66 protein-coding genes (2 of these 66 only partly in view) are annotated in these 53,408 nt (G+C 70.8%); 9 read left to right on the top strand and 57 right to left on the bottom strand.

The window, feature by feature from the left end; genetic code table 11:
* The 3 genes in view from AB0M16_RS01960 to AB0M16_RS01950 are tightly spaced (at most 17 nt apart) and all read left to right on the top strand, a layout consistent with a single transcriptional unit that may run on beyond the window.
* A protein-coding gene (locus AB0M16_RS01960) for a sugar ABC transporter permease (protein WP_365337643.1) crosses the window boundary here: on the top strand, positions 1–363 show its end. It extends 666 nt beyond the left edge of the window; only the last 363 of its 1,029 coding nucleotides appear in the window; the start codon falls outside the window, past its left edge; its stop codon occupies positions 361–363.
* Complete coding sequence (locus AB0M16_RS01955; RefSeq protein WP_365337641.1) at positions 360–1,211, top strand: carbohydrate ABC transporter permease; 852 nt, start codon at positions 360–362, stop codon at positions 1,209–1,211. The genes AB0M16_RS01960 and AB0M16_RS01955 overlap by 4 nt, the downstream gene beginning before the upstream one ends.
* Positions 1,212–1,228: 17 nt before the next feature.
* Positions 1,229–2,248, top strand: a complete 1,020-nt coding sequence (locus tag AB0M16_RS01950) for a hydroxyacid dehydrogenase (protein WP_365337639.1) — start codon at positions 1,229–1,231, stop codon at positions 2,246–2,248.
* On the opposite strand, the gene AB0M16_RS01945 is transcribed toward AB0M16_RS01950, so the two are convergent.
* A complete protein-coding gene (locus AB0M16_RS01945; protein ID WP_365337637.1) occupies positions 2,234–5,764 on the bottom strand; it encodes a hypothetical protein in 3,531 nt (1,176 codons plus the stop codon). The two genes, AB0M16_RS01950 and AB0M16_RS01945, sit on opposite strands and share 15 nt — an antisense overlap.
* 85 nt (positions 5,765–5,849) lie before the next feature.
* Here AB0M16_RS01945 and AB0M16_RS01940 point away from each other — a divergent pair, with 85 nt between their 5' ends.
* Entirely contained in the window at positions 5,850–6,548 is a 699-nt protein-coding gene (locus AB0M16_RS01940; RefSeq protein ID WP_365337635.1) for an ester cyclase, read from the top strand.
* A gap of 128 nt (positions 6,549–6,676) precedes the next feature.
* Here the strand turns inward: AB0M16_RS01940 and groL are convergent, their stop codons facing one another.
* The 4 genes from groL to AB0M16_RS01920 all read right to left on the bottom strand — a co-directional run bounded on the left by groL (position 6,677) and on the right by AB0M16_RS01920 (position 10,137).
* The gene (gene groL, locus AB0M16_RS01935; protein ID WP_365337633.1) at positions 6,677–8,305 is read right to left on the bottom strand and encodes a chaperonin GroEL; all 1,629 of its coding nucleotides are present in this window, start codon (positions 8,303–8,305) and stop codon (positions 6,677–6,679) included.
* Between the two features lie 117 nt (positions 8,306–8,422).
* On the bottom strand, positions 8,423–8,731 hold the full coding sequence (groES, locus tag AB0M16_RS01930; RefSeq protein ID WP_057584642.1) for a co-chaperone GroES: 309 nt from the start codon (positions 8,729–8,731) through the stop codon (positions 8,423–8,425).
* Positions 8,732–8,905: 174 nt separating this feature from the next.
* Entirely contained in the window at positions 8,906–9,214 is a 309-nt protein-coding gene (locus AB0M16_RS01925) for a hypothetical protein (RefSeq protein WP_365337631.1), read from the bottom strand.
* Positions 9,211–10,137: a polysaccharide deacetylase family protein gene (locus AB0M16_RS01920; RefSeq protein ID WP_365337629.1), complete on the bottom strand. Its 927-nt coding sequence runs from the start codon at positions 10,135–10,137 to the stop codon at positions 9,211–9,213. The genes AB0M16_RS01925 and AB0M16_RS01920 overlap by 4 nt, the downstream gene beginning before the upstream one ends.
* A 121-nt stretch (positions 10,138–10,258) precedes the next feature.
* Between AB0M16_RS01920 and AB0M16_RS01915 the strand changes: the two genes are divergently transcribed.
* Entirely contained in the window at positions 10,259–11,443 is a 1,185-nt protein-coding gene (locus AB0M16_RS01915; RefSeq protein WP_365337627.1) for a class I SAM-dependent methyltransferase, read from the top strand.
* Here the strand turns inward: AB0M16_RS01915 and AB0M16_RS01910 are convergent.
* From AB0M16_RS01910 to tsaB, 8 genes are all read right to left on the bottom strand, one after another.
* Positions 11,388–12,047 carry a hypothetical protein gene (locus AB0M16_RS01910; RefSeq protein WP_365337625.1) on the bottom strand — a complete coding sequence of 220 codons (660 nt, stop codon included), beginning with the start codon at positions 12,045–12,047 and terminating at the stop codon, positions 11,388–11,390. The two genes, AB0M16_RS01915 and AB0M16_RS01910, sit on opposite strands and share 56 nt — an antisense overlap.
* A gap of 196 nt (positions 12,048–12,243) precedes the next feature.
* Entirely contained in the window at positions 12,244–13,482 is a 1,239-nt protein-coding gene (locus tag AB0M16_RS01905; protein WP_365337952.1) for an RNA polymerase sigma factor, read from the bottom strand.
* Positions 13,483–13,684: 202 nt separating this feature from the next.
* Entirely contained in the window at positions 13,685–14,050 is a 366-nt protein-coding gene (locus AB0M16_RS01900) for a YciI family protein (protein ID WP_365337623.1), read from the bottom strand.
* Between the two features lie 109 nt (positions 14,051–14,159).
* Complete coding sequence (locus tag AB0M16_RS01895) at positions 14,160–15,002, bottom strand: polysaccharide deacetylase family protein (RefSeq protein ID WP_365337621.1); 843 nt, start codon at positions 15,000–15,002, stop codon at positions 14,160–14,162.
* Positions 15,003–15,059: 57 nt separating this feature from the next.
* Positions 15,060–15,320, bottom strand: coding sequence for a hypothetical protein (locus tag AB0M16_RS01890; RefSeq protein WP_365337950.1), 261 nt, complete (start codon positions 15,318–15,320; stop codon positions 15,060–15,062).
* A 5-nt stretch (positions 15,321–15,325) separates the two neighbouring features.
* Complete coding sequence (gene tsaD / locus AB0M16_RS01885) at positions 15,326–16,432, bottom strand: tRNA (adenosine(37)-N6)-threonylcarbamoyltransferase complex transferase subunit TsaD (protein WP_365337619.1); 1,107 nt, start codon at positions 16,430–16,432, stop codon at positions 15,326–15,328.
* Positions 16,422–16,892, bottom strand: a complete 471-nt coding sequence (gene rimI, locus AB0M16_RS01880; RefSeq protein WP_365337948.1) for a ribosomal protein S18-alanine N-acetyltransferase — start codon at positions 16,890–16,892, stop codon at positions 16,422–16,424. Before rimI ends, tsaD begins: the two co-directional genes overlap by 11 nt.
* A gap of 17 nt (positions 16,893–16,909) precedes the next feature.
* Positions 16,910–17,566: a tRNA (adenosine(37)-N6)-threonylcarbamoyltransferase complex dimerization subunit type 1 TsaB gene (gene tsaB / locus AB0M16_RS01875; protein WP_365337618.1), complete on the bottom strand. Its 657-nt coding sequence runs from the start codon at positions 17,564–17,566 to the stop codon at positions 16,910–16,912.
* A gap of 109 nt (positions 17,567–17,675) precedes the next feature.
* Here tsaB and AB0M16_RS01870 point away from each other — a divergent pair, with 109 nt between their 5' ends.
* On the top strand, positions 17,676–18,242 hold the full coding sequence (locus AB0M16_RS01870) for a hypothetical protein (RefSeq protein ID WP_365337616.1): 567 nt from the start codon (positions 17,676–17,678) through the stop codon (positions 18,240–18,242).
* Between the two features lie 347 nt (positions 18,243–18,589).
* Here the strand turns inward: AB0M16_RS01870 and tsaE are convergent, their stop codons facing one another.
* From tsaE to AB0M16_RS01830, 8 genes are all read right to left on the bottom strand, one after another.
* Positions 18,590–19,099 carry a tRNA (adenosine(37)-N6)-threonylcarbamoyltransferase complex ATPase subunit type 1 TsaE gene (gene tsaE / locus AB0M16_RS01865; RefSeq protein WP_365337614.1) on the bottom strand — a complete coding sequence of 170 codons (510 nt, stop codon included), beginning with the start codon at positions 19,097–19,099 and terminating at the stop codon, positions 18,590–18,592.
* A gap of 14 nt (positions 19,100–19,113) precedes the next feature.
* Positions 19,114–20,256: an alpha/beta hydrolase gene (locus tag AB0M16_RS01860; protein WP_365337612.1), complete on the bottom strand. Its 1,143-nt coding sequence runs from the start codon at positions 20,254–20,256 to the stop codon at positions 19,114–19,116.
* A gap of 21 nt (positions 20,257–20,277) precedes the next feature.
* Complete coding sequence (alr, locus tag AB0M16_RS01855; protein ID WP_365337610.1) at positions 20,278–21,429, bottom strand: alanine racemase; 1,152 nt, start codon at positions 21,427–21,429, stop codon at positions 20,278–20,280.
* 20 nt (positions 21,430–21,449) lie between these two features.
* A complete protein-coding gene (locus AB0M16_RS01850) occupies positions 21,450–22,328 on the bottom strand; it encodes a L,D-transpeptidase family protein (RefSeq protein WP_365337608.1) in 879 nt (292 codons plus the stop codon).
* 110 nt (positions 22,329–22,438) lie between these two features.
* A complete protein-coding gene (locus AB0M16_RS01845; RefSeq protein ID WP_365337606.1) occupies positions 22,439–23,887 on the bottom strand; it encodes an NAD(P)H-hydrate dehydratase in 1,449 nt (482 codons plus the stop codon).
* Positions 23,888–23,960: 73 nt separating this feature from the next.
* Positions 23,961–24,329, bottom strand: coding sequence for a holo-ACP synthase (locus AB0M16_RS01840; RefSeq protein WP_365337604.1), 369 nt, complete (start codon positions 24,327–24,329; stop codon positions 23,961–23,963).
* Positions 24,330–24,345: 16 nt separating this feature from the next.
* Positions 24,346–26,193: a glutamine--fructose-6-phosphate transaminase (isomerizing) gene (gene glmS / locus AB0M16_RS01835; protein WP_365337602.1), complete on the bottom strand. Its 1,848-nt coding sequence runs from the start codon at positions 26,191–26,193 to the stop codon at positions 24,346–24,348.
* Between the two features lie 39 nt (positions 26,194–26,232).
* A complete protein-coding gene (locus AB0M16_RS01830; protein ID WP_365337600.1) occupies positions 26,233–26,988 on the bottom strand; it encodes a hypothetical protein in 756 nt (251 codons plus the stop codon).
* 327 nt (positions 26,989–27,315) lie between these two features.
* On the opposite strand from AB0M16_RS01830, the gene coaA reads away from it, so the two are divergent.
* A complete protein-coding gene (gene coaA / locus AB0M16_RS01825; protein WP_365337946.1) occupies positions 27,316–28,311 on the top strand; it encodes a type I pantothenate kinase in 996 nt (331 codons plus the stop codon).
* A 2-nt stretch (positions 28,312–28,313) separates the two neighbouring features.
* Complete coding sequence (locus tag AB0M16_RS01820; protein ID WP_365337598.1) at positions 28,314–29,264, top strand: DUF389 domain-containing protein; 951 nt, start codon at positions 28,314–28,316, stop codon at positions 29,262–29,264.
* Between the two features lie 139 nt (positions 29,265–29,403).
* Here AB0M16_RS01820 and glmM read toward each other — a convergent pair whose 3' ends face one another.
* The 4 genes from glmM to AB0M16_RS01800 all read right to left on the bottom strand — a co-directional run bounded on the left by glmM (position 29,404) and on the right by AB0M16_RS01800 (position 33,815).
* On the bottom strand, positions 29,404–30,762 hold the full coding sequence (gene glmM / locus AB0M16_RS01815) for a phosphoglucosamine mutase (RefSeq protein ID WP_365337596.1): 1,359 nt from the start codon (positions 30,760–30,762) through the stop codon (positions 29,404–29,406).
* A gap of 211 nt (positions 30,763–30,973) precedes the next feature.
* The gene (gene rpsI, locus AB0M16_RS01810) at positions 30,974–31,486 is read right to left on the bottom strand and encodes a 30S ribosomal protein S9 (RefSeq protein ID WP_128985116.1); all 513 of its coding nucleotides are present in this window, start codon (positions 31,484–31,486) and stop codon (positions 30,974–30,976) included.
* 44 nt (positions 31,487–31,530) lie between these two features.
* Entirely contained in the window at positions 31,531–31,974 is a 444-nt protein-coding gene (gene rplM / locus AB0M16_RS01805; protein ID WP_365337593.1) for a 50S ribosomal protein L13, read from the bottom strand.
* 218 nt (positions 31,975–32,192) lie between these two features.
* Positions 32,193–33,815, bottom strand: a complete 1,623-nt coding sequence (locus AB0M16_RS01800; RefSeq protein WP_365337591.1) for an ATP-binding cassette domain-containing protein — start codon at positions 33,813–33,815, stop codon at positions 32,193–32,195.
* 56 nt (positions 33,816–33,871) lie between these two features.
* On the opposite strand from AB0M16_RS01800, the gene AB0M16_RS01795 reads away from it, so the two are divergent.
* Positions 33,872–34,843, top strand: coding sequence for a hypothetical protein (locus AB0M16_RS01795; RefSeq protein WP_365337589.1), 972 nt, complete (start codon positions 33,872–33,874; stop codon positions 34,841–34,843).
* Here the strand turns inward: AB0M16_RS01795 and truA are convergent.
* The 32 genes from truA to AB0M16_RS01635 all read right to left on the bottom strand — a co-directional run.
* Positions 34,814–35,671 carry a tRNA pseudouridine(38-40) synthase TruA gene (gene truA / locus AB0M16_RS01790; protein WP_365337587.1) on the bottom strand — a complete coding sequence of 286 codons (858 nt, stop codon included), beginning with the start codon at positions 35,669–35,671 and terminating at the stop codon, positions 34,814–34,816. The two genes, AB0M16_RS01795 and truA, sit on opposite strands and share 30 nt — an antisense overlap.
* 78 nt (positions 35,672–35,749) lie before the next feature.
* Positions 35,750–36,220: a 50S ribosomal protein L17 gene (gene rplQ, locus AB0M16_RS01785; protein ID WP_365337585.1), complete on the bottom strand. Its 471-nt coding sequence runs from the start codon at positions 36,218–36,220 to the stop codon at positions 35,750–35,752.
* 178 nt (positions 36,221–36,398) lie between these two features.
* Entirely contained in the window at positions 36,399–37,421 is a 1,023-nt protein-coding gene (locus tag AB0M16_RS01780; RefSeq protein WP_003966937.1) for a DNA-directed RNA polymerase subunit alpha, read from the bottom strand.
* A 143-nt stretch (positions 37,422–37,564) separates the two neighbouring features.
* Positions 37,565–37,969 (bottom strand): 30S ribosomal protein S11, encoded by a 405-nt coding sequence (rpsK, locus tag AB0M16_RS01775; RefSeq protein WP_003956432.1) that lies wholly within the window; start codon positions 37,967–37,969, stop codon positions 37,565–37,567.
* 66 nt (positions 37,970–38,035) lie between these two features.
* A complete protein-coding gene (gene rpsM, locus AB0M16_RS01770) occupies positions 38,036–38,416 on the bottom strand; it encodes a 30S ribosomal protein S13 (RefSeq protein WP_015035595.1) in 381 nt (126 codons plus the stop codon).
* Positions 38,417–38,602: 186 nt separating this feature from the next.
* The gene (rpmJ, locus tag AB0M16_RS01765; protein ID WP_003956441.1) at positions 38,603–38,716 is read right to left on the bottom strand and encodes a 50S ribosomal protein L36; all 114 of its coding nucleotides are present in this window, start codon (positions 38,714–38,716) and stop codon (positions 38,603–38,605) included.
* 63 nt (positions 38,717–38,779) lie between these two features.
* Complete coding sequence (gene infA, locus AB0M16_RS01760) at positions 38,780–39,001, bottom strand: translation initiation factor IF-1 (RefSeq protein WP_003956442.1); 222 nt, start codon at positions 38,999–39,001, stop codon at positions 38,780–38,782.
* A gap of 288 nt (positions 39,002–39,289) precedes the next feature.
* The gene (map, locus tag AB0M16_RS01755) at positions 39,290–40,141 is read right to left on the bottom strand and encodes a type I methionyl aminopeptidase (protein ID WP_365337583.1); all 852 of its coding nucleotides are present in this window, start codon (positions 40,139–40,141) and stop codon (positions 39,290–39,292) included.
* Between the two features lie 96 nt (positions 40,142–40,237).
* Positions 40,238–40,885: an adenylate kinase gene (locus AB0M16_RS01750; RefSeq protein ID WP_365337581.1), complete on the bottom strand. Its 648-nt coding sequence runs from the start codon at positions 40,883–40,885 to the stop codon at positions 40,238–40,240.
* On the bottom strand, positions 40,885–42,204 hold the full coding sequence (gene secY, locus AB0M16_RS01745; protein WP_365337579.1) for a preprotein translocase subunit SecY: 1,320 nt from the start codon (positions 42,202–42,204) through the stop codon (positions 40,885–40,887). Before secY ends, AB0M16_RS01750 begins: the two co-directional genes overlap by 1 nt.
* Positions 42,205–42,417: 213 nt before the next feature.
* Positions 42,418–42,873 (bottom strand): 50S ribosomal protein L15, encoded by a 456-nt coding sequence (gene rplO / locus AB0M16_RS01740; RefSeq protein ID WP_365337577.1) that lies wholly within the window; start codon positions 42,871–42,873, stop codon positions 42,418–42,420.
* A gap of 2 nt (positions 42,874–42,875) precedes the next feature.
* Positions 42,876–43,058 (bottom strand): 50S ribosomal protein L30, encoded by a 183-nt coding sequence (gene rpmD, locus AB0M16_RS01735; protein ID WP_005313525.1) that lies wholly within the window; start codon positions 43,056–43,058, stop codon positions 42,876–42,878.
* Complete coding sequence (gene rpsE, locus AB0M16_RS01730; RefSeq protein ID WP_030201551.1) at positions 43,058–43,663, bottom strand: 30S ribosomal protein S5; 606 nt, start codon at positions 43,661–43,663, stop codon at positions 43,058–43,060. Before rpsE ends, rpmD begins: the two co-directional genes overlap by 1 nt.
* Before the next feature lie 45 nt (positions 43,664–43,708).
* Positions 43,709–44,092, bottom strand: coding sequence for a 50S ribosomal protein L18 (gene rplR, locus AB0M16_RS01725; RefSeq protein WP_030759358.1), 384 nt, complete (start codon positions 44,090–44,092; stop codon positions 43,709–43,711).
* A gap of 3 nt (positions 44,093–44,095) precedes the next feature.
* Positions 44,096–44,635: a 50S ribosomal protein L6 gene (gene rplF / locus AB0M16_RS01720; RefSeq protein ID WP_365337575.1), complete on the bottom strand. Its 540-nt coding sequence runs from the start codon at positions 44,633–44,635 to the stop codon at positions 44,096–44,098.
* Between the two features lie 20 nt (positions 44,636–44,655).
* Complete coding sequence (gene rpsH, locus AB0M16_RS01715; protein ID WP_132912404.1) at positions 44,656–45,054, bottom strand: 30S ribosomal protein S8; 399 nt, start codon at positions 45,052–45,054, stop codon at positions 44,656–44,658.
* Between the two features lie 222 nt (positions 45,055–45,276).
* Positions 45,277–45,462: a type Z 30S ribosomal protein S14 gene (locus AB0M16_RS01710; protein WP_003956452.1), complete on the bottom strand. Its 186-nt coding sequence runs from the start codon at positions 45,460–45,462 to the stop codon at positions 45,277–45,279.
* A gap of 5 nt (positions 45,463–45,467) precedes the next feature.
* Positions 45,468–46,025 (bottom strand): 50S ribosomal protein L5, encoded by a 558-nt coding sequence (rplE, locus tag AB0M16_RS01705; RefSeq protein WP_265864084.1) that lies wholly within the window; start codon positions 46,023–46,025, stop codon positions 45,468–45,470.
* The gene (rplX, locus tag AB0M16_RS01700) at positions 46,022–46,333 is read right to left on the bottom strand and encodes a 50S ribosomal protein L24 (protein ID WP_365337572.1); all 312 of its coding nucleotides are present in this window, start codon (positions 46,331–46,333) and stop codon (positions 46,022–46,024) included. The genes rplE and rplX overlap by 4 nt, the downstream gene beginning before the upstream one ends.
* Before the next feature lie 2 nt (positions 46,334–46,335).
* Positions 46,336–46,704, bottom strand: coding sequence for a 50S ribosomal protein L14 (rplN, locus tag AB0M16_RS01695; protein WP_003956455.1), 369 nt, complete (start codon positions 46,702–46,704; stop codon positions 46,336–46,338).
* A 105-nt stretch (positions 46,705–46,809) separates the two neighbouring features.
* A complete protein-coding gene (gene rpsQ, locus AB0M16_RS01690) occupies positions 46,810–47,091 on the bottom strand; it encodes a 30S ribosomal protein S17 (RefSeq protein ID WP_365337570.1) in 282 nt (93 codons plus the stop codon).
* On the bottom strand, positions 47,091–47,315 hold the full coding sequence (rpmC, locus tag AB0M16_RS01685) for a 50S ribosomal protein L29 (RefSeq protein WP_128985131.1): 225 nt from the start codon (positions 47,313–47,315) through the stop codon (positions 47,091–47,093). Before rpmC ends, rpsQ begins: the two co-directional genes overlap by 1 nt.
* A complete protein-coding gene (gene rplP, locus AB0M16_RS01680) occupies positions 47,315–47,734 on the bottom strand; it encodes a 50S ribosomal protein L16 (protein WP_030494257.1) in 420 nt (139 codons plus the stop codon). Before rplP ends, rpmC begins: the two co-directional genes overlap by 1 nt.
* Positions 47,735–47,739: 5 nt before the next feature.
* The gene (gene rpsC / locus AB0M16_RS01675) at positions 47,740–48,573 is read right to left on the bottom strand and encodes a 30S ribosomal protein S3 (RefSeq protein ID WP_365337568.1); all 834 of its coding nucleotides are present in this window, start codon (positions 48,571–48,573) and stop codon (positions 47,740–47,742) included.
* Complete coding sequence (rplV, locus tag AB0M16_RS01670) at positions 48,573–48,920, bottom strand: 50S ribosomal protein L22 (RefSeq protein WP_030359020.1); 348 nt, start codon at positions 48,918–48,920, stop codon at positions 48,573–48,575. Before rplV ends, rpsC begins: the two co-directional genes overlap by 1 nt.
* A 44-nt stretch (positions 48,921–48,964) precedes the next feature.
* Positions 48,965–49,246, bottom strand: coding sequence for a 30S ribosomal protein S19 (rpsS, locus tag AB0M16_RS01665; protein WP_023547380.1), 282 nt, complete (start codon positions 49,244–49,246; stop codon positions 48,965–48,967).
* Between the two features lie 12 nt (positions 49,247–49,258).
* Entirely contained in the window at positions 49,259–50,095 is an 837-nt protein-coding gene (rplB, locus tag AB0M16_RS01660; RefSeq protein ID WP_046908246.1) for a 50S ribosomal protein L2, read from the bottom strand.
* 39 nt (positions 50,096–50,134) lie between these two features.
* Positions 50,135–50,452: a 50S ribosomal protein L23 gene (gene rplW / locus AB0M16_RS01655; protein ID WP_282694359.1), complete on the bottom strand. Its 318-nt coding sequence runs from the start codon at positions 50,450–50,452 to the stop codon at positions 50,135–50,137.
* Entirely contained in the window at positions 50,452–51,102 is a 651-nt protein-coding gene (rplD, locus tag AB0M16_RS01650; RefSeq protein WP_365337565.1) for a 50S ribosomal protein L4, read from the bottom strand. Before rplD ends, rplW begins: the two co-directional genes overlap by 1 nt.
* A gap of 4 nt (positions 51,103–51,106) precedes the next feature.
* On the bottom strand, positions 51,107–51,751 hold the full coding sequence (gene rplC, locus AB0M16_RS01645) for a 50S ribosomal protein L3 (protein WP_189974766.1): 645 nt from the start codon (positions 51,749–51,751) through the stop codon (positions 51,107–51,109).
* 13 nt (positions 51,752–51,764) lie between these two features.
* Positions 51,765–52,073 (bottom strand): 30S ribosomal protein S10, encoded by a 309-nt coding sequence (gene rpsJ / locus AB0M16_RS01640; protein ID WP_003948644.1) that lies wholly within the window; start codon positions 52,071–52,073, stop codon positions 51,765–51,767.
* Positions 52,074–52,520: 447 nt separating this feature from the next.
* Positions 52,521–53,408 carry the 3' portion of a hypothetical protein gene (locus AB0M16_RS01635; RefSeq protein WP_365337563.1) on the bottom strand. 72 nt of this gene lie beyond the right edge of the window, so the window shows 888 of its 960 coding nt (coding positions 73–960); the start codon falls outside the window, past its right edge; it ends in the stop codon at positions 52,521–52,523.

The raw sequence follows: 53,408 nt of genomic DNA, 5'->3' as shown, positions 1-53,408 counted from the left end.
ATCGGCTCGCTCCAGCTGTTCACCGAGCCGCTCATCCTGAACAAGGGCACCGGCTCGGCCGTCACCTCGACCTGGACGCCCAACATGTACGCGTACACCGCCGCGTTCGACCGGAACGACTACGGCCTCGCCGCGGCCGCGTCCGTGCTGCTGGCCCTCACGGCCGCGCTGCTCTCCTTCGCGGTGACCAGGCTGACCGGCCGCCGGAACCGCCGGAATCCCAGGACTGTCAGGAATCCCGGGACTGCCAGGAGTCCCAGGAGCAGTGCCCGGAATCCCAGCAATGCCAGGAATCCCCGGAGTCCCCGGAGTCCCCGGAATCCCCGGAATCCCCGGAATCCCCGGAAGGAGAAGACGGCATGAGCAACCGCCCCCGGAGCGTCTGGCTGTCCAAGACCGCCGTCAACGGCGCCCTCGTCCTCGCCGTCGTCTACACGCTCTTCCCCCTCGTGTGGCTGCTGACCGCCGCCACCAAGGACGCCGGCGGACTGCTCGCCGGAGACGCCTTCTCCTTCGAGGGCTTCGACCTCGGCGGCAACCTGTCCCGCCTCGCCGCCTACAACGACGGCGTCTACTTCCACTGGTACCTGAACAGCCTGCTCTACGCGGGACTCGGCGCCCTCGCCTGCTCGCTGATCAGCGTCGCCGCCGGCTACGCCTTCGACAAGTACGACTTCCGGGGCAAGGAGAAGCTGTTCGGCGTCGTCCTGCTCGGCGTCCTCGTCCCCACCACGGCGCTCGCGCTGCCCATGTACCTGCTCGCCAGCGAGGTGGGCATCGTCAACACCTACTGGGCCGTCCTGGTCCCGGTCCTCGTCAACCCCTTCGGCGTCTACCTCGCCCGGGTCTTCAGCGCCGGCTACATCCCCGGCGAGGCCCTGGAGGCCGCCCGCATCGACGGGGCCGGCGAGCTGCGCACCTTCTGGTCCATCGGGCTCCGCATGGTCATGCCGGGCTTCGTGACCGTCTTCCTCTTCCAGTTCACGGCGATCTGGAACAACTTCTTCCTCCCCCTGGTGATGCTCTCGGACCAGAAGCTCTTCCCGCTGAGCCTCGGCCTCTACGCCTGGAACAGCAACGCCCACGCCGAACCCGACTTCTACCCCCTCGTCGTCACCGGCTCCCTGCTCGCCGTCATCCCCCTCGTCGTCGCCTTCGTCTCCCTCCAGCGCCACTGGAAGGCGGGCCTGACCGCCGGCAGCGTCAAGTGAGGAACACCGATCCCGCGATGCACCCGACCGCTGACAACCGCCCCTCCCTCCTCCTCGCGATGGGCCCGGGCGTCGCCGAACGCCTCCTCACCGAGGACCACCGCGCCCGGCTCTCCGCCCTCACCCGCACCGACCCGCACCTCGTCGCCCACGACCTGACGGCGCCCACCCCCGAGGCGGCCGCCGCCCTCGCCGAGGCCGAACTGCTCCTCACCTGCTGGGGCGCCACCCCGCTCACCGCCGAGGTCCTGGACCGTGCCCCACGTCTCAAGGCCGTCGTCCACGCGGCCGGCTCGGTCAAGCACCACATCACCGACGCCTGCTGGGCCCGCGGCATCCGCGTCACCTCGGCGGCCGCCGCGAACGCCCTGCCCGTCGCCGAGTACACGCTCGCCGCGATCCTGCTCGCCGGGAAACAGGTCCTGCGCTCGGCCCAGCAGTACGCCGAACTCCGTACCGACCACGCCTGGCTCGACTCCTCCGCCGCCTGGGGCAACTACCGCAGGACCGTCGGCATCGTCGGCGCCTCCCGCATCGGCCGCCGGGTCCTCGACCTGCTGCGCCCCTTCGACCTCCAGGTCCTCCTCCACGACCCGTACGTGCCGGCCGCCCCGCCCGGCGTCGAGCTCGTCGGCCTCGACGAACTCTGCGCCCGCAGCACGGTCGTCTCCGTCCACGCGCCGCAACTCCCCGCCACGTACCGCATGATCGGTGCCGCCCAGCTCGCCGCGATGCCCGACGGCGCGACCCTGATCAACACCGCCCGCGGCTCCCTCGTCGACGAGGACGCCCTGCTCCCCCACCTCCGCTCGGGCCGCCTCCACGCGATCCTCGACGTCACGGACCCCGAGCTCCCCCCGCCGGACTCCCCCCTCTACGACCTCCCCAACGTCCTCCTCACCCCCCACGTCGCCGGCTCCCTCGGCAACGAACTCCACCGCATGGCCGACCAGGCCCTGGAGGAGGTGGCCCGGTACGGGAGGGGGGAGCCGTTCGCGGAGGAGGTACGGGCGGCGGATCTCCTACGGTCGGCCTGACCCGCCCGGTCCAGCCCGGGTCCGCCCCTGCAGGAGGGCCCGCAGCCGCTCGCCCTCCGCCACCACCTGCTCCACCGCCCCCGGCTCCCGCGCCAGCACGGCCGGCAGGGCCTCGTACCAGGGCCCCAGGTGGAGCGCGAGGGCGGTGAGCTCGCGGGCCCTGACCGGGTCGTCGTGCTCGACGGCCAGGACGGTGTACGACGCGGCGCCCCTCGGGCCCAGGTGGTGCAGCCCGGCGAGCACGGACTCCGCGCGCTCGTGCTCACCGGCCCGGGCGAGGTCGGCGGCGAGCAGCGGCAGTGCCTTCTGGACGGCGTCGGGCTCCAGCCTCCGCGCGAGGTCGAGGGCGTGGTCGTACGCGCCGAGCAGGACCCAGGCGCGCAGCAGAAACTCGGGTTGGGAGGAGCCGTAGTAGCCGAGCCAGGACCGGGTGGCCCGGTGCAGCAGGGCCGTCGCCTCCTCGCGGCGCCCGAGGGCGAGTTGGGCCTGGACGAGACGGGGCAGCATGATCCCGGTGGTCGCCGCCAGGGGCCAGGACAGCCCCACGGCCTGGTCCAACCACTGCTCCGCCTCCTCGCGGCGGCCCTGAAGATCCAGGGCACGGGCCAGAGCGGTGGAGACCTCGATCACCTCCAGCCCGGCGGACAGCCTCGGCACGAGGCCGGCGGCCCTGTCCGGGTCGCCGGCCTCGGCGTACGCCACGGCCACGACCGCGCCGATCCTGTACTTGCCGATTCGGGTCAGCGCTTCCGCACGCGCGGAGCCCCCGCACGCGACCCAGGCGGCGGCGACCTCCAGGAGCACGTCGGCGAGCGGGTCGGCGACCTGGGCGAGTTCCTCGGCTTCCTCGACCCGCCCGACGGCCAGCAGCGCCGACACCACGCCACGCGCGTCGCCGTCCTCCACGTCCAAGGCGCCGAGCAGAACCGATGCGGCCTCCTCACGTCCCACCCCGGCAAGGGCACGAGCGGTCCGCGCCAACCGTTCCACGAGCTGGTACCGGGGCGGCCTGCGGCTGCCCGCCTCGGCCGACACCAACAGCTCCCTCGCCTCAGCGGCGCACCCCCCGTCGTGCAGGGCCTCGGCCGCCGGTCCGATCAGCGCGGAGGCGAGCCTGAGCTCGTGTTCGGGTCCGCACATGCGCGCGACCACGCCACGAGCCTCCTCGACCCGGCCCCGCGCGGCCAGCTGCCGGACGTACTCGCCGATCGCGCGGAAGCCACGGGCGCTCTGGGTCAGCCGGTCGAGCAAGGGAGCGACCGTGTCCGGCTCCCCCCGTCGGAGGCGGGTCTCCGCGATGACCTCCCAGAGGTCCTCGAGGAACTCGCCCTCCTCCAGTTCCTGGCCCATCTCCTCGGCCTCGACGTCCCGCCCTCGAGCGGCCGTGGCACGGGCGAGGAGCACCAGGGTGCCCTCCACCCACTCACGCCCCAGCCGGTGGACCGCATCCCAGGCCAGGTCCCACTCGCCGATCCTGGCCAGGGCGACGGCGTAGGTCTCCTCGTCGTTCGGGCCGAACCGCTGGTCCCGGGGCCTGCGCGCCAGGGTGAACTCCCCTGCCTCCACCAGCGCCTCGATCAGCTCGCGGCGGGTCCCCTCCCCGTCCTCGTCCGGCTCCACGGAGTCCCACTCGCGCAGCCCCTCGGCCAGGAGCGCGTCGCCCGTCCCCTCCCGGCCGGCCTCCCGGAACGTGGTCGCGCTCCGGATCAGGACCAGGGCCCGGACCACGCGATGCGGATCCGGCTCCCGCGCCGCCCGCTCGGCGTCCTCATAGTGACCCGCCACGACCAGGGACCGGACCGTCTCCGAGCGTGCGCCGGCCCGCAGCCTGATGTGCGGCTCGGCGCGCGCGAGCAGGAGCCCGCGTTCGAACTCCCCTGCCGCGCAGTAAGCCCGCGTCAGGGCGTACAACGGCCGCTCGCGTTCCAGGTCGTGGCCGACCCGACGGATCTGCCGCTCCGCCCGGTCGCGGAGACCGAGCTCGATCAGCAGCATGGCGGCCTCCACCGCCGCTCTGTCCCGCCCGTCGGTCTCCCGCACTCGCAGCGCCAGCGCGTCCGCCTCCCCGGCGAGCCGCAGCGCCCCCTCCCGGTCCCCGCGCCGCAGCAAGGTCGCCCCCACCGCGCACAGCCCCGCGACCGCCCGCTCGTTCCCCGCGGCGCGCGCCAGTGCCACCGCCCGGTCGACCTCCCCGATGGCGGCCCACCCCGCCGCGATCTCGGGCCGCACGAGCCCGCCGCTCAGCTCCAGGCAGTCCCGCCGGACCGCGAGCCGCAGCATCAGCGGAATCAGTCCGGGCCGGTCACCGCGCGCGAGGAGGGCCTCCGACGCCACCCGCACCTCCGCGAGGGCCGCCCCGTCGCCGCCCGTCACCGCGAGCAGCCGGTCGTGCCGTACCGCGTCCAGCGCGCAGCCCACCAGCCGCTCCACCTCTCCCGCCGCCCGCAGCGCCACCGCGTACCCGCGCAGCAGGTACTCCGGGGTCCCCTCCGGCCAGCCGCGCTCCCGCCACTGCTCCGCCCAGGTGTGCAACCGGCCCCGGAAGCGGTCCAGTTCCCGCGTGCCGAGCATCTCCCGGGCCTGGGCGGCGAGTTCTTCGTGGGCGAGGAGGTAGGCGGGGCCTGCCGGGGCGAAGGTGCGGCCGGGGCCGGTGCGCAGCACGTCCTTCACCCGGTAGGGCACCTCTTCGGTCAGCTCCGCGAGGTCGTCCGCCGTCAGACCGCCGCCCGCGGCCGTGAGCAGGCCCAGCAGGTCGTAGGGAAGGCCGCCCGCCGTGAGGAGGTGCTTCAGCTCCCGTTCCGCCTCCACCCGGACCGCGCGGGCGGACGGGGACGGGGCGAGGAGACGGACGGCCGCGGGGTCGCGCAGCGGGTGGGTCTCGGGGACGTCGGCCGGGAGCGGCGGGTTGAGGCGGCCGGAGACGATGACCGGCAGGTCGTACGGGAGCAGGGCCGCGATCGAGTGGGCGTCCGGTCCGGTGGTCACGCCCCGGTCCTCGTCCAGCCCGTCGACGAGGAGGACGAGCCGTTCGCCGCGCCCGGCGCAGGCGCGGGCGGCCGCCCCGTACAGGCGCAGCAGGTGTGCCTGCCGGGTGGCGGCGGTGAGGAGGGCGGGCAGCGGCTCGGCAGCCAGTTCGGCGAGCTGTTCCAGGACCACGTCCACGTACGCCGCCGCGTCGCTCTGGGCGGCCCAGCGGGCGGTGACGAAGAAGGGGACGATCCGCACGCCCGGCGGCGGGTCCAGCGCGAACCGGGCCATGAGCGCTGTCTTGCCGGCCCAGGCGTCCGCCCGCCACCACAGGTAACCGGGGGCGTCCGCGCGACTGAATGCGGCGAGCTCCGCCAGCTCCCGTTCCCGGTCGACCAGTTCGGCCGGGGCGAGGCGGCGCACCTGCTCCCAGTACGCGGACCGGACGGGCGCCGCCGCCCCGGCCACGATCCGGTTGCCGTCGCCGACGACCACGATCCCCGTACCGTTGTCGACCGTGACCGACCGCTCCCCCGGCTCCTCCCGCATGCCCCCATGCTGCCAGGGCACCACGGCCCCCCGGACCTAAACTGGAAGGGTTCGAGCGGGTCCGGGAGCGGCTCCGGGAGGCGCCATGACCTTCGTGCAAATCATCGACTGCAAGACGAGCGACGTCGACGGCCTGAACCGTCTCATGGACCGTTGGGTGGAACAGACCAAGGGCAAGCGCACCGCCACCCACAGCATGGTCGGCAAGGACCGCTCCGACGCCTCGCACGTCGTGGAGATCGTCGAATTCCCCTCGTACGACGTGGCCATGCGCAATTCGCAGCTCCCGGAGACCGATCGGATCTTCCGGGAGATGGTGGCGCTCTGCGACGAGATGCCCACCTTCACCGACCTCGACGTCGTGCGGGACGAGGCGCTGTACAAGACCAACGCCCGGCGGCTCCTGGAGATGCTTGCCTACGAGCAGGAGCTGGCGCTGCTCGACGAGGTGCTCGCCGAGGGGTACCACGACCACGATCCGACCAACGAGCAGGACGTCATGGGCATGGACGCCGTCCGGCGCGAGGTGGAGATGTGGCGGGGCGGCTTCGACTTCACCTTCACCGTCGACGACCAGATCGCCGAGGGCGACCGGGTCTGCACCCGCTGGACCTGGCAGGGCACCCACACCGGGGACTTCATGGGCCTCCAGCCCACGGGCATGGAGGTGTCCATGACCGGCACGGTCATCCACCGCTTCCGGGACGACGGGAAGATCATGGAAGGCTGGTGGCAGTACGACCTGCTCGGGCTGATGGGGCAGCTGGGGGCCGTGGAGGGCTGAGCCGGAACGGCCGGGAAGGACCGGGCACCGGCCGGGAACGGGCCGAGAACGGGCGAGGCCCGGTGCTCCCGCGACGGGAGCACCGGGCCTCGTGACGTCCAGGCGTCAGACCTCGTGACGTTCAGGCGTCAGTGGGAGTGGCCGTGACCGTGGCCGTGGCCGTGGTCCGCCGGCTCCTCCTCCTTCTTCTCCACCACGAGGGTCTCGGTGGTGAGGAGCAGGGAGGCGATCGAGGCGGCGTTCTCCAGGGCGGAGCGCGTCACCTTCACCGGGTCGATGACGCCGGCCTTGACGAGGTCGCCGTACTCGCCGGTCGCGGCGTTGAAGCCCTGGCCCTTGTCGAGCTCCGCCACCTTCGCGGTGATGACGTAGCCCTCGAGGCCGGCGTTCTCGGCGATCCAGCGCAGCGGCTCGACGGCGGCGCGGCGGACGACGGAGACACCCGTGGCCTCGTCGCCGGTCTTGTCGAGGTTGCCCTCCAGGACCTTGACGGCGTGGACGAGCGCGGAGCCACCACCGGAGACGATGCCCTCCTCGACCGCGGCGCGGGTCGCGGAGATGGCGTCCTCCAGACGGTGCTTCTTCTCCTTCAGCTCCACCTCGGTGGCGGCGCCGACCTTGATCACGCACACGCCGCCGGCCAGCTTCGCGAGGCGCTCCTGGAGCTTCTCGCGGTCCCAGTCGGAGTCCGTGGACTCGATCTCGGCCTTGATCTGGTTGACGCGGCCGAGGACGTCCTCGGAGGAGCCGGCGCCGTCCACGATCGTGGTGTCGTCCTTGGAGACGGTCACGCGGCGGGCGGTGCCCAGCACGTCCAGACCGGCCTGGTCGAGCTTGAGGCCGACCTCCTCGGAGATGACGGTGGCACCGGTGAGGGTGGCCATGTCCTGGAGCATCGCCTTGCGGCGGTCACCGAAGCCGGGCGCCTTGACGGCGACGGCGTTGAAGGTGCCGCGGATCTTGTTGACGACGAGGGTGGAGAGGGCCTCGCCCTCGACGTCCTCGGCGATGATCAGCAGCGGCTTGGAGCCACCGGCCTGGATGACCTTCTCGAGCAGCGGCAGGAGGTCCTGGATGGAGGAGATCTTGCCCTGGTTGATCAGGATGTACGGGTCGTCGAGGACGGCCTCCATACGCTCCTGGTCGGAGACCATGTACGGCGAGAGGTAGCCCTTGTCGAAGGCCATGCCCTCGGTGAACTCCAGCTCCAGGCCGAAGGTGTTGGACTCCTCGACGGTGATGACACCGTCCTTGCCGACCTTGTCCATCGCCTCGGCGATGAGCTCGCCGACCTGCTGGTCCTGCGCGGAGAGCGCGGCGACGGCGGCGATGTCGGACTTGTCCTCGATCGGGCGGGCGGTCGCGAGGAGCTCCTCGGACACGGCCTTGACCGCGGCGTCGATGCCCTTCTTCAGGGCGGCCGGGGAGGCGCCGGCGGCGACGTTGCGCAGACCCTCGCGGACCAGGGCCTGGGCGAGCACGGTGGCGGTGGTGGTGCCGTCACCCGCGATGTCGTTGGTCTTGGTCGCCACCTCCTTCACGAGCTGGGCGCCGAGGTTCTCGTACGGGTCCTCGATCTCGACCTCACGGGCGATCGTGACACCGTCGTTGGTGATGGTGGGGGCGCCGAACTTCTTGTCGATGACGACGTTGCGGCCCTTGGGGCCGATCGTCACCTTCACCGTGTCGGCCAGCTTGTTGACGCCGCGCTCAAGGGCGCGACGGGCGTCCTCGTCGAACTTCAGGATCTTCGCCATGGGAGCGATTCAGCCCTCTCGGAAATCGTAGAAAAAAACTGCGCCCCTGAACGCCCGCGGAGAAACCAGGGGGTCAGGGGCGCAGCTCAAAGCATCTGGTTCAGGTGCCTTGGTGACTTACTTCTCGATGATCGCGAGCACGTCGCGAGCCGAGAGGACGAGGAACTCCTCGCCGTTGTACTTCACCTCGGTGCCGCCGTACTTGCTGTAGAGCACGACATCGCCGACCTTGACGTCGAGCGGCAGGCGCTCGCCGTTCTCGAAGCGGCCCGGACCCACGGCGAGGACGGCGCCCTCCTGGGGCTTCTCCTTCGCGGTGTCCGGAATGACCAGGCCAGAGGCGGTGGTCTGCTCGGCGTCGAGCGGCTGGACCACGATGCGGTCCTCGAGCGGCTTGATGGCAACCTTGGAGCTGGTGGTCGTCACGATCCGACCTCCCCCTTCGGAGATCTCACGGGGTTAACTGTCTGAGGTGGCGACCAGGTGGATCCGTCGTCGCGGGTGCCGGACCTGCCCGTCGCTGTGTTGGCACTCTCCAGTGGGGAGTGCCAGAGCCGAGACTATGACCGCGATTAGCACTCGGTCAAGCGGAGTGCCAATTCACGACCCCGTGGCGCGAACGACCGCCGTCATCCCGCCGCCTTCCGGGGGAACGTCCGGGCGGAGCCCGCGGTTCCGTACGAGCGGGGACACCAGAGGGCCGGACGGCGCCGAGGGCGTGGCCGACGCGGAGGGCACGGGGTCCGCCGCCTGACGGGCGGCCCGGCCCCGGTCCGGATGCGGCGACACCTTCTCGGCCGCCTTGCGGCCGAGCCGCTCGATCGGATCGACCGAGGACGCGCAGGCCTGCAGGGCGAGCAGCGCGCCGGTCAGGGCCAGGGCGGCGGTCAGCCGGCGCGCCCGGCTCATACGTAGTCCTCGAGCTTCGCCACCGCGTACCCCTTGTCCGTGACCGTCTTCATCACCCTCCGGATCATGTCCGGCATGGAGCCCTTCCAGTCCCCCTTGCCGCGGAAGTGCGTGAGGATGATGTCGCCCGGGTGCAGGTCCCGGTCCCACTCGCGCCATTCCATGTGGTCGGGGAAGGCCTCGGAGGCCCACAGCGGGACCGCCTTGACGCCGCAGGACTTCGCCGCGCGCAGGGTGTCCTGGTTGTAGTTGCCGTACGGCGGGCGGAAGAGGGGCGGCCGCTCGCCGAACTGCTTCTGGATGACGTCCTGCATCCCGCAGATCTGCCGCTTCTGGGCGTCGTAGTCGAGACCGGGCAGATAGGGGTGGGTCAGGGTGTGGTTGTGCAGGGCCACCCCGGAGTCCTGCATCTTCTTGAAGTAGCCGTAGTCGTCCTTGACCAGGTAGTTGCTGAGGAAGGCGCTGTACGGGATCTTCAGGTCGGTCATCATCCGCAGCAGGGCGGGGTCCTTCTCCGCGCCGTCGTCGATCGTCAGGAAGACGACCTTGTCCTTCGTCGGCACGGTCGTGAAGACCGGCGGCAGTCCCTTCCCCGCGGTCTCGAAGCCCTTGCGGGTGGTGACCGTCGGCTTCACCGCGGGCGGCTCGGGCGCGTCGAGCGGGGGCTTGTCGAGGCCCCACTTCCTGGCCGCGGCGACGCGGGCGGCACGCGCCTTGCGGACCCGCTCGACGTACGCGTCCAGCGCGCCGGCCGCGCCCCCCGCGCGCGGCGGCTGACCGGCGGCCGGCTCGGCGGGCGGGGGCTCCTCCCCCGCTCCCGGGTCGGCGCAGGCGGAGCCGAGCACGGCGACGAGGAGGGCGATCCCGACGACCCGCACGGACCGATGAGAGGCCGTCTGTTCCTTTTGTCGTACTAGCTGCATGGCGCCGCATCCTGTCAGCGCCACGCCCCTCCGGGGCCCCGACACCACCGGCGGGCCCCGCACCGTCCCCCGGGCGGCCCACACCTCCCCCGGGCGGTCCGGAGATCGCCGGACCAGCACAATGGGACGGGTGACCGACCTCGCCGCCTTCACCGCCCTGCTCGCCCCCGAGGGGCAGGCACTCCTCGACGCGCTGCGCGACTACGACCCCGCCCAGGAGCTGGCGGTCGCCTCCCGGCTGCGCCGCGACCATCCCGCCGAACTGGTCTCGGCGGCGCTCGGGCAGGCCCGGCTGCGACAGCGGGCGGTCGCCAAGTTCGGGGCCGCGGACGCGTACCGGATGTACTTCACGCCCAACGGCGTCGAGCAGTCCACCCGGGCGAGCGTAGGCGCCTACCGGGCGGCCCGGCTGAAGGCGCTCGGCGTCGACAGCGTCGCGGACCTCTGCTCCGGCATCGGCGGCGACGCCATCGCGCTGGCCCGCGCCGGGATCTCGGTCCTCGCGGTCGACCGCGACCCGCTGACCGCGGCCGCGGCGCGGGCGAACGCGGCCGCGCTCGGGCTCGCGGACCTCATCGAGGTGCGCTGCGCGGACGTGACCGAGATCGACACGCGTCCGTACGACGCGGTCTTCGTCGACCCGGCACGGCGGGGCGGCCGCGGCAGGATCTTCGACCCCGAGGCCTACTCGCCGCCGCTGTCGTGGGCGGTCGACGCGGCCCGCAAGGCCCCGCACGCGGCCCTGAAGATCGCCCCCGGCGTCCCGCACGAGGCCGTGCCGGAGGAGGCCGAGGCGGAGTGGATCTCGGACGGCGGCGACGTGAAGGAGGCGGTGCTCTGGTTCGGCACCGACCCCGGCGCCCGCCGCGCGACGCTCCTGCCCTCAGGCACGAGCCTCGTCGGCCAGGGCCTGCCCGACCCGGCGGTCCGCCCGGTCGGCCGCTACCTCTACGAGCCGGACGGCGCCGTCATCCGCGCCCACCTGGTCGCCGACGTGGCCCGGGACCTCGGCGGCGGCCTGATCGACGAGACCATCGCGTACGTCACGGCCGACACCCTCACCCCGACCCCGTACGCCGCCGCCTACGAGATCACCGACGAGCTCCCCTTCAACCTCAAGAAGCTGAAGGCCCTCCTCCGTGAACGCGAGGTCGGCACCCTCACCGTCAAGAAGCGCGGCTCGGCCGTCGAACCCGAGGAGATCCGGCGCAAGGTGAAGCCGAAGGGGCCGAACGCGGCGACGGTCCTGCTCACTCGGGTCGCGGGAGCCCCGACGATGCTGATCGGACACCCGGCCGGCCGGTGAGGCGGATCGCCAGGCGGTAGTGCGTGACGGCCTTCGTGCACCCGATCAGCCCGGTGATCCAGAGGCCGAGGGCGGCGCCCATGCCGTAGACGACGAGCGGATACCCGCCGTTGTCACGGGTCGTGTCGGCGGCGACCGCGAACGAGGTCCAGAGGCCGGTCGCGCACAGCGCGAAGGAGAGCAGCAGCCAGCAGGCGCTCAGGACCGGGGCGCGCAGCCGGGCGTCGGTCGCGGGGTGGGAGTCGAGCACGGCCCACTGGACGAGCCGCGCGCGGGCCAGACGGTCGCGCAGCACGCCGCGTACGGTCATCCACACCGCCGGGACCAGGGCGCCGACCCCGGCGACCGCGCAGAACAGACCGAGCGCCAGGGTGATCGGGTCGGCCGCTCCTCCCCCGCCCCAGAAGGCCGCCAGGCCGATGCCGACGAGACCCCAGCCGAACTCCAGGAGCGCCAGCCACACCAGGAACAGCGTCAACCGCCCGCCACCGAGCAGCCGCCGCCCGAGTACGTCCAGGGCCAGCGCCCGGTCGGCGAGCCGCGCCTCCCGGTCGGGCCAGCTCTGGAGCTCGGCGGGCGGCGGGGGCGGCGGAAGAATCGACATGCCGTGGAGCCTAGAGGGTCCCGCCGGTCACGCCGGGCTCGCGTTCCCTGCTCCGGCCTGATCGACGAGGCCCCCCTGGGCCCTGCCCGCCGCACCCGCCCTCACGCCCCCCGATCCACCGCCGGTGCACCGCCCGGAGTGCCGCCCCGGCGGGCCGCCGTCGCGCCCTCGCCGGTCGTGGAACTCGACCGGGCGGTCACGGCCCCGGCCCTGCCCCGCCGGCAGGCCCTGTCCCCCCGGCCTTCGCGGCCCGCTCGCGCAGCAGGGCGCGCTCCCGCTCGTTGCGGGTGAGGGCGGCGGCGCGCTCGAACTCCGCGCGGGCCTCCTGCGTACGGCCCATTCGGGCCAGGAGGTCGCCGCGGACGCTCGGGAGCAGGTGGTAGCCGGACAGGGCCGGTGCGGTGGCCAGGGCGTCGACCAGGGCCAGGCCCGCCTCGGGGCCGTCGGCCATCGACACCGCGACCGCCCGGTTGAGTTCCACGACCGGGGAGGGCGCGACGGCGGCGAGCCGCCCGTAGAGCGTGGCGATGGTGCGCCAGTCCGTGTCCTCGTACGTCGCCGCCCGCGCGTGGCAGGCGGCGACGGCGGCCTGCAGCGCGTACGGGCCGTTGGCGCCGCCCGCCTCGACGGCCCGCTCCAGGGCCGCGAAGCCGCGCCGGATCAGCAGCCGGTTCCACCGCCGCCGGTTCTGGTCCGCGAGCAGCACCGGCGCCCCGTCCGGCCCGGTCCGGGCCGCGGTCCGCGAGGCCTGGATCTCCAGCAGGGCCGCGAGGCCGTGGACTTCGCCCTCCTTCGGCATCAGCGCGGCGAGCTGCCGGGCGAGCCGCAGCGCGTCCTCGCACAGGGCGGGCCGCAGCAGGTCGTCGCCGGCGGTCGCCGCGTACCCCTCGTTGAAGATCAGGTAGATGACCTCCAGGACCGAGCCGAGCCGGACCGCCCGGTCCGCCCCGTACGGCACCTCGAAGGGCACCCCCGCCTTGGCGAGCGTCCGCTTGGCCCGCACGATCCGCTGCGCGACGGTCGGCTCCGGGACCAGGAACGCGCGGGCGATCTCGTCCGTGCGCAGCCCTCCGACGAGCCGCAGGGTCAGCGCCGTGCGGGCCTCGGCGGAGAGCACCGGGTGGCAGGCCGTGAAGACCAGCCGCAGCACGTCGTCGTCGATGTCCCCGGGGCCCGAGGGCTCGGGGTCGTACGCCTCCTCCACGAGCTCGCGGCCGGCCTCCGCGAGCTTCCGCGCGTAGGTCTCGCGCCGCCGCACCAGGTCGACCGCGCGGTGCTTGGCCGTTGCCGTCAGCCAGGCCCCCGGCCGGTCGGGGACACCGGACTCCGGCCATTGCTCCAGGGCGGCGACGAGCGCGTCCTGGGCGATCTCCTCGGCGATCCCGACGTCCCGGACGATCCGCGCCACGGTGGCGATGATCCGGGCCGACTCCATCCGGAAGACCGTGTCCAGGGTCTCCTCGACCGTCTGTGCCGTCACGCCTCACATGACAGCACAGACCGCCGACAGCCGCGGTGGTTCGGGCAGTTCGGGCGCCCCTTCCCAGGCTCGTTCAGGAGCCCGTTCGGGCGCCCGTTCCGAAGCGCGACCGGGCGCCCGTTCAGGAGCCCGTTGAGGAGCCCGTTCAGGAGCCCGTTCAGGAGCCCGGCATCTCCTCGACCTCGCGGACCTCCAGGCCCACGGTCCAGTGCGGCGGGTGGACCTCCAGGAAGCGCTTCCCCCACTCGATCGCCTCGGCCATGTCCTTGCACTGCAGCATGGCGTAGCCGCCGACGACCTCCTTGGTCTCGGTGAAGGGGCCGTCGGTGAACGACAGCTTCCCGTCCTGCCAGGTGATCCGGGTGCTCTCGGCGGTGGGCTTGAGCCCGGCCGTGTCCACCATGGCGCCGGCCTTGGTGATCTCCTCGAAGAGCGCGCCCATGCGCTCCTCGAAACCGGGGTCGGCGGACGCCATGTCGATGCTGTTCTCCTCGATGCGGACGAGGGAGAGGTAGCGGGGCATGGTGACTCCTCGGGGTGCGGTGGCGGGGCCGTTCCCCGCCTTCACACTCATACGTCGATCGGGAGACGCCCGCATCGACACGCGCCGGGAAACGCGCACCGCGGATTTCTCAGAGGTAGTCCTCCAGGCGCGCCACCGTGAAGCCCTGCTCCTGTATGTGCCGCAGCAGATTGGTCATCATCTGCGTCATCGTCCGGCCCTTCAGCTCGGACGGGCCGCGGAAGTGGGCCAGGATGATGTCGCCGGGGTGCAGCTTCTTGTCGCCGCGCTGGTACTGCATGTTCTGTATCTGCATCGACTCCCGCCACAGCACGATCGCGTCCACGCCGCACTGCCCGGCGGCTGCCCGGGTGGCCTCGTTCCAGTTGCCGTAGGGCGGGCGGAAGAGCCGCGGGCGCTTGCCGTACTCGGCGGTCAGCCTGTCCTGCTGGCCGCATATCTCCCGGCGCTGGGCGTCCTGGGAGAGGGTGCGCAGGTTGGGGTGGGTGAGGGTGTGGTTGGCGACGCCGTGGCCCTGGGCGACCAGCGGCCTGAAGTACCCGTAGTCCGCGCGGATCGCGGAGTCGGTGAGGAACATCGTCACCGGCAGCTTGAGGTCCCGCATCATCGCGACGAACCGGGGGTCCTTCTCGGCGCCGTCGTCGATCGTGATGAAGACGACCTTGTCGTCGGTCGCGATGTCGCTGACGACGGGGACGGGTCCGCCGGCGGTGCGCGTCACCGGCTTCTTCGCGGGCGGGGCGGGCGGGGCCGCGAGGGGCTTAAGGCCCCACGTGGCGTAGGCGGCCCGCAGGTCGGGGGCCGCCGGGGCGTCCGGGGCCTTGCCGCCGGCCGAGGGGCTCACGGAGCCGGTCCTCGGGGCGGCCGGCTCGTCGGCGTCGGCGGCGGTGCAGCCGGTCGCGAACAGGGCCACGGCGGTCAGCGCCGCCCACAGCGCGAGGGTCTTCTTCACGCGCTGTGGGATGCCGGAACCGTGCGAAAGGTTGCTCCCGGAACGCTCCCGGTATGCCTATCCGACCGATTCGAAGCGCCAGCGGTGCACCGGACGCGTGATCAGTCCCGGGCCCGGCTCGGGCAGCTCCGGCAGTTCGGCGTCGAGCCCGTCCGGCGTCTCCCACCAGGTGAGGACCAGGACCCGGTCCTGCGGTGCGCGGAAGGTCTCGCGGCGCTGCGGCTCGGCCGGGAGCTCCTGCGCCCTCGCCCAGTCGAGGAGTTCGGCGCCGCGGCCCTCGGCCGCGCGCGCCTCCCACATCAGGGTCACGGTCGTCACGGCCGTCACGGGTACAGGTTCTCCTTGCTGACCTCGTGCACGTGGTCGTGGTCGTGAGTGTGCGCCGCCCCCGGCACGTGCGACTCGGTCACCGGCAGGGAGGAGTCCGCCGACAGCTCCAGGTCGGACGCGGCCCGGCCGCGGGCGACCATCTCGGCGCCGAGCGCGGCGACCATCGCGCCGTTGTCGGTGCACAGGCCCGGTCGCGGCACCCGCAGCCGGATGCCGGCCCGCTCGCAGCGCTCCTCGGCGAGGGCGCGCAGACGCGAGTTGGCGGCCACGCCGCCGCCGATCATCAGGTGGTCGACGCCCTCGTCCTTGCAGGCCCGTACGGCCTTGCGGGTGAGCACGTCGACGACGGCCTCCTGGAAGGACGCGGCGACGTCCCGGACCGGCACGTCCTCGCCCGCGTTCCGCTTGGCCTCGATCCAGCGGGCCACCGCGGTCTTCAGGCCGGAGAAGGAGAAGTCGTACGCGGGGTCCTTGGCGCCGGTCAGGCCGCGCGGGAAGGCGATGGCCGCCGGGTCGCCCTCCTTGGCGAGCCGGTCGATGACCGGACCGCCCGGGAAGCCCAGGTCGAGCACGCGGGCGATCTTGTCGAAGGCCTCGCCGGCGGCGTCGTCGATGGTCGCGCCCAGGGGCCGTACGTCGGAGGTGATGTCGCTGGAGAGGAGCAGCGAGGAGTGGCCGCCGGAGACCAGCAGGGCCATCGTCGGCTCGGGCAGCCGGCCGTGCTCCAGCTGGTCGACGCAGATGTGCGAGGCGAGGTGGTTGACGCCGTAGAGCGGCTTGCCGAGGGCGTACGCGTACGCCTTGGCCGCCGACACGCCGACGAGCAGCGCGCCCGCCAGGCCGGGCCCGGCCGTGACGGCGATGCCGTCCAGGTCCTTGGCGGACACCCCGGCCTGCTTCAGGGCGCGCTCGATGGTCGGGACCATGGCCTCCAGGTGCGCGCGGGAGGCGATCTCGGGCACGACGCCGCCGAAGCGGGCGTGGGTGTCGACGCTGGAGGCGACGGCGTCGGCGAGGAGGGTGGTTCCGTGGACGATGCCGACGCCGGTCTCGTCGCAGGAGGTCTCGATGCCGAGTACGAGCGGTTCGTCAGCAGCCATCTGCATCAGTCTCTGTTCCTTGAACGGTGTGTCGCATCACGAGGGCGTCCACGTTGCCGGGCTGGTAGTAGCCGCGGCGGAAGCCGATGGGCTCGAAGCCGAAACGTTCGTAGAGCTTCTGGGCCCGGGTGTTGTCCACGCGCACTTCGAGGAGGACCTCTTCGCACTCGAAGGCGGTCGCGGCCTGGAGGAGGTCGGTGAGGAGCCGGGCGCCGAGCCCGGTTCCCCACTGGTCGCGGGCGACGGCGATGGTCTGCACGTCGCCCAGGCCGCCGGCGGCGGCGAGCCCCGCGTAACCGACGAGCCGGCCGGACGGGTCCTCGGCGACCATGTAGTGCCGGGTCGCGCGCGGCCCGCGGGCGTGCGCGAGCTCCGACCAGAACATCCCCTCCGACCAGGCGTCCTCGGGGAAGAGCTCGGCTTCGAGCGCGAGCACGGGCTCCAGGTCCCACCAGCGCATCTCACGGAGCACGGTCGTCACTTGGGGGTGACCACCTTGTAGTTCTTCGGCACCTGCGCGTCGGGGCGGCGCAGGTACATCGGCAGCGGGTCGAGGAAGCCCTCGCCGCCCGCGGCCAGCTTCTCGGCCGCGAGCGCGGCGAGCGCGGCGGCCGACTGGTGCCCGGGCTCCCGGGCGTCCGGGAAGGCCTCCGGGTAGAGCGCGGCGCCCGCGCCCACCACCGGCAGCCCGGCGAGCTGCTCGGCGATGTCGGCGGGCCGGTCGACGGCCGCGTCGCCCACGCGGGTGCGGGAGTCGTCGTAGCGCGCCCAGTAGACCTCCTTGCGCCGCGCGTCGGTGGCGACGGCGAAGGGCTCCTGGATGCCGGAGGCGTAGGCGAGCCCGTCGAGGGTGCACAGGCCGTGCACGGGCACGCCGAGCGCGGAGGCGAAGGTGGCGGCCGTGACGAGGCCGACGCGCAGTCCGGTGTACGGGCCGGGGCCGACGCCGACCACGAGTCCGGTCACCGCGTCGAGGGTCAGCCCGGCCTCCTTGAGGACCCCGTCGACGGCGGGCAGCAGCAGCTCCCCGTGGCGGCGGGCGTCGACCTGGCTCGATTCGGCGACGACGGAGTCGCCGTCGTGGAGGGCGACGGTGACGGCGGGTGTGGCGGTATCCATGGCGAGCAAGAGCACGCGAACAGCCTACGGCGCCGGAGCGGCGGGGACGGCGCCCCTTCCGACGGGGGCGGCGACTGCTACGGTCGGGCACCGATACGTACGTACGACAGAAGGTGGGCGCACGGTGGGACGGAGCAGCTCGGGATTCGTGGCCGGGCTCACCGCGGCGGCCCTCGCCGCGGTCGGTTTCCTCGCCTATCAGGCCTCGGCGTCGGCGCCCTCGCCGGCCGAGCTGGCGGCGAAGCCGACGACACCGAGCACGGCGCCCTCGGTCGCGGCGAGCGAGAGGCCGACGCCGGCGAAGGACCCCATGGCGCTGCCCGCGGACTCGGGCACGGGCGAGCGGGTGGTGTACGGGCTCGCCGACCGCCGGGTGTGGCTGGTGAGTGCGAAGAACCAGGTCACGCACACCTTCTCGGTGATGCCGAGCACGGTGTCCCCGCCGCCCGGCGCGTACGCGGTGACCTCCCGGTCCGGTGCGGTGCGCGGCTCGGACGGGGTGCAGATCGAGCACGTCGTGCGGTTCGCGACCGTCCAGGACGTGTCGGTCGGCTTCAGCGCGGCGGTGGACGGCTCGACGCCGTCGCCGGACCCGTCGCGGAAGACGGGCGGCATCCGGATGAAGCGGGCGGACGGCGACGCGCTGTGGAAGTTCGCCGTGATCGGCGCGAAGGTCGTCGTCGTCGCGTAGTGCGCCCGGGTCAGGCCCTCCGGCGGACGTGCCGGGCGGGCTCACGGCCCGGGGGCCTCGTCGGGCTCAGGCGGCCTCGTCGCGTACGGTCTCGGGCTCGTCGTGCTCCGAGGGCTCGGGGCGGCGCGGCGGGGTGGAGACCGCGTTCGCCGCGGCGCACGACGCCAACAGGTCTCTCATCGGGACACTGTCCGCGGTGCGGTCCTCGCGCTCCGGCGTCGCCATGCATGCCTCCCGTAGGTTAGGTACACCTAACCAGCTCGTACATCCATGTGACCACGCCTCGGAGCGACGGCGCAACATTTTCCCGACACGTTGTCGGAACCTACGTACGTTCGGCCGTACGGTCAGGCCAGCGCGAGGTCCTCGGCCGCCCAGCGTGCGCCGATGCCGTTGAGCACGACGGTGCGCCGGTCGTCGACGGCGTCCTCGGTGTCGTCCCCGTTTCCCACGACCCGGTGGATCAGCACGTGCAGCCGGTCGTCGGTCAGCTCCTCGACCTTGCCGTCGCCCCACTCGACGACGACCACGGAGTCCGGCAGCGACACGTCGAGGTCCAGGTCCTCCATCTCGTCGAGACCGCCGCCCAGCCGGTACGCGTCGACGTGCACCAGCGCCGGTCCGCCGACCAGGGAGGGGTGGACGCGGGCGATGACGAAGGTCGGCGAGGTGACGGCGCCACGCACGCCGAGGCCCTCGCCCAGGCCCCGGGTCAGCGTCGTCTTGCCGGCGCCGAGTTCGCCGGTGAGCATCACGAGGTCGCCGGGGCGCAGCAGCTTGGCCAGGCGGCGGCCGAGCTCCTGCATCCGCTCCGGGGAGTCGACTTCGAGGGTGGCCTGGGTGTGCGGAGTGTCCATGTCCGCCAACCTACCTATCCGCCGACGGGGACCGCTCCCACCCTCCCCAGCAGGTCGGCGATCCGGTCGGTGACCGCCTCCGGGTGTTCGAGCATCACCAGGTGCCCGGCGTCGGGCACGATGACCAGCTCCGCCTCCGGCAGCAGGTCGGCGATGGCCTCGGTGTGCGAACTGGGCGTGACCAGGTCGTGGTCGCCGGCGAGGGCGAGCACCGGCAGCTCACGGAAGGCGGCCAGGGCGGCCGCCTTGTCGTGCTCGGCGAACGCCGGGTAGAACTCGGCGACCACGTCGATCGGGGTCGACTCGATCATCCGCTCGGCGAACCGGACGACGGCCGGGTCGACGTCCTTCGACGAGAACGAGTACTTCTTGATGAGCCCGGCGAACAGATCGGCGGTGGCCCGCCGCCCGCGCTCCACCAGCTCCGCCTGCGAGCCGAGCGCCCTGAGCACCCCGGGCAGCACCCGGCGCACCGCGTTGACCCCGGCCATCGGCAGCCCGTAGCTGACCTCGCCGAGCTTCCCGGTCGAGGTGCCCACGAGGCCGACGCCGACCACCCGCTCCCGCACGAGCTCCGGGTGGAGCGCGGCGAGGGCCATGATCGTCATTCCGCCCATGGAGTGCCCGACGAGGACCAGCGGCCCCTCGGGCGCGGCCGCGTCGAGGACGGCCTTCAGATCGCGCCCCAGCATGTCGATCGAGACGGGCACCCCGTCGGGCCCGGCCTGGGCGACCCCGCGCGCCGAGCGTCCGTGGCTGCGCTGGTCCCAGTGCACGGTGCGGACGAGCCCGCGCAGGGCGGCCCGCTGGAAGTGCCAGGAGTCCTGGTTGAGGCAGTAGCCGTGGCTGAAGACCACGGTGACGGGGGCGGGCGGCCTGCGGCCGAAGAGGCGGCGCCGCCGGGTCGGCCCGGCGACCTCGGGGTCGAGCTCGTCGACCTCGTAGTAGAGCTCGGTGCCGTCCTCGGCGACCGCCCGCCCGGGGGTGCCGCGCAGGGCTCCGTACGGCCCCTCGGCGTCGAGCGCGAGCCGCGCCTTCTCCCGTACCGAACGCCCCACCGTCAGCCGCTCGATGGCCACGCCGGCCGCCGCGCCGGCGGCCAGCACGCCTATCGCGGCACCGGCCCAGCCGGCCCGCCGCCAGGTGTCGTCGCCCACGCCGGGCCTCCTCCCTCGGGTCTACTCGCCCACGTAGACGCGCGGGACGCGCGCGCCGATCCGCGTCACGATCTCGTACGCGATGGTGTCGGCGGCCTCGGCCCAGTCCTGGGCGGTCGGCTCGCCCCCGTCACCGGGTCCGAACAGCACGGCCTCGGTGCCCGGCTCGGGCGTGTCGCCGCCGAGGTCGACGACGAACTGGTCCATGGCGACCCGGCCGGCGACGGTCCGGACCCGGCCGTCCACCAGGACCGGCCCGCGCCCGGAGGCGTGTCGCGGGATCCCGTCCGCGTAACCGACCGGGATCAGCCCCAGCGTGGTCTCGCCGGGGGTCGTGTAATGGTGCCCGTACGAGACGCCGTGGCCGCCCGGCACGTGCTTCACCAGGGCCACGCTCGCCTTGAGCGACATCACGGGCCGCAGTCCGAACGCCGCGGAGGGCCCGACCAGCACCGGATCGGGCGACACGCCGTACATGGCGATGCCCGGCCGGACGAGGTCGAAGTGGGCCTCGGGCAGGGTGAGCGTGGCGGGCGAGTTCGCGATGTGCCGCACCTCGGGCTCGACACCGGCCTTCTCGGCGTAGTCGAGCATCGTCCGGAAGACGTCGAGCTGCGCGGGGACCGACGGATGCCCGGGCTCGTCGGCGCAGGCGAAGTGCGACCACAGCCCGGTGATCTCCAGCAGTCCCTGCGCCTCGGCCTTGAGGGCCTCGCCGACGAGCTCGGGCCAGTCGGCGGGCTGGCAGCCGTTGCGCCCGAGCCCGGTGTCGGCCTTGAGCTGGATCCGCGCCCGCCGCCCGGTCTGCCGCGCGGCCCCGACGACCTCCCGCAGGGCCCACATCCCGCTCACCGTCATGTCGAGCCCGGCCTCGATGCCCTCGGCCCACGGGTCGCCGGGCGTCCACAGCCAGCACAGGATCCGCGGCTCGGTCAGGCCGGCCGCGCGCAGCGCCAGCGCCTCGTGCGGCGTCGCCGTCCCCAGCCACGTCGCGCCCGCCTCCAGCGCTGCCCGGGCGCAGGGCACGGCCCCGTGTCCGTACGCGTCCGCCTTGACCACGGCCATCACCTGGACGTGTGGCGCGACGCGGGCGCGCAGCGTGCGGACGTTCGCACGCAGCGCGCCGAGGTCGATCTCGGCGCGGGCTCGGCGGGGCTGTGGTGTCTGAGTCATCGCGCCCAGTCTCTCAGGTATCAGCCACCCGGCCGCTTGCCCCAGATGTAGACCCGGTCACCCTTGCGCAGTACGTCCCACAGGCGCTTGGCGTCGGCATGGCTCAGATTCACGCAGCCGCGACTCCCGGTGGGCGTGGCGAGCTGCCCGTAGACAGCGTGGAAGGCCTGTCCGCCGTCGAAGAACTGGGCGTACGGCATGGGCGTGTCGTAGATCGACGACCAGTGGTCCTTGTGCCGCCAGTAGACCGAGTGCCAGCCGGTCCGGGTCCGGTAGCCGGCCCGGCCGCTCCGCACGTTCACCACGGCGAACGTGATCCGCTTGCCCTTCTGGACCCACATCAGCTCCCGGTCGAGGTCGACACAGGCGACGACGTACGTCCGCACCGGGCACTTCGCGGCGGCGTTGGGGTTCTTCCGGGCGGCGAGCAGCTCGGCCCGCGCCCAGGTGACGGGACCGGCGAAGCCGATGGCCGGCTTGATGCCCTGCACGTTCTGGAACGCCCTGATGGCCTTGCAGTCGGCGGGCGACTGCTTCCCGTCCACCTTCAGCTTCAACAGGCGTTCGACCCGCCGCTGATGCGGCCCGGCCTTCGCGGTGCAGGTGGCCGCGGCGGCGCTGCGCGGCAGGTACTCGACCAGCTCGTCGACCTCGCCCCGCGGCTCGGGCACGGGTACGGGCACCCCGCCCTCGTCCCTGCGCGGCGGCAGCACCTGGTCGGGGGTGTCCATCGGGAACTCGGCCCGCCCGACGGGCCCGACGCCGCCGGGGAGCAGCACCTCGGCGGAATCGGGGGCGGGGTCGGAGGCGGCGTCGGCGGCAGCGGGGAGGGACAGGGTCGCCACGGTGGCGGCGAGCAGCACGGCGACGGCGCGCCGGCGTGTTCTGGATCTGATCACGCGGCCATCCCACGCCGCGCCGCCGCGCCGCGCCTGCGGTGGTCCCCGTGCGGGGCAACACGTTGATCCGACTGGCGGCGAGCCCCGGGGCGGCGCCGGGGGGCCTGCCGTCAGGGGGTCGTCGTGTCCCGCCAGGCGTCCGGCAGGGCGGCGGCCACGTCGCTCGCCGTGATCGGGGCGCCGCCGCCGGCCGCGCGGCGGGCCGCGAGGCCGTGGAGGTAGGCACCCGCCGAGGCGGCCTCCAGGGCCGGGAGGCCGGCGGCCAGGAGGGAGCCGGTGAGGCCGGAGAGCACGTCGCCGCTGCCGGCCGTGGCGAGCCAGGACGTGCCCGTGGGGTTGACCCGGACCGGGCCCGCGCCGCCCGGACCGCAGATCAGGGTCGTGGAGCCCTTGAGGAGGACGGTCGCTCCGTACCGCCCGGCGAGTTCGCGGACCGCCGTGAGCCGGGCCGACTCGACCTCCTCGCGGGACGTGCCCAGGAGCGCCGCGGCCTCGCCCGCGTGCGGGGTGAGCAGGGTGGGCGCGGTGCGCGCCTTCACCGCCTCGGCCGGGAGGTCGCGCAGCCCGTCCGCGTCGACGAGGACGGGGACGTCCGAGGTGAGGACCTCCGGCACGCCGGGGCCGTCGCCGAGCCCGGGCCCGACGACCCACGCCTGGACGCGGCCGGCCCGGTCCGGGGGTCCGGCGTGCACGAGGGTCTCGGGGTGCGCGGCGATCACCGCGTCGCCGGCCGGCCCGACGTACCGGACGGCTCCCGCGCCGCCCCGCAGCGCGCCCTCGACGGCGAGCACGGCCGCACCGGGGTAGCGGGCGGAGCCGGCCACGACGCCGACGACCCCGCGCCGGTACTTGTCGCTCTCGGCGCCGGGCACGGGCAGCAGCCGGGCCACGTCCTCGTGCTGCAGCGCCTCCAGGTCGGGCACCGAGGGCAGGGTCGCGCCGAGTCCGATGTCGACGAGCCGCAGCGCGCCCGCGTACTCACGCGCCGGATCGACGAGCAGCCCCGGCTTGTACGTGCCGAAGGTGACGGTCGCGTCGGCCCGCAGCGCCTCGCCCGCGACCTCCCCGGTGTCGGCGTCCACGCCGCTCGGCAGGTCGACGGCCACCACGACGGCGTCGGAGCCCCGAGCCGCCCGCGCGACGGGCACGGCGTCGGGGCGCAGTCCGCCGCGTCCGCCGATGCCGGTGATCCCGTCGAGGACGAGGTCGGCGGCGGCGAGCGCGTCGTACGGGTCGTCGTGCGGGCCGACGACCCGCCCGCCGGCCGCGTGGAGCGCCGCGAGCCCGCCCTCGTGGGTGCGTGAGCCGAGCAGGACGGCGGTGACCCCGGCGCCGCGCCGGGCGAGCCTGGCGCCGGCGTACAGCGCGTCGCCCCCGTTGTCGCCGCTGCCGACGAGCAGGACGACCCGCGCCCCGTACACCCGGCCCCGCCCGAGCAGCGAGAAGCAGGCGGCGGCGAGCCCGGCGGCCGCCCTCTGCATCAACGCCCCCGCGGGCAGCCGTGCCATCAGCTCGGCCTCGGCGGCCCGTACGGTCTCCACGCGATAAGCGGTACGCATGGCACCCACCCTGGCGGCTCGCCCGGCGCCGCGCCACCTCCGCCGCGGGACCGGGGAGTGCGGGTCCGCCGCCTCAGCCCTCCGCGATCACCACCGCCGACGCGACTCCCGCGTCATGGCTGAGCGACACGTGCCAGTGCCGTACGCCCAGTTCGGCGGCCCGGGCCGCGACCGTGCCGCGGACCCGCAGCCGCGGCCGGCCGGTGTCCTCGGCGTACACCTCGGCGTCCGTCCAGTGCAGGTTGCCCGGCGCGCCGAGGGCCTTCGCCAGGGCCTCCTTGGCGGCGAAGCGGACCGCCAGGGACGCCGGGCCGCGCCGTTCGCCGCTCGGGAGCAGCATCTCCCGTTCGAGGAACAGGCGCTGCAGCAGCCCTGGCGTGCGTTCCAGCGACGCGGCGAAGCGGTCGATCTCCGCCACGTCGATGCCCACCCCGATGATCATCTGTTCACTGCCTCACTCACTCCACCGTCACGGACTTGGCCAGGTTGCGCGGCTGGTCGACCTCGTTGCCCCGGGCCGTCGCCAGTTCGCAGGCGAAGACCTGCAGCGGCACGGTGGAGACCAGCGGCTGGAGCAGCGTAGGCGTGGCCGGGATGCGGATGAGGTGGTCGGCGTACGGGACGACCGCGTCGTCGCCCTCCTCCGCGATGACGATCGTGCGGGCGCCGCGGGCCCGGATCTCCTGGATGTTGGAGACGATCTTGTCGTGGAGGACGGACCGCCCGCGCGGCGAGGGGACGACCACGACGACCGGGAGGTCCTCCTCGACGAGCGCGATCGGCCCGTGCTTCAGCTCGCCCGCCGCGAACCCCTCGGCGTGCATGTAGGCGAGCTCCTTGAGCTTGAGCGCGCCTTCCAGGGCGACCGGGTAGCCGACGTGCCGGCCGAGGAACAGGACGGTGTCCTTGTCGGCGAGGGACCGGGCGAGCTCGCGCACCGGCTCCATGGTCTCCAGGACCCGCTCGACCTCTTCGGCGCTCCGGGCGAGCTCGCGGACGACGGCGTGGATCTCGTCGCCCCACTGGGTGCCGCGCACCTGTCCCAGGTAGAGCGCGAGCAGGAAGCAGGCGACGAGCTGGGTGAGGAAGGCCTTGGTCGACGCGACGGCGACCTCGGGGCCGGCGTGCGTGTAGAGGACGGCGTCGGACTCGCGCGGGATGGTCGACCCGTTGGTGTTGCACACGGCGAGGACCTTCGCGCCCTGCTCGCGCGCGTGCCGCAGGGCCATCAGGGTGTCCATGGTCTCGCCGGACTGGGAGATGGCGATGACGAGGGTGCGCTGCCCGAGGATCGGGTCCCGGTAGCGGAACTCGCTCGCCAGCTCGACCTCGCAGGGGATGCGGGTCCAGTGCTCGATCGCGTACTTGGCGATGAGCCCGGCGTGGAAGGCGGTGCCGCACGCGACGATGACGATCTTGTCGGCCTCGCGGAGCACGGCGTCGGGGATGCGCACCTCGTCGAGGTGGAGGCGCCCGTCGCCGCCGATCCGGCCGAGGAGGGTGTCGGCGACCGCCTTGGGCTGCTCGGCGATCTCCTTGAGCATGAAGTAGTCGTAGCCGCCCTTCTCGGCGGCCGAGGCGTCCCAGTCGATGTGGTACGCCCGTACGTCGGCCGGCGCGCCCTCGAAGTCGGTGACGGTGACGCCCTCCCGGGTGAGCTCGACGACCTGGTCCTGGCCGAGCTCGATGGCCGAGCGGGTGTGCGCGATGAAGGCGGAGACGTCGGAGGCGAGGAAGTTCTCGCCCTCGCCGACGCCCACGACGAGCGGGGAGTTGCGGCGCGCGCCGACGACGACGTCGGGCTGGTCGGCGTGCACGGCGACCAGGGTGAAGGCGCCGTCGAGCCGCTTGCAGACCAGGCGCATGGCCTCGGCGAGGTCGCCGACGGAGGAGAACTCCTCGGCGAGCAGATGGGCCACGACCTCGGTGTCCGTCTCGGACAGCAGGTCGTGGCCCCGCTCGGCCAGCTCGGCCCTGAGGACCGCGAAGTTCTCGATGATGCCGTTGTGGACGACGGCGACGCGGCCCGCGTTGTCGAGGTGCGGGTGCGCGTTCGTGTCGGTGGGGCCGCCGTGGGTGGCCCACCGGGTGTGTCCGATGCCGGTGGACCCGCTCGACAGCGGGCGGTCCACCAGCTCCTTCTCCAGGTTGACGAGCTTCCCGGCCTTCTTGGCCGCGGCGAGCCCTCCGTCGGAGAGCACGGCGACTCCCGCCGAGTCGTAGCCGCGGTATTCGAGCCGCTTGAGGCCCGCGATCACCACTTCGAGCGCCGACTGACCGCCGACGTAGCCAACGATTCCGCACATGGCGGCAGCCTACGGCCGAACGGCCCCGACCGGCCGGACTCAGCGCAGCTTGGCCGCCTGCGCGTCGACGACGGCGGTCGGCAGGTCCTTGATCTTGCCGGAGAGGCTGATCGAGGAGAAGCCGGCGAGGTTGTTGCCCTTGCGGAAGACGACGAGCTTGCTGGTGAAGGGGTTGCCCTCCATGTCCGTGGTGATCGTCCAGGCCAGGGCCTCGTCACCGGCGGTCACGGTCTCCGGGGCCACCTTGGTGACCTTGGTCTTCTCGCCGCCGCCGTGCAGGACGAAGCCGCCGGCGCAGTCGGTGCCGGCGGTCTTGAGGGACGCGAAGGCCTGCTGGGCGCCCTCACCGGCGTACGAGCCGAGGGTGACCGTGGTGACGGGCGCCGCGAGCGCCCCCATGATCTGGTCCGGCGAGGCGGAGGTCTCCTGCTTGGCCTCGATCGCCTTGCGCTGCGCGCTGGCGCCGGGAGTGCCGGGCGCGACGCCGGACAGGGCCTCGGCGAGCGCCTCGCAGGCGGGCTTGTCGGCGCTGACGTCGCCGGGGTGCACGATGTCCGCGGGGCCGGCCTTCTGCACCTGGTAGCCCTTGAGGTCCGCCTGCGCCACGACGAGCTTCTCCAGCTCGACGGCGCTCAGCGCCTTCACGTCGGGCTTGGCCGCGGCGGACGCGGAGGCGTCGGCCTTGCCCGAGTCCTCACCCTTCTTCTCCTCCCCGCCGCAAGCGGTGAGCAGCAGGGCCAGGGAGGCCGCGGTGGTCGCGGCGAGGGCGGTACGGCGGATCAGGGTGGGGCGCATCGCTCAACTCTCGAGTCGGGTCCGTAGGTCCGTGCGAACTCTATGGGGGCGGGTTCCCGCTGTGCACCGGGGTTTCACCCCGGCGCCGCCGCACGTCGGCAGCACCGTCTGCTCCACCCCGCAGGCTCGGCCTCTTCGCCCGTGCGCCACGGACCCAGAGGTGGGCCATCCCTACCGTCACCGCACGTCGCACCCGGCCCCCGGCCACGGCGGAGCGCCGCCTGCGGTCCCTGGTGCGCGGGGGATCCCCCGTAGCGCACCGCGACGCCGCCACGTGACCCACCCCACCCCCCACAGCCGCCCCGTACCCACGACAATGGCGGGGTGATCACTTCGCCGCCACGAAGCCCCAACGGAAACGGCGCCGGTTCCCGGCGGGTCGCCGAGCCGACGCCGTACGTCGACCTCACGCGGGCCGAGTGGAGCGCGCTGCGGGACAAGACGCCGCTGCCGCTGACCGCCGACGAGGTCGAGCGGCTGCGCGGCCTCGGGGACGTCATCGACCTCGACGAGGTCCGGGACATCTACCTGCCGCTGTCGCGGCTGCTGAATCTCTACGTGCAGGCCACCAGCGGGCTGCGCGGGGCGCTGAACACCTTCCTGGGCGAGAAGGCCGAGCAGCGCGGCACCCCCTTCGTCATAGGAGTGGCCGGCTCCGTCGCCGTCGGCAAGTCGACCGTCGCCCGGCTCCTCGAGGCGCTGCTCGCCCGCTGGCCCGAGCACCCGCGGGTGGAGCGGATCACCACCGACGGGTTCCTGTACCCGATGGAGGAGCTGAAGGCGCGCGGGCTGATGTCCCGCAAGGGCTTCCCCGAGTCGTACGACCGGCGGGCGCTGACCCGGTTCGTCGCCGACGTCAAGGCGGGCAAGGAGGAGGTCACGGCCCCCGTCTACTCGCACCTCATCTACGACCGGGTGCCCGACGAGCGGCTCGTCGTGCGCCGGCCGGACATCCTCATCGTCGAGGGGCTCAACGTCCTGCAGCCCGCGCTGCCCGGCAAGGACGGACGCACCCGGGTCGGTCTCGCCGACTACTTCGACTTCTCCGTGTACGTGGACGCCCGCGCGGAGGACATCGAGCAGTGGTACCTCAACCGCTTCCGCAAGCTGCGCCAGACCGCGTTCCAGGACCCGTCCTCGTACTTCCGGCGCTGGACCCAGGTCTCCGAGGAGGAGGCCCTCGACTACGCCCGCACGATGTGGCGGACCGTCAACAAGGTGAACCTGCTGGAGAACGTGGCACCGACCCGCGGGCGGGCGACACTCGTCGTGCGCAAGGGAGCCGATCACAAGGTGCAGCGGCTCAGCCTCCGTAAGCTCTGAGGGTGTTGCACCTACGCCTGATCGTGCCGCCGGACCGTACCGGGGCTGCCGTCGACCTCATCGAACGGACCGTCGGCACCACCCACCTGGTGGTGCTGCCCGGCGCCGCCCGCGCGCCGGCCGGGGACCTCGTGCTGTGCGACGTGGCCCGCGAGGCCGGGCAGGAACTCCTCCAAGGGATGCGGGAGCTGAGGATCGATCAGGACGGGTCGATCGCCGTCGAGAACATCGACCTCTCGCTGTCGACCCACGCGACGGCGGCCGAGGAGGAGGCACCCGGCGAGGCCGCCGACGCGGTCATCTGGGAGCAGCTGACCGACGCCACGCACGAGGAGTCGACGCTCACCATCACCTACAGCGCCTTCATGATCGTGGCGACCATGATCGCGGCCTGCGGTGTCGTGCTCGACAACGCGATCCTGATCGTGGGCGCCATGGCCGTGGGGCCGGAGTTCGGGCCGCTCGCCGGGATCTGCACGGGGATCGTGCGGCGCGCCCCGAAGCTGGTGCTGCGCTCGTCGTACGCCCTGGTGGTCGGCTTCGCGGCGGCGATCATCGCGACGACCGTCTTCAGCCTGTGGATGGACGCGCTCGGCCTGTTCAGCGTCGAGCAGCTGGACGCGCCCCGCCCCAACACGAGTTTCGTCTGGAAGCCGGACCCGTTCTCCTTCGTCGTCGCCCTGCTCGCGGGCGCCGCGGGCACCCTCTCGCTCACCTCGACGAAGTCGGGGGCACTGATCGGGGTCGCGATCTCCGTGACGACGATCCCCGCCGGCGCGAACGCCGCCGTGGCGCTCAGCTACGGCCAGTTCGGCCAGATGTGGGGCTCCGTCGAGCAGCTGCTGCTCAATCTGACCGGCATCATCCTCGCCGGCACCGTCACCCTGTTCGGGCAGGTGCTGCTGTGGCGCACCCCGCGCGGCCACTGGACCCGTGGCGTCAAGAAGCGCTAGGACCGGCGGATCAGGGTCGGGCACGCCGCGGACGCGGCTGTGATCCGCGGGACGGGCCCGACGGGTGTCACTCCCCGGACGCCGTCGGCCCCCGTCCCCGCACGTGGCGGGAACGGGGGCCGACCCGTCCTCGTCCGGACTAGCCCAGCGCCGACTTCACGACGTCCGCGAGGCGTCCGGCCACCGACCGGGCCTGCTCGATGTCGGCGGCCTCGACCATGACCCGTACGAGCGGCTCGGTGCCCGAGGGGCGCAGCAGGACGCGGCCCGTGGTGCCCAGCTCGCGCTCGGCCTCGCCGACGGCGTGGGCCAGCTCCGCGGAGGTCCTCACGCGCGTCTTGTCGACGTCCGGCACGTTGACCAGGACCTGCGGCAGGCGCTCCATGACCGCGGCGAGCTCGGCGAGGGAGCGGCCGGTGGCGGCGACCCGGGCCGCGAGCATCAGGCCGGTCAGGGTGCCGTCGCCGGTGGTGGCGTGGTCGAGCACGATGACGTGGCCGGACTGCTCGCCGCCGAGGGCGTAGCCGTGCTCCTTCATCGACTCCAGGACGTAGCGGTCGCCGACCGCGGTCTGCACCAGCGAGAGACCCTCACGCTCCATCGCCAGCTTGAACCCGAGGTTCGACATGACCGTGGCGACGACGGTGTCGCCGCGCAGTGTCCCGGCCTCGCGCATGGCGAGGGCGAGCACGGCGAGGATCTGGTCGCCGTCGATCTCGGCACCCGTGTGGTCCACGGCGAGGCAGCGGTCGGCGTCGCCGTCGTGGGCGATGCCGAAGTCGGCCTGGTGCTCGACCACGGCGGCCTTGAGCAGTCCGAGGTGGGTGGAGCCGCAGCCGTCGTTGATGTTGAGGCCGTCCGGCTCGGCGCCGATGGTGATCACGGTGGCACCGGCCCGGGAGAAGGCCTCGGGCGAGACGCGGGCGGCGGCGCCGTGGGCCTCGTCGAGGACGATCTTCAGCCCGTCGAGCCGGTTGGGGAGGACAGCGATCAGGTGGGCGACGTACTTGTCGAAGCCCTCGTCGTAGTCACGGACCCGGCCGACGCCCGCGCCGGTCGGGCGGTCCCAGGGAGCGCCGGTGCGGTGCTCCTCGTAGACGGCCTCGATGCGGTCCTCCAGCTCGTCGGCGAGCTTGTGGCCGCCCCTGGCGAAGAACTTGATGCCGTTGTCGGGCATCGCGTTGTGGGAGGCGGACAGCATGACGCCGAGGTCGGCGCCGAGCGCGCCGGTCAGGTAGGCGACGGCCGGGGTGGGCAGCACGCCGACGCGGAGCACGTCGACGCCCGCGCTGGCGAGGCCCGCCACGACGGCGGCCTCCAGGAACTCTCCCGAGGCACGCGGGTCGCGCCCCACCACGGCGGTCGGCCGGTGGCCCTCGAAGGTGCCCGCCTCGGCGAGCACGTGCGCGGCCGCGACCGACAGGCCGAGCGCCAGCTCCGCCGTCAGGTCGGCGTTGGCCACACCGCGCACGCCGTCCGTGCCGAAGAGTCGTCCCACAGCTGTCCTCCGAAAGTGCTCCGAAAATGCGATCCCCTGCACGGCTGATGCCCGTTTTTACGTCCGAGCCGTGCGGAAGGTGCTCAAGTCCTGCCCAGCATGATGACCGGGTCCTGCCCAAGATTATGAAAGCAAGATGTGAAAAAGCCGTACGCCCCGGCAGCACGGACAGTGCCGCCGGGGCGTACGAACAGAGCAGCCGAGCAGGCGATTAACGCTTGCTGTACTGCGGGGCCTTACGGGCCTTCTTGAGACCGGCCTTCTTGCGCTCGACCGCACGGTCGTCGCGGGAGAGGAAGCCGGCCTTCTTCAGCGGGCCGCGGTTGTTCTCGACGTCGGCCTCGTTGAGGGCGCGGGCCACGCCGAGGCGCAGGGCGCCGGCCTGGCCGGACACGCCGCCACCCGCGATGCGGGCGATGACGTCGTAGCGGTTGTCGAGCTCGAGCACCTTGAAGGGCTCGTTGACTTCCTGCTGGTGCACCTTGTTGGGGAAGTAGTCCTCAAGGGTGCGACCGTTGATCTTCCACTTGCCGGTGCCCGGAACGATCCGGACGCGGGCGATGGCGTTCTTGCGACGGCCCAGGCCGGCGGCCGGCTGCGGGTCGCCGAAGCGGGACGCGAGGGACTCGGAGGTGTAGTCACCCTCGACGATCTCGGTCTCGGTGGTGTACTCCTCGACGCCCTCGAACTCGTCGACGGGGGTCTCGGGGGTGGTCTCGGCCACGATGCTCCTCAGATTTCTTTCGTTCTTAGGGGGTGTGGCCGGAACTACTGCGCGACCTGGGTGATCTCGAACGGGACCGGCTGCTGGGCAGCGTGCGGGTGGTTCTCGCCCGCGTAGACCTTCAGCTTCGAGAGCATCTGACGGCCCAGGGAGTTCTTGGGGATCATGCCCTTGATGGCCTTCTCGACGGCCTTCTCGGGGTTCTTGTCCAGCAGCTCGTCGTAGCGGACGGAGCGCAGACCACCCGGGTAGCCGGAGTGGCGGTACGCCATCTTCTGGGTCTTCTTGTTGCCCGACAGGTGGACCTTGTCAGCATTGATGATGATGACGAAGTCGCCCATGTCCATGTGGGGCGCGTAGACGGGCTTGTGCTTGCCTCGCAGGAGGTTCGCAGCCGTCGTCGCCAGGCGGCCCAGGACGATGTCCTGCGCGTCGATGATGTGCCACTGGCGAGTGACATCGCCGGGCTTGGGGCTGTACGTACGCACTTCGTAGCCTTCGCTTCTTCAGTGGATGGAGTCCAGACACACCTGAAGCGATCATGCAGCTGGGGCCTGCACTGCCGGGTCACCGCCCGTATGCGAGCCACTGGTAACTGCTCCAGGGAACTTGCGTAAGGGCCCTTCGCGTGAGAACGACGAAGCCAATACGCATAACAAACGGCAACAGTACCCGCGCCACCCCGGACGGGTCAAAACGCGCGACCCTACCGCGCCCGCTCGACCCGCCGCTCGTCCCAGACCGGCTCCTGCGTCTCCCGCACGACCCCGTCCGAGCCGAAGACCAGGTACCGGTCGAAGCTCTTCGCGAACCAGCGGTCGTGGGTCACGGCGAGCACCGTGCCCTCGTACGACTCCAGGCCGTCCTGCAGCGCCTCCGCCGACTCCAGGTCCAGGTTGTCCGTCGGCTCGTCCAGGAGCAGCGCCGTCGTGCCGGCCAGCTCCAGGAGCAGGATCTGGAAGCGGGCCTGCTGCCCGCCGGAGAGCTTCTCGAAGGCCTGGTCGCCCTGGCGCTCCAGCTCGTAGCGGCGCAGCATCGACATCGCCGCGCCGCGGTCCTTGGCATGCTCCGTCCACAGGATGTCGACGAGGGAGCGGCCGAAGAGCTCGGGGTGGGCGTGGGTCTGCGCGAAGTGCCCCGGCACGACCCGCGCGCCCAGCTTCCAGGTTCCCGTGTGGGCCACCGACCCGTCGCCCGCCAGCAGCCGCAGGAAGTGCGACTTGCCGGAGCCGTTGGAGCCGAGGACGGCGACCCGCTCCCCGTAGAAGATCTCCAGCGAGAACGGCTTCATCAGGCCGGTCAGCTCCAGGTTCTCGACCGTCACCGCCCGCACCCCGGTCCGTCCGCCGCGCAGCCGCATCCGGATCTCCTGCTCGCGCGGCGGCTCCGGCGGCGGGCCCGCCTCCTCGAACTTCTTCAGGCGCGTCTGCGCCGCCGCGTACCGCGAGGCCATCTCGTGGCTGACCGCGGCCGCCTGCCGCAGGTTGACCACCAGCTTCTTCAGCTGCGCGTGCTTCTCCTCCCAGCGCCGCTTCAGCTCCTCGAAGCGGGCGAACCGCTCCCGCCGCGCCTCGTGGAAGGTGTCGAAGCCGCCGCCGTGCACCCACACGTCGGAGCCGGCCGGGCCGGGCTCGACGGCCACGATCTTCTGCGCGGCCCGGGCGAGCAGCTCCCGGTCGTGCGAGATGAACAGCACGGTCTTGCGGGTCTCCCGCAGCCGCTCCTCCAGCCAGCGCTTGCCGGGGACGTCCAGGTAGTTGTCCGGCTCGTCGAGGAGCAGCACCTCGTCGTTCCCGCGCAGCAGGTACTCCAGGACCAGGCGCTTCTGCTCGCCACCGCTGAGCGTGCGCACCTCCCGGAACTGCGCCTTGTCGTACGGCACGCCCATCGCGGCCATGGTGCACATGTCCCACAGGGTCTCGAACTCGTACCCCTGCACCTCGGCCCAGTCGCTGAGCGCCTGCGCGTACGCCATCTGCGCGGCCTCGTCGTCGACCGTCATGATCCGGTGCTCGGCCTCGTCCACGGCCTTCGCGGCCGTGCGGATGCGCGCCGGGGCGACCGAGACCAGCAGGTCGCGGACCGTGGACTCGTCCCGTACGGAGCCGACGAACTGCGGCATCACGCCGAGCCCGCCGCTGACGGTGACACCGCCGCCGTGCGGCTGCAGCTCCCCGGAGATCAGCCGGAGCAGGGTCGTCTTGCCGGCGCCGTTGGCGCCGACCAGGGCGACCACGGCGCCCTCCCCGACCCGGAAGGAGGCGTCCCCGAGGAGGACCCTCCCGTCCGGAAGGTAGTACTCCAGGTGTGCGGCCTCGACATGTCCCATGGGGGGCATTGTCACCGCCGCAGCCCCCTGATCCCAACCCGATTAGGATGCGCGGCATGAGCTTCGGGGGACCGCAGTGGCCGCAGCAGGGCCAGGGGCAGGGACAGGGACAGCAGCCGTACGGGCAGCCGCAGCAGCCGTACGGACAGCAGCCGCAGCAGCCGTACGGACAGCAGCCGCCGTACGGGCAGGCGCCGGCGAACCCGTTCCCGGGCGCGCAGGGCGGTGCGCAGACCCCCGACTGGGGCGCCCTCGCCGACGCATCGGCCGCCCGCAACCAGCGCAAGCGGTGGCTGCTGATCGGCGGCGCGGCCGTCGCCGCGCTCGCCGTGGGCGCGGCCGTCGCCACGGCGATCGTCGCCACCAACAACAGCAACGACGAGGCGAAGAACGGCGGCACCGGCCCGACCGCCTCGGCCGCCCCCACGGACACCGCGAGCCCGGCCCCGACCTTCTCCTCGGTCGCCCCGCTGCCGCCGCCGAACCCGATGGACTTCATCTCCGACGCGAAGAAGGACAAGGCCCCGCTGAGCGCCGAGAGCCTCTTCCCCGGCAAGAAGCTGACCATGAGCGGCCGCCCCTACCAGAAGGGCGCGACCTCCTCGACGGCCAACTGCGCCGCGGTCACCCAGGGCGCCCTCGGCACGGTCCTGAAGAACAACGGCTGCACCCGCGTGATCCGCGCCACGTACGTGAAGGACGGCGTGGCCGTCACCGTCGGCGTGGCCGTCTTCCCCACCGACGAGCAGGCGCTCAAGGCGAAGAAGCAGGCGAGCGGCGGCATCGCACCGCTCACCGGCGCGGGTGTCGGTGACTTCTGCCACAAGACGGTGTGCCTGCGGCGCACCAACTCGATCGGCCGGTACGTCTACCTGACCCAGACCGGCCACACCGACGGCAAGAAGGTCACCACGGGCGACAAGCCGGTCTTCCAGACCGCCGACGACCTGGGCACCTTCGCCTTCAACCAGATCTACGCCCGCGGCCGCGCCCAGGCCTCAGCAGCAGCCGGCGCTCCCGGGGAGTGACCGCTTGTTGCGCGCCTCCCTGCTGCGCGCGGCGAGCTGGTCGTCGGCCGGGTAGCCGACCTCTTCGAGGGTGAGGCCGTGCGGCCGCACGACGTGCACGGCGGAGTCCCGCACGCCCGCGGCCAGCACCTTGCCCGGCCATTCCACCGGGCGGTGCCCGTCGCCGACGAACAGCAGAGCGCCGACCAGTGAGCGGACCATGTTGTGGCAGAAGGCGTCGGCCTTGACCGTGGCCTCCAGGATGCCGTCGGGACGGCGCTCCCAGCGGAGCTCCTGGAGCGTGCGGATGGTCGTGGCACCCTCCCGCTTCTTGCAGTAGGCGGCGAAGTCGTGCTCGCCGACGAGCCGCTCGGCGGCCGCGTTCATGGCGTCCAAGTCGAGCGTCCAGTCGTGCCACAGGACGTGTCCGCGCAGCAGCGGGTCGACGCCGCCCGGGTGGTCGGTGACCCGGTACGCGTAACGGCGCCAGATGGCCGAGAAGCGGGCGTTGAAGCCCTCGGGCGCCTCGGTGAGCCTCCATACCCGGACGTCGTGCGAGAGCCGCCCGGCGAGCCGCCTGAGCAGCTTCTCGCGGTGCTCCTCCCACAGGGCGACCGGCAGGTCGACGTGCGCGACCTGGCCGCGGGCGTGCACGCCCGCGTCGGTCCGGCCGGCGACGGTCAGCTCGTAGGTCTCCGTGGAGCGGGTGACGGTCTTCAGGGCGTCCTCGATCTCGCCCTGGACGGTGCGCTGGCCCCGGGCCTGCTTGGCCCAGCCGGAGAAGTCCCTGCCGTCGTACGAAAGGTCGAGCCGTACGCGTACGAACCCGGGCTGCACGTCATCACTCACGCCGTAAATCCTCTCAAACACGCGGAACGGGCCCGCACCCCGAGGGGTGCGGGCCCGGCCACGAGATCGTCAGAACGCTCAGGCGTCCTGCGCGTCCTCGGTGGTCTCCTCGGCCTTGGCGGCCTCGTCGGCCTCCTTGACGGCACGCTTGGTGGCGGCCTCGGCCTCGGCGACGGTCGCCTTCTTGGCGATCTCGCCCTCGACCAGCTCGATCACGGCCATCGGGGCGTTGTCGCCACGACGGTTGCCGATCTTGGTGATGCGGGTGTAGCCACCCGGGCGCTCGGAGTAGCGCGGGGCGATCTCGGTGAAGAGCGTGTGGACGACGCCCTTGTCCGTGATGGTCTGCAGCACCAGGCGACGGTTGTGGATGTCGCCCTTCTTCGCCTTGGTGATCAGGCGCTCGGCGACCGGACGCAGGCGGCGGGCCTTGGCCTCGGTCGTGGTGATGCGGCCGTGCTCGAAGAGCGACTTCGCCAGGTTGGCGAGCAGCAGCTTCTCGTGCGCGGCGGAGCCGCCGAGGCGGGCGCCCTTGGTGGGACGCGGCATGGTGTTTCTCCTTGTGTCTGCCCCGGCCGTGTCAGGTACCGGGGTCAGTATCCGAGCGGGCGGTTGCCCGTCGGAGATCCGAACGGGCCCCGAAGGGGCCGTTCGGAAGGGGCGCGGGGGGCTGCGCGATCAAGCACAGCGCTCCCGCACCCGAGTACGGACCGTGAGGCCCGAGCTCTCAGTACTGCTCGGTCTCGACGAAGCCCGCGTCCGCGTCGTCGTCGGCGCCGAAGGCGTCGGCGGCGGCGGTCGGGTCGAATCCGGGCGGGCTGTCCTTGAGGGCCAGGCCCATGCCGGCCAGCTTCGCCTTGACCTCGTCGATCGACTTCGCACCGAAGTTGCGGATGTCGAGCAGGTCGGCCTCGGAGCGGGCGACGAGCTCACCCACGGAGTGGATGCCCTCGCGCTTGAGGCAGTTGTACGACCGAACGGTGAGCTCCAGCTCCTCGATCGGCAGCGCCAGGTCGGCGGCCAGGGCGGCGTCCGTCGGGGACGGGCCCATGTCGATGCCCTCGGCGTCGATGTTGAGCTCGCGGGCCAGACCGAACAGCTCGACCAGGGTCTTGCCGGCCGACGCCATGGCGTCACGCGGACGCATGGCCTGCTTGGTCTCGACGTCGACGATGAGCTTGTCGAAGTCGGTGCGCTGCTCGACTCGGGTCGCCTCGACCTTGTAGGTGACCTTCAGCACGGGGCTGTAGATGGAGTCGACCGGAATACGGCCGATCTCCTGGCCCACCTGCTTGTTCTGGACGGCGGAGACGTAGCCGCGACCGCGCTCGACGGTCAGCTCCATCTCCAGCTTGCCCTTGCCGTTCAGCGTGGCGAGCACGAGGTCGGGGTTGTGCACCTCGACACCGGCCGGGGGCGCGATGTCGGCGGCGGTGACCAGACCCGGGCCCTGCTTGCGCAGGTACATCACGACCGGCTCGTCGTGCTCCGAGGAGACGACCAGCTGCTTGATGTTCAGGATGAGGTCGGTGACGTCCTCCTTGACGCCCGGCACGGTGGTGAACTCGTGCAGGACACCGTCGATCCGGATGCTGGTGACAGCGGCGCCCGGGATCGAGGAGAGGAGGGTGCGGCGGAGCGAGTTGCCGAGGGTGTAGCCGAAGCCCGGCTCCAGCGGCTCGATGACGAACCGGGAGCGGAACTCGTCGACGACCTCTTCGGTCAGCGAAGGACGCTGAGCGATAAGCATGTCTTCGTTTCCTTCAGTCGTGGACGCCCACTATTTGACGCCCGACGGGTACTACGTACTGCAAGGGTACGGGCGGTACGCCCCAAAAGAGGGGCGCACCGCCCGAAAGCGCAGGTCAGCGACCGTGCGTCAGCAGTCGCGCGTCAGACGCGGCGACGCTTCGGCGGACGGCAGCCGTTGTGCGGGGTGGGGGTGACGTCCTGGATCGAGCCGACCTCGAGGCCGGTGGCCTGGAGGGAGCGGATCGCGGTCTCACGGCCGGAGCCGGGACCCTTGACGAAGACGTCGACCTTGCGCATGCCGTGCTCCTGCGCGCGGCGGGCGGCCGACTCGGCGGCCATCTGCGCGGCGAAGGGGGTGGACTTGCGCGAGCCCTTGAAGCCGACGTGGCCGGCGGAGGCCCAGGAGATCACGTTGCCGGACGGGTCCGTGATCGAGACGATCGTGTTGTTGAACGTGCTCTTGATGTGCGCGTGGCCGTGAGCGACGTTCTTCTTTTCCTTGCGGCGCACCTTCTTGGCAGCGCCCTGACGACCCTTGGGGGGCATCTATAACTCCTACGGGAGGTGGTCGGTCCTACAGCGAAGACCGTGTGGTCAAGCGTCCGCTGTGGACTACTTCTTGCCCGGCTTCTTCTTGCCGGCGATGGCGCGACGCGGGCCCTTGCGGGTACGAGCGTTCGTGCTGGTGCGCTGACCGCGGACGGGCAGGCCACGACGGTGGCGCAGACCCTGGTAGCAGCCGATCTCGACCTTGCGGCGGATGTCGGCGGCGATCTCGCGGCGGAGGTCACCCTCGGTCTGGAGGTTGGCGTCCACGTACTCGCGGATCTTGACGAGGTCTTCCTCGGCAAGGTCGCGGACACGGGTGGACGGGTTCACGCCGGTCGCGGCGAGGATCTCCTCGGACCGGGTACGCCCGATGCCGAAGACGTAGGTGAGTGCGACCACCACACGCTTTTCGCGCGGGATGTCAACACCGGAAACGCGTGCCATTCAATGGCTCCTGTGTGTTCGGGGGTCTTCAGCAAAGCCGTTCCCGACCGCCGTACCAGGTACGAATCGGGTCTCCGGCCCCCACCGGAGGTGTCGCCGACCCTTGCGGGCTGGGCGGGCTCTGCGTATGTACGTGTTGCTATGCGTCGCGCGAAGAACTGCGAGATGCAGGTCGGTCGGCGTGCGTCAGCCCTGGCGCTGCTTGTGGCGCAGGTTGTCGCAGATGACCATGACCCGACCGTGGCGGCGGATCACCTTGCACTTGTCGCAGATCTTCTTGACGCTCGGCTTGACCTTCATGGGATGTGAGGTTCTCCGGGTCAGTGCCACCACCCGCGCGGAGTGCGGGGGTGCAGGCAAGATCTACTTGTACCGGTAGACGATCCGGCCACGCGTCAGGTCGTACGGAGACAGCTCCACGACGACCCGGTCGTCCGGGAGGATACGGATGTAGTGCATCCGCATCTTGCCGGAGATGTGCGCGAGGACCTTGTGACCGTTCTGGAGCTCCACCTTGAACATGGCGTTCGGCAGGGACTCGATCACGGTGCCCTCGATTTCGATGGCACCTTGCTTCTTGGCCACGCTTCGCCCTTCGAATCGGCTACCTTGATCGACTCTCGCCGCCGAGTGCGGACACACGGGTACACGAGAGCCGACGCATCAGTCTACGTCAGGCCCCACGAAAAGACGAATCGGGAAGTCTGCCCCACGTAGAAGATCCCCAATCCCCGATGCAGCCCTCGCGGGCTCGGCGCCCGGGGGCGCCTCGCCGGCCTCGTGCTGCCGCGGCGGACGGGGTCCGCCGGAGGGGGCTGGGGACCGGTGCGGAGCGGCGGCCCCGGAAGGGGACGACCGGCTCCGGCGTGCCGGCTAGGCCAGCGGGTCCGGCGCCGCCACGACGCCGAGCTCCGCCAGCTTCGCCTTGCCGCCGTCGACGGCCGTGAGGACCAGCGGGCCCTCCTCCGTCAGCGCCACGCTGTGCTCCCAGTGGGAGGACCAGGTGCCGTCGGTCGTGATGACGGTCCAGTCGTCGGCGAGGACCTCGGTCCGCGGGGTGCCCAGCGACACCATCGGCTCGATGGCCAGGCAGAAGCCGGGGACCAGCTTCGGGCCCTTGCCGCGCTTGCGGGAGACGTAGTTCAGCAGGTGCGGGTCCATGTGCATCTCGGTGCCGATGCCGTGGCCGCCGTAGTCCTCGATGATCCCGTACCGGCCGAGGCTGTGGTCGCCCACGGCCGGACGCGGCTGGCGCTTGATGTAGGTCTCGATCGCCTTCGAGATGTCGACCAGGCGCGCGCCCAGCCGCATCGCGGCGATGCCGGCCCACATCGACTCCTCGGTCACCCGGGAGAGCTCGACCAGCTCCGGCGCGTGCCCCGTGCCGACGAAGGCGGTGTAGGCGGCGTCCCCGTGCCAGCCGTCGACGATCGCGCCGGCGTCGATGGAGATGATGTCGCCGTCCTTGAGGACGGTCTTCTCGTCCGGGATGCCGTGGACCACGACCTCGTTGACCGAGGTGCAGATGGTCGCGGGGAAGCCGCCGTACCCGAGGAAGTTCGACTTGGCGCCGTGGTCGGCGATCACCTTGCGGGCGACCTCGTCCAGGTCCCTCGTCGTGGCGCCCGGCACGGCGGCCTCACGGGTGGCCGCGTGGATGGCGGCGACGACCAGCCCCGCCTCGCGCATCTTCGCGATCTGCTCGGGGGTCTTGATCTGCACCATCTCGGCCGCGGCCTTTCGTCGATTACGGGGGTCGGAACAACGATACGGCCGCGGCGCCCCTCCCGGGCACCGCGGCCGTATCGACGAACCGTGGGGTTACTTCTTCAGCGCGGCCATGGCGCGCGCCGTGACCTCGTCCACCTTGCCGAGCGCCGAGATCGTCACGACCAGGTTCTGCGCCCGGTAGTAGTCGATGATCGGCTCGGTCTGCGTGTGGTAGACCTCCAGGCGCCGGCGGACGGTCTCCTCGGAGTCGTCCGGACGCTGGAACAGCTCGCCACCGCAGGTGTCGCACACGCCCTCGGCCTTCGGGGCGTTGTACTCCACGTGGAAGACGTGCGAGGAGTCGTTGCGGCAGACGCGGCGACCCGCGATCCGCTTCACGACCTCGTCCTCGGGGACCTCGAGGTCCAGCACCGCGTCCAGCTGCATGTCCTCGGCCTTGAGGACCACGTCCAGAGCCTCGGCCTGGGCCACGTTGCGCGGGAACCCGTCGAGCAGGAAGCCGTTGACGGCGTCGTCCTGCTCCATCCGGTCCTTGGCCATCCCGATGGTCACCTCGTCCGGAACGAGGTCACCGGCGTCCATGTAGGACTTCGCCTTGAGGCCCAGCTCCGTGCCCTGCGAGATGTTGGCGCGGAACAGGTCGCCCGTGGAGATGTGCGGGATAGCCAGGTTCTTGGCAAGGAACGCGGCCTGCGTTCCCTTGCCGGCCCCGGGCGGTCCGACGAGGACGATTCGCATCAGCGGAGGAACCCTTCGTAATTGCGCTGCTGGAGCTGGCTCTCGATCTGCTTCACGGTCTCAAGACCCACACCCACGATGATGAGGATGCTCGTGCCGCCGAACGGGAAGTTCGCGTTGGCACCGCCGAAGCCTGCCAACGCCATCGTCGGCACAAGAGCGATCAGACCCAGATACAGCGAGCCCGGCCAAGTGATCCGGTTGAGCACGTAGCTCAGATACTCGGCAGTAGGTCGACCAGCCCGGATACCCGGGATGAAGCCACCATACTTCTTCATGTTGTCGGCGACTTCCTCGGGGTTGAACGAGATCGCCACGTAGAAGAAGGCGAAGAACACGATCAGAAGGAAGTACGCAGCGATGTAGTAGGGGTGGTCACCCTTGACGAAGTGGGCTTCGATCCAGGTCTTCCAGCCGGCGGTCGAGTTCGAGAACTGCGCGACCAGAGCCGGGATGTAGAGCAGCGACGACGCGAAGATGACAGGAATCACACCTGCCTGGTTCACCTTCAACGGGATGTAAGTGGACGTACCGCCGTACGACCTGCGGCCGATCATGCGCTTCGCGTACTGCACCGGAATGCGGCGCTGGGCCTGCTCGACGAAGACGACGAGGGCCACCATCACGAAGCCGATGAGGATGACGGTGCCGAACTCGATCCAGCCCTTGGCGAGCTTGCCGCTCTCCTTGATGGCCCACAGGGCGCCGGGGAAGCCGGCGGCGATCGAGATGAACATGAGGATCGACATGCCGTTGCCGATGCCGCGGTCGGTGATGAGCTCACCGAGCCACATGACGACACCGGTACCCGCGGTCATGGTGATGACCATGGTGGCGGTGGTGAAGATCGACTGGTCCGGGACGACCTGGCTCGCGACCGTGCAGCCGCTGAACAGCGCGCCGGTGCGGGCGGTGGCGACGAGGCCGGTGCCCTGCAGGATGGCGAGGGCGACCGTCAGATAACGCGTGTACTGCGTGATCTTGGCGGTGCCGGACTGGCCTTCCTTCTTGAGGGCTTCCAGGCGCGGGATCACGACGGTCAGCAGCTGCAGGATGATGCTCGCCGTGATGTACGGCATGATGCCGAGCGCGAAGATGGTGATCTGCAGCAGCGCCCCGCCACTGAACATGTTGACCAGGCCGAACAGGCTGTTGTTGCCCTGGCTCGCCTGATCCACACACTGCTGGACGGCCTCGTAGCTGACACCGGGGACGGGGATGTGTGCCCCGAGCCGGTACAGCACGATGATGCCGAGCGTGAAGAGCAGCTTCTTGCGCAGGTCGGGCGTCTTGAACGCCCGGGCGAACGCGGTGAGCACGGTGCCTCCTGCGACCCCCGCGCACGTGCGTCAGAGGTGACGGTCTTGAGGTTCGACTATGAGTGGTCAGTCCGGAGCACCCGCGGGCATACCGCACGCACTCTAGACAGTGGACGCCACCTTACCGGCGACCATGGCCCCCTAGGAACGACCAACCGGGGATGCCCCTTTTGGGAGGCATCCCCGGTTGGATGTTCAGGCCATCGAGTCGTCTCAGACGAGCTCGGTGACGGTGCCGCCGGCGGCGGCGATCTTCTCCTTGGCGGAGCCGGAGACGGCGTCAACCGTCACCTGCAGCGCCACGGAGACCTCGCCCTGGCCCAGGACCTTGACGAGCTGGTTCTTGCGAACCGCACCCTTGGCGACCAGGTCGGCCACCGTGACCTCGCCACCCTGCGGGTAGAGCGCGGCCAGCTTGTCCAGGTTCACGACCTGGTACTCGGTGCGGAAGGGGTTCTTGAAGCCCTTCAGCTTCGGGAGACGCATGTGGAGGGGCATCTGGCCACCCTCGAAGCGCTCCGGAACCTGGTAACGGGCCTTCGTGCCCTTCGTACCACGACCGGCCGTCTTACCCTTCGAGCCCTCACCGCGACCGACACGGGTCTTCGCGGTCTTGGCGCCCGGGGCGGGACGGAGGTTGTGGATCTTGAGCGGGTTGTTCTCCGCCATGATCAGTCGACCTCCTCAACCGTCACGAGGTGGCGGACGGTGTGCACCATTCCGCGGAACTCGGGGCGGTCCTCCTTGACGACCACGTCGTTCAGGCGCTTGAGCCCGAGCGAACGCAGGGTGTCGCGGTGGTTCTGCTTGCTACCGATGTACGACTTCGTCTGCGTGATCTTGAGGCGAGCCATTACGCACCCGCTCCCGCACGCGCACGAAGCAGAGCCGCGGGGGCGACGTCCTCGAGCGGCAGACCGCGGCGGGCCGCGATCTCCTCGGGACGCTGCAGGCCCTTCAGGGCCTCCACGGTCGCGTGCACGATGTTGATCGCGTTGTCGGAGCCGAGCGACTTCGACAGGATGTCGTGAACGCCGGCGCACTCGAGCACGGCGCGCACCGGGCCACCGGCGATAACACCGGTACCGGGGGACGCCGGCTTGAGCAGGACGACGCCCGCGGCCTTCTCACCCTGGATCGGGTGCGGGATGGTGCCCTGGATACGGGGGACCTTGAAGAAGTGCTTCTTGGCCTCCTCAACACCCTTGGCGATGGCGGCCGGCACCTCCTTGGCCTTGCCGTAACCGACACCCACGGTGCCGTCACCGTCGCCCACCACGACCAGCGCGGTGAAGCTGAAACGACGACCACCCTTGACAACCTTGGCGACGCGGTTGATCGCGACTACGCGCTCAACGTACGCGGTCTTCTCGGCGGCGGCAGCGCCACCGTCGCGGCCCTTCCGGTCCCGCCGCTCGCCGCCACCGGCACCGCTGCCGCGGCGCTGGGGTCCAGCCATTGGAATACCTCTCTCTGTTACGTCCGTTAGTCCCGGAACCGGGGCTTAGAACTTCAGCCCGGCTTCGCGGGCGGCGTCAGCCAGAGCGGCAATGCGCCCGGCGTACCTGTTGCCACCACGGTCGAACACGACGGCCTCGACACCGGCGGCCTTGGCGCGCTCGGCGACCAGGGCGCCGACCTGCTGGGCCTGCGAGGACTTGGAGCCCTCGCCACCGCGGATCGAAGCGTCCAGGTGGGACGCCGACGCCACGGTGTGACCCTTCAGGTCGTCGATGACCTGCGCGGTGATACCGCGGTTGGAACGCGTCACGACGAGGCGCGGACGCTCCGCCGTACCCGACACGTTCTTGCGGATGCGCAGGTGACGGCGCGCCTTCGCAGCGCGCTTGTAAGCGTCGCCCTTGGCGATCTTGACACCGTATGCCATGGCTTACTTACCAGCCTTTCCGACCTTGCGGCGGATGACCTCGCCCGCGTACTTGACACCCTTGGCCTTGTACGGGTCGGGCTTCCGCAGCTTGCGGATGTTGGCGGCGACCTCGCCGACCTTCTGCTTGTCGATGCCCTCGACCGAGAACTTGGTCGGCGACTCGACCTTGAAGGAGATGCCCTCGGGGGCCTCCACCAGGATCGGGTGGCTGTAGCCGAGCTGGAACTCCAGGTCGGAGCCCTTCGCGGCCACGCGGTAACCGACACCGCTGATCTCGAGCGCCTTCGTGTACCCCTGGGTCACACCGGTGATCATGTTGGCCACCAGCGTGCGGGACAGGCCGTGAAGGGCCTTGTTCTGACGCTCGTCGTTCGGACGGGTGACGTTGAGAACGCCGTCCTCGCCCTTAACGATCTCGATCGGAGCGGCAACGGTGTGGGTCAGGGTGCCCTTGGAACCCTTGACGGTGACCGTGCGGCCCTCGATGGTGACGTCCACGCCGGCGGGAACCGGGATGGGGAGCTTGCCAATGCGAGACATAGCTTTTCCTCCGTTCCCGACTACCAGACGTAGGCGAGGACTTCCCCACCCACGCCCTTCTTCTGCGCCTGCTGGCCGGTCAGGAGACCGTGGGACGTGGAGATGATCGCCACGCCCAGGCCGCCGAGGACCTTCGGCAGGTTGGTGGACTTCGCGTAAACCCGGAGGCCCGGCTTCGAGATCCGCTTGATGCCCGCGATGGAGCGCTCACGGTTCGGACCGAACTTGAGGTCGAGCACGAGGTTCTTGCCGACCTCGGCGTCCTCGACCTTCCAGCCCGTGATGAAGCCCTCCTGCTGGAGGATTTCCGCGATGTGAGACTTGATCTTGCTGTGCGGCATCGTCACGGTGTCGTGGTACGCCGAGTTCGCGTTACGCAGACGCGTGAGCATGTCTGCGATCGGATCAGTCATGGTCATGAATTGGCCTTCGGCCTCTCTCGCCGGGGTTTCCTGGTGCACCATCCCTCTCCCCGATCCGAGACGGGGCGGGTGCGGTGCGGTGGACCTACGGCGTAGTAAGTCGTACGGGCGGCGGACGCCCAACCCTTCAAGCCTACGGCATGGAGAGTCGGGCCTCCGCCAGCCCAATGCTTACCGAGAGACTCCGGTGATTCCCAACGCCCTAGGGGCGCAGGGGAATTACCAGGAGCTCTTGGTCACGCCCGGCAGCTCGCCACGGTGAGCCATCTCACGAAGGCACACGCGGCAGAGGCCGAACTTGCGGTACACGGAGTGAGGACGACCGCAGCGCTGGCAGCGGGTGTACGCACGCACACCGAACTTGGGCTTGCGGGCAGCCTTCGCGATGAGAGCCTTCTTCGCCATCTCGCTTACGCCTCCTTGAACGGGAAGCCGAGGTGACGCAGAAGGGCACGGCCCTCGTCGTCGTTGGTCGCCGTGGTGACCACGGTGATGTCCATACCCCGGACGCGGTCGATCTTGTCCTGGTCGATCTCGTGGAACATGACCTGCTCCGTGAGACCGAAGGTGTAGTTGCCACGGCCGTCGAACTGCTTCGGGGACAGGCCGCGGAAGTCGCGGATGCGCGGCAGCGCGAGCGACAGGGTGCGGTCCAGGAACTCCCACATGCGGTCGCCACGGAGCGTGACGTGGGCACCGATGGGCTGGCCCTCGCGCAGCTTGAACTGCGCGATGGACTTGCGGGCCTTGGTGACGGCCGGCTTCTGGCCGGTGATCGTGGTGAGGTCGCGGATGGCGCCCTCGATCAGCTTCGAGTCACGGGCGGCGTCACCGACACCCATGTTGACCACGATCTTCACGAGGCCGGGGATCTGCATGACGTTCTCGTACTTGAACTCGTCACGCAGCTTGCCCGCGATCTCCTCGCGGTACTTCGTCTTGAGACGCGGAGTGGTGGTAGCCATCAGATGTCCTCACCCGTCCGCTTGGCAACGCGGATCTTGTTGCCCTCGTCGTCGAAGCGGTAACCGACACGCGTGACGACCTTCTTGCCGTCCTTCTCCACGACCAGCTGGACGTTGGAGACGTGGACCGGAGCCTCGGTCGTCACGATGCCGCCGGCCTGGTTCGGGCCGGCCTTGGTGTGCTTCTTGACCCGGTTGACACCCTCGACCAGGACGCGGTCCTCGCGGGGGAAGGCCGCGATGACCTTGCCCTGCTTGCCCTTGTCCTTACCGGTGATGACCTGGACCAGGTCGCCCTTCTTGATCTTCATGCTTACAGCACCTCCGGCGCGAGCGAGATGATCTTCATGAACTTCTTCTCGCGCAGCTCACGGCCGACCGGGCCGAAGATACGGGTGCCACGAGGGTCGCCGTCGTTCTTGAGAATGACAGCGGCGTTCTCGTCGAAGCGGATGTACGAGCCGTCCTGGCGGCGGCGCTCCTTGACGGTGCGAACGATGACCGCCTTGACGACGTCACCCTTCTTCACGTTGCCACCGGGGATCGCGTCCTTGACGGTGGCGACGATGACGTCACCGATGCCCGCGTAGCGGCGACCCGAGCCACCGAGAACACGGATGCAAAGGATCTCCTTGGCACCAGTGTTGTCGGCGACGCGAAGTCGCGACTCCTGCTGGATCACGTCTTATCTCCTGATTGTCTGCCGGTTCCCGGTGGGGGACCCGCGTGAGCGGGTCCCCGCACCGAGCCTGGCGGAACTGTTCCTAGGGGGTCCCCCTAGGAGGGATTACTTGGCCTTCTCGAGGATCTCGACGACGCGCCAGTGCTTCGACGACGACAGCTTCCGGGTCTCCATCAGGAGGACGCGGTCGCCGACGCCGGCAGCGTTCTGCTCGTCGTGAGCCTTGAGCTTGTTCGTACGGCGGATGACCTTGCCGTACAGCGCGTGCTTGACGCGGTCCTCGACAGCGACGACGACGGTCTTGTCCATCTTGTCGCTGACGACGAGGCCCTCACGGACCTTGCGGGCGTTGCGCTCGGTCTTCTCAGTCACGTTGTTCTCGCTCATCAGGCGTTCTCCACCGTCTCGATGCCCAGCTCACGCTCGCGCATCAGGGTGTAGATCCGGGCGATGTCCTTACGGACGGACTTGAGCCGACCGTGGTTCTCGAGCTGACCCGTCGCCGCCTGGAAGCGGAGGTTGAACAGCTCTTCCTTGGCCTCGCGGAGCTTGGCGACAAGCTCCTCGTTGCCCAGCTCGCGCAGCTCGGACGCCTTGGTACCGGCCGACATCACAGCTCACCTGCCTCGCGCTTAACGATCTTGCACTTCATCGGCAGCTTGTGAGCCGCACGAGTCAGAGCCTCACGCGCGATCTTCTCGTTCGGGTAGGACAGCTCGAACATCACCCGACCGGGCTTGACGTTCGCGATCCACCACTCCGGAGAACCCTTACCGGAACCCATGCGGGTCTCGGCAGGCTTCTTCGTGAGCGGGCGGTCCGGGTAGATGTTGATCCAGACCTTGCCGCCACGCTTGATGTGGCGGGTCATCGCGATACGCGCGGCCTCGATCTGGCGGTTGGTCACGTAGGCCGGGGTGAGGGCCTGAATGCCGTACTCGCCGAACGCAACCTGCGTGCCACCCTTGGACATACCGTTGCGCTTCGGGTGGTGCTGCTTGCGGTGCTTGACCCTACGGGGGATCAGCATTTCGGTCAGGCCTCCGTTCCGGTGCTCTCAGCAGCCGGAGCGGCGGCGGGAGCGTCGGCCTTGGGGGCCTCGGCAGCCTGAGCCTGCTGCGGCTTGCGACCGCGACCGCCACGCTCGCCACCACGGCCACCGCGGCCGGCCGGACGGTCAGCGCCGCCACGGGCCGGGCGGTTGCCCGCACGGGCAGCAGCGTTCTCGGCGCGGACCTCGGCGATGTTCTTGACGTCGCCCTTGTAGATCCAGACCTTCACGCCGATGCGGCCGAAGGTCGTCTTGGCCTCGAAGAAGCCGTACTCGACGTTCGCGCGCAGCGTGTGCAGCGGCACACGACCCTCGCGGTAGAACTCCGAGCGGGACATCTCGGCACCGCCGAGACGGCCACCACACTGGATCTTGATGCCCTTGGCGCCGGCCTTCATGGCGGACTGCATGCTCTTGCGCATGGCCCGACGGAAGGAGACGCGGGAGGACAGCTGCTCGGCGACGGCCTGGGCCACCAGCTGAGCGTCGACCTCGGGGTTCTTGACCTCGAGGATGTTCAGCTGGACCTGCTTGCCGGTCAGCTTCTCCAGCTGGCCACGGATCTTGTCGGCCTCGGCGCCACGGCGACCGATGACAATGCCCGGGCGAGCGGTGTGGATGTCCACGCGGACACGGTCACGGGTGCGCTCGATCTCAACCTTCGAGATACCGGCGCGCTCCATGCCGGACGTCAGCATCCGACGGATGGCGACGTCTTCCTTGACGTAGTCCTTGTACAGCTTGTCGGCGTACCACCGCGACTTGAAGTCGGTGGTGATGCCGAGCCGGAACCCGTGCGGGTTTACCTTCTGGCCCATTACCGGGTTCCTTCCTTGCTGCTGACGACCACGGTGATGTGGCTGGTCCGCTTGCGGATCCGGTAGGCACGGCCCTGGGCACGCGGACGGAACCGCTTCAGGGTCGGACCCTCGTCGACGAACGCCTCGCTGATGAACAGCGAAGAGGCGTCCGTGTGGTCGTAGTTGTGCGCGGCGTTGGCGATGGCGCTGTCGAGCACCTTGCCGACCGGCACGGAGGCTGCCTGCGGAGCGAATCGCAGAACAGCCTGAGCCTCCGTGGCGTCCATGCCACGGATCAGGTCCACCACGCGGCGGGCCTTCATGGGCGTGACGCGGATGTACCGCGCCTGGGCCCTGGCTTCCATGGTTGTCCCTCTCAGTTACTTACGTGTCTGAATGCGATCCGCTACTAGCGGCGCTTCGACTTCCGGTCTTCCTTGACGTGACCCCGGAAGGTGCGCGTCGGCGAGAACTCGCCGAGCTTGTGACCGACCATCGACTCGGTGACGAACACCGGGATGTGGGTCTTGCCGTTGTGCACCGCGAGCGTGTGGCCGAGCATGGCCGGCACGATCATGGAGCGACGGGACCAGGTCTTGATGACGTTCTTGGTGCCGGCTTCGTTCTGGGCGTCCACCTTCTTGATGAGGTGGTCGTCGACGAAGGGCCCCTTCTTGAGACTGCGCGGCATCTAAACCCGCTCCTAGCGCTTCTTGTTCGTCTTGCGGCGGCGGACGATGTACTTGTTCGAAGCCTTCTTCGGCGAACGAGTACGACCCTCCTTCTGACCCCACGGGGAGACCGGGTGGCGACCACCGGAGGTCTTGCCCTCACCACCACCGTGCGGGTGGTCAACCGGGTTCATCGCCACACCGCGGACGGTCGGGCGAACGCCCAGCCAGCGCTTGCGGCCGGCCTTACCCCAGTTGATGTTCGACTGCTCGGCGTTGCCGACCTCGCCGATGGTGGCGCGGCAGCGGGCGTCGACCAGACGGATCTCGCCGGAAGGCATGCGGAGGTGGGCCATGGTGCCCTCCTTCGCGAGCAGCTGCACGGAGGCACCTGCGGAGCGGGCGAACTTGGCGCCACCGCCGGGACGGAGCTCGATCGCGTGGATCGTGGTACCGACCGGGATGTTGCGGAGGGCCAGGTTGTTGCCGGGCTTGATGTCGGCCGTGGGGCCGTTCTCCACCCGGTCACCCTGCGAAAGGCCACGCGGGGCGATGATGTAGCGCTTCTCGCCGTCCGCGTAGTGGAGCAGCGCGATGCGCGCGGTGCGGTTGGGGTCGTACTCGATGTGAGCGACCTTGGCCGGCACGCCGTCCTTGTCGTGACGACGGAAGTCGATCACGCGGTAGGCGCGCTTGTGGCCACCGCCCTGGTGACGGACGGTCACACGACCGGTGTTGTTACGGCCACCCTTGCTGTGCAGCGGGCGGACCAGCGACTTCTCCGGCGTGGACCGCGTGATCTCGACGAAGTCGGCTACGGAGGAGCCACGACGGCCCGGCGTAGTCGGCTTGTACTTGCGGATACCCATTTCTCAGTCCTCGTCCGATATCGGACGACTCGACCGCCCTTAGGCGGTCGGGCCGCCGAAGATGTCGATTCGGTTGCCCTCAGCAAGGGTCACGATGGCGCGCTTGGTGTTGGCGCGCTTGCCGAAACCGGTGCGGGTGCGCTTGCGCTTGCCCTGACGGTTGATCGTGTTGACCCCGGCGACCTTGACCGAGAAGACCGCCTCGACGGCCTGCTTGATCTGGGTCTTGTTGGCGGTGGGCGCGACGATGAACGTGTACTTGTTCTCGTCGAGCAGCGCGTAGCTCTTCTCGGAGACGACCGGCTTGACGAGGATGTCGCGCGGGTCCGTGAAGGTCTTGCTGGTGATCTCGGCCATCAGGCTTCGTTCCCCTCGTTGTCATCGGCCTTGGGGCCAGACACGAAGGACTCGAGGGCGGCCTGGGTGAAGACCACGTCGTCGGATCGCATCACGTCGTACGTGTTCAGCTGGCCCGGCTCCAGGATGTGCACCTGGGGCAGGTTGCGGGCGGACAGCCACGCGGCCTCGTCGGAACGCTCGACGACCAGGAGCAGGTTCTTGCGCTCCGAGATCTTGCCGAACAGCGTCTTGGCGGCCTTGGTGGAGATGCCACCCTCGACCACGCCGGTGACGACGTGGATGCGGGAGTGGTTCGCCCGGTCGGAGAGGGCACCGCGGAGGGCGGCGGCCTTCATCTTCTTCGGGGTCCGCTGCGAGTAGTCACGCGGCACGGGACCGTGCACGACGCCACCACCGGCGAACTGCGGGGCGCGGGTCGAACCCTGACGGGCGCGGCCGGTGCCCTTCTGGCGGTAAGGCTTCTTGCCACCACCGCGGACCTCGCCACGCGTCTTGGTCTTGTGGGTGCCCTGGCGGGCAGCCGCAAGCTGCGCGACGACGACCTGGTGGATCAGCGGGATGCTGACCTTGGCGTCGAAGATCTCGGCCGGGAGCTCGACGGTCCCGGTCTTGTCGCCGGAGGGCGACAGAATGTCAATGGTGCTCATATCCTCAGGCCCCCTTGGCCGCGGTGCGGACCAGGACGAGGCCGCCGTTCGGACCAGGAACCGCGCCCTTGATGAGGAGCAGGCCCTTCTCCGCGTCAACGGCGTGAACGGTCAGGTTCTGGGTGGTCACGCGCTCGTTGCCCATGCGGCCGGCCATGCGCATGCCCTTGAAGACGCGGCCCGGGGTGGCGCAGCCACCGATCGAACCGGGCTTGCGGTGCACGCGGTGGGCACCGTGGGAGGCCTTGCCACCACGGAAGTTGTGGCGCTTCATGGCACCGGCGAAGCCCTTGCCCTTGCTCTTGCCGGTGACGTCGACCTTGATGCCCGCCTCGAAGACCTCGGCGGTGATCTCCTGGCCGAGGGTGTACTCGCTGGCGTCAGCGGTACGGATCTCGACGAGGTGACGGCGCGGGGTGACGTCGGCCTTGGCGAAGTGGCCCTTGAGGGGCTTGTTCACCTTGCGCGGGTCGATCTCGCCGAAGGCGATCTGGACCGACTCGTAGCCGTCGTTGTCGTTCGTACGCACCTGGGTCACGACGTTCGGGCCGGCCTTGACGACGGTCACCGGGACGACCCGGTTGTTCTCGTCCCAGACCTGCGTCATGCCGAGCTTCTCGCCCAGGATGCCCTTGATGTTCTTAGCCATCTCGCGCGTCACCTCAGAGCTTGATCTCGATGTCGACGCCCGCCGGCAGGTCGAGACGCATCAGCGAGTCAACCGTCTTCGGCGTGGGGTCGAGGATGTCGATGAGGCGCTTGTGCGTGCGCATCTCGAAGTGCTCGCGCGAGTCCTTGTACTTGTGCGGCGACTTGATGACGCAGTACACGTTCTTCTCAGTGGGCAGCGGCACCGGGCCCGCGACCGACGCACCAGTGCGAGTCACCGTCTCGACGATCTTCTTCGCCGAGGAGTCGATGACCTCGTGGTCGTAGGCCTTGAGCCGGATGCGGATCTTCTGTCCCGCCATGGCTACTTCGTAGTCCTGTCTCTCGAAACGCTCTGGAACCCGGTCGGCTGCGCTCACGTGGAGCGCGGCTCTTTCCTCCGACCCACGCGGTCGGGCGTGTCGCACTCCCTCTACGAAGAATCCCTGAGGAATTCCCAACCAAGGGGGTGCGGGCCGTGGACCGCGAGACGGGGGTGGAACACCCACCGGGTGCCTGGCCGGTACCCCGCTGACACTTCCCGGAAGATTCCCGTACGTCCGCTCCTGATCAGGGGCGACGAGTACTGTGGGACTCGCTTCCGGTCCTCCCGGCGGGAGGCGCGCAGCATCGGCACTCAACCGAGCAACCCCGACAGTCTGCCATACCTCACCTACCGGCCGCCAATCGGGGGCGAAGACTGTACCCCACGTCACGCGGGGGTACACACAGGGGCGCGCCGCGCCGCGGCCACGCCCCTGCGGCGGGGGTCAGGTGCGCGAGGACGTGCCGCACTCCTGCGGGAGCTGGTCGAGGTCCTTGCTGCGGTCGTACGGGTCGACGGCGGGCCCCGAGGGCTCCGGAGCGGCGGGATCGTCCACGAGGTCCGAGTCGAAGGTGGGGTGCAGGAAGCCGTCCAGGGGGGCCTCGCAGGAGTCGTTGCCGACGTTCGCCTGCCACTCGTAGAGGAACAGCTTGCCCTTGGTCGACACGTACTTCGCCGGGTCGGCCAGCGAGAACGTGATCTGCCGGCGGACGATCGACCGGGTCACCTCGTCGGCGCCCGGGCGGGCCTTCACCACGGGGTACACGAAGGTGTAGTCGGTGCGGATCAGCACCAGGCCGGCGTCCTCGCCCTTGCCGTTCTCCACGGTCATCCGGCCGCGGGTCTTCACGACGGTGCCGACCTGGCGCACCTCGTACGGGCTGAAGCGGGTGAACAACGACGTGGGGTCGTTCTCCGCGGTCGGCCGCTCCAGGGACCGCTCCAGGTCCTTCCGGGCGTCCGGCTGCTCGGGGTCGACCAGCTTCAGCGCGGCGGCCGGCTTCCCGCCCTTGATCACCGCCGGGTCGAGGTTGGAGGCGACCAGGAACTCCTTGGCCCGCTGCAGGGCCGCCGCGGTCTGCCGCTCGCTCATCCAGCCGACCGCCCTCGCCTTCGGCACCTCGATGCCGGCCGCTCCGTCGGCCCAGCGCAGCGCCGGGGAGCCCTTGAAGGGCTCCCGCAGCGTCGGCAGGTCCGGGAAGGCCTCCTCGGACGGGGCCGCGGACGGCTGCTCCGTCTCGGCGGCCAGTGGGCTCGCGTCCTCGGCGTCCCGCCACGGCATCAGCTCGGGCCGCAGCACCAGGACCGCGAGGCCGGCGGCCACCACGATCCC

The sequence above is a fragment of the Streptomyces sp. NPDC051921 genome (genome assembly GCF_040680975.1).
Lineage (GTDB): Bacteria > Actinomycetota > Actinomycetes > Streptomycetales > Streptomycetaceae > Streptomyces.
The sequence above is the reverse complement of the archived record's forward strand: the minus strand, read 5'-3'. Positions and strand labels throughout refer to the sequence as shown.

What these genes read in the sequence shown, in the direction of transcription:
- rplV (WP_030359020.1), bottom strand. Translation starts at nt 48,920, where the DNA reads ATGGAAGCCAGGGCCCAGGCGCGGTACATCCGCGTCACGCCCATGAAG.
- tsaD (WP_365337619.1), bottom strand. Translation starts at nt 16,432, where the DNA reads ATGGCTGCTGACGAACCGCTCGTACTCGGCATCGAGACCTCCTGCGAC.
- alr (WP_365337610.1), bottom strand. Translation starts at nt 21,429, where the DNA reads ATGACTCAGACACCACAGCCCCGCCGAGCCCGCGCCGAGATCGACCTC.
- rplW (WP_282694359.1), bottom strand. Translation starts at nt 50,452, where the DNA reads ATGGCCGAGATCACCAGCAAGACCTTCACGGACCCGCGCGACATCCTC.
- AB0M16_RS01950 (WP_365337639.1), top strand. Translation starts at nt 1,229, where the DNA reads ATGCACCCGACCGCTGACAACCGCCCCTCCCTCCTCCTCGCGATGGGC.
- map (WP_365337583.1), bottom strand. Translation starts at nt 40,141, where the DNA reads ATGGTGCAGATCAAGACCCCCGAGCAGATCGCGAAGATGCGCGAGGCG.
- AB0M16_RS01905 (WP_365337952.1), bottom strand. Translation starts at nt 13,482, where the DNA reads ATGGAGTCGGCCCGGATCATCGCCACCGTGGCGCGGATCGTCCGGGAC.
- rpsJ (WP_003948644.1), bottom strand. Translation starts at nt 52,073, where the DNA reads ATGGCGGGACAGAAGATCCGCATCCGGCTCAAGGCCTACGACCACGAG.
- AB0M16_RS01830 (WP_365337600.1), bottom strand. Translation starts at nt 26,988, where the DNA reads ATGCGCCCCACCCTGATCCGCCGTACCGCCCTCGCCGCGACCACCGCG.
- rpmC (WP_128985131.1), bottom strand. Translation starts at nt 47,315, where the DNA reads ATGTCGGCCGGTACCAAGGCGTCCGAGCTGCGCGAGCTGGGCAACGAG.
- rplF (WP_365337575.1), bottom strand. Translation starts at nt 44,635, where the DNA reads ATGTCTCGCATTGGCAAGCTCCCCATCCCGGTTCCCGCCGGCGTGGAC.
- rplQ (WP_365337585.1), bottom strand. Translation starts at nt 36,220, where the DNA reads ATGCCGCGTCCCACCAAGGGCGCCCGCCTCGGCGGCTCCGCCGCGCAC.
- rplD (WP_365337565.1), bottom strand. Translation starts at nt 51,102, where the DNA reads ATGAGCACCATTGACATTCTGTCGCCCTCCGGCGACAAGACCGGGACC.
- glmS (WP_365337602.1), bottom strand. Translation starts at nt 26,193, where the DNA reads ATGTGCGGAATCGTTGGCTACGTCGGCGGTCAGTCGGCGCTCGAAGTG.
- groL (WP_365337633.1), bottom strand. Translation starts at nt 8,305, where the DNA reads ATGGCGAAGATCCTGAAGTTCGACGAGGACGCCCGTCGCGCCCTTGAG.
- rplO (WP_365337577.1), bottom strand. Translation starts at nt 42,873, where the DNA reads ATGGCGGAGAACAACCCGCTCAAGATCCACAACCTCCGTCCCGCCCCG.
- rpmD (WP_005313525.1), bottom strand. Translation starts at nt 43,058, where the DNA reads ATGGCTCGCCTCAAGATCACGCAGACGAAGTCGTACATCGGTAGCAAG.
- AB0M16_RS01800 (WP_365337591.1), bottom strand. Translation starts at nt 33,815, where the DNA reads ATGGGACATGTCGAGGCCGCACACCTGGAGTACTACCTTCCGGACGGG.
- AB0M16_RS01915 (WP_365337627.1), top strand. Translation starts at nt 10,259, where the DNA reads ATGGGACGGGTGACCGACCTCGCCGCCTTCACCGCCCTGCTCGCCCCC.
- AB0M16_RS01945 (WP_365337637.1), bottom strand. Translation starts at nt 5,764, where the DNA reads ATGCGGGAGGAGCCGGGGGAGCGGTCGGTCACGGTCGACAACGGTACG.
- AB0M16_RS01910 (WP_365337625.1), bottom strand. Translation starts at nt 12,047, where the DNA reads ATGTCGATTCTTCCGCCGCCCCCGCCGCCCGCCGAGCTCCAGAGCTGG.
- rplX (WP_365337572.1), bottom strand. Translation starts at nt 46,333, where the DNA reads ATGAAGATCAAGAAGGGCGACCTGGTCCAGGTCATCACCGGTAAGGAC.
- AB0M16_RS01840 (WP_365337604.1), bottom strand. Translation starts at nt 24,329, where the DNA reads ATGATCATCGGGGTGGGCATCGACGTGGCGGAGATCGACCGCTTCGCC.
- AB0M16_RS01955 (WP_365337641.1), top strand. Translation starts at nt 360, where the DNA reads ATGAGCAACCGCCCCCGGAGCGTCTGGCTGTCCAAGACCGCCGTCAAC.
- AB0M16_RS01925 (WP_365337631.1), bottom strand. Translation starts at nt 9,214, where the DNA reads ATGAGCCGGGCGCGCCGGCTGACCGCCGCCCTGGCCCTGACCGGCGCG.
- rpsS (WP_023547380.1), bottom strand. Translation starts at nt 49,246, where the DNA reads ATGCCGCGCAGTCTCAAGAAGGGGCCCTTCGTCGACGACCACCTCATC.
- rimI (WP_365337948.1), bottom strand. Translation starts at nt 16,892, where the DNA reads ATGCGCTGGTGGGACCTGGAGCCCGTGCTCGCGCTCGAAGCCGAGCTC.
- rplC (WP_189974766.1), bottom strand. Translation starts at nt 51,751, where the DNA reads ATGGCTAAGAACATCAAGGGCATCCTGGGCGAGAAGCTCGGCATGACG.
- AB0M16_RS01920 (WP_365337629.1), bottom strand. Translation starts at nt 10,137, where the DNA reads ATGCAGCTAGTACGACAAAAGGAACAGACGGCCTCTCATCGGTCCGTG.
- AB0M16_RS01780 (WP_003966937.1), bottom strand. Translation starts at nt 37,421, where the DNA reads ATGCTTATCGCTCAGCGTCCTTCGCTGACCGAAGAGGTCGTCGACGAG.
- AB0M16_RS01900 (WP_365337623.1), bottom strand. Translation starts at nt 14,050, where the DNA reads ATGCCCCGCTACCTCTCCCTCGTCCGCATCGAGGAGAACAGCATCGAC.
- rpmJ (WP_003956441.1), bottom strand. Translation starts at nt 38,716, where the DNA reads ATGAAGGTCAAGCCGAGCGTCAAGAAGATCTGCGACAAGTGCAAGGTG.
- rpsH (WP_132912404.1), bottom strand. Translation starts at nt 45,054, where the DNA reads ATGACCATGACTGATCCGATCGCAGACATGCTCACGCGTCTGCGTAAC.
- AB0M16_RS01710 (WP_003956452.1), bottom strand. Translation starts at nt 45,462, where the DNA reads ATGGCGAAGAAGGCTCTCATCGCGAAGGCTGCCCGCAAGCCCAAGTTC.
- AB0M16_RS01750 (WP_365337581.1), bottom strand. Translation starts at nt 40,885, where the DNA reads ATGCGAATCGTCCTCGTCGGACCGCCCGGGGCCGGCAAGGGAACGCAG.
- rpsC (WP_365337568.1), bottom strand. Translation starts at nt 48,573, where the DNA reads ATGGGCCAGAAGGTAAACCCGCACGGGTTCCGGCTCGGCATCACCACC.
- rpsE (WP_030201551.1), bottom strand. Translation starts at nt 43,663, where the DNA reads ATGGCTGGACCCCAGCGCCGCGGCAGCGGTGCCGGTGGCGGCGAGCGG.
- rplP (WP_030494257.1), bottom strand. Translation starts at nt 47,734, where the DNA reads ATGCTGATCCCCCGTAGGGTCAAGCACCGCAAGCAGCACCACCCGAAG.
- AB0M16_RS01795 (WP_365337589.1), top strand. Translation starts at nt 33,872, where the DNA reads ATGAGCTTCGGGGGACCGCAGTGGCCGCAGCAGGGCCAGGGGCAGGGA.
- rplB (WP_046908246.1), bottom strand. Translation starts at nt 50,095, where the DNA reads ATGGGTATCCGCAAGTACAAGCCGACTACGCCGGGCCGTCGTGGCTCC.
- rpsK (WP_003956432.1), bottom strand. Translation starts at nt 37,969, where the DNA reads ATGCCCCCCAAGGGTCGTCAGGGCGCTGCCAAGAAGGTGCGCCGCAAG.
- AB0M16_RS01940 (WP_365337635.1), top strand. Translation starts at nt 5,850, where the DNA reads ATGACCTTCGTGCAAATCATCGACTGCAAGACGAGCGACGTCGACGGC.
- rpsM (WP_015035595.1), bottom strand. Translation starts at nt 38,416, where the DNA reads ATGGCACGCGTTTCCGGTGTTGACATCCCGCGCGAAAAGCGTGTGGTG.
- tsaE (WP_365337614.1), bottom strand. Translation starts at nt 19,099, where the DNA reads ATGGACACTCCGCACACCCAGGCCACCCTCGAAGTCGACTCCCCGGAG.
- rplR (WP_030759358.1), bottom strand. Translation starts at nt 44,092, where the DNA reads ATGGCATACGGTGTCAAGATCGCCAAGGGCGACGCTTACAAGCGCGCT.
- rpsQ (WP_365337570.1), bottom strand. Translation starts at nt 47,091, where the DNA reads ATGAGCGAGAACAACGTGACTGAGAAGACCGAGCGCAACGCCCGCAAG.
- AB0M16_RS01845 (WP_365337606.1), bottom strand. Translation starts at nt 23,887, where the DNA reads ATGCGTACCGCTTATCGCGTGGAGACCGTACGGGCCGCCGAGGCCGAG.